At 38.0% G+C, this 57,671-nt stretch carries 41 protein-coding genes, 2 pseudogenes and 1 riboswitch (2 of these 44 only partly in view); of the genes and pseudogenes, 34 read left to right on the top strand and 9 right to left on the bottom strand.

Annotation, left to right across the window (positions count from 1 at the left end; genetic code table 11):
* Positions 1 to 2,166: the 3' portion of a GH36-type glycosyl hydrolase domain-containing protein gene (locus V7138_RS13210; RefSeq protein ID WP_335398041.1), read on the top strand. It extends 219 nt beyond the left edge of the window; the window shows 2,166 of its 2,385 coding nt (coding positions 220-2,385); the start codon falls outside the window, past its left edge; it ends in the stop codon at positions 2,164 to 2,166.
* A gap of 144 nt (positions 2,167 to 2,310) precedes the next feature.
* Here the strand turns inward: V7138_RS13210 and V7138_RS13205 are convergent, their stop codons facing one another.
* From V7138_RS13205 to V7138_RS13195, 3 genes are all read right to left on the bottom strand, one after another.
* Positions 2,311 to 2,982 carry a phosphotransferase gene (locus V7138_RS13205; RefSeq protein WP_335398081.1) on the bottom strand — a complete coding sequence of 224 codons (672 nt, stop codon included), beginning with the start codon at positions 2,980 to 2,982 and terminating at the stop codon, positions 2,311 to 2,313.
* Between the two features lie 15 nt (positions 2,983 to 2,997).
* A complete protein-coding gene (locus V7138_RS13200; RefSeq protein WP_335398040.1) occupies positions 2,998 to 3,303 on the bottom strand; it encodes a hypothetical protein in 306 nt (101 codons plus the stop codon).
* Between the two features lie 79 nt (positions 3,304 to 3,382).
* Entirely contained in the window at positions 3,383 to 5,182 is a 1,800-nt protein-coding gene (locus V7138_RS13195; protein ID WP_335398038.1) for a sigma 54-interacting transcriptional regulator, read from the bottom strand.
* A gap of 220 nt (positions 5,183 to 5,402) precedes the next feature.
* Between V7138_RS13195 and V7138_RS13190 the strand changes: the two genes are divergently transcribed.
* The 5 genes from V7138_RS13190 to V7138_RS13170 are packed head-to-tail and all read left to right on the top strand — an operon-like array spanning position 5,403 to position 12,004.
* Positions 5,403 to 6,524: a tyramine oxidase subunit B gene (locus V7138_RS13190; protein WP_335398036.1), complete on the top strand. Its 1,122-nt coding sequence runs from the start codon at positions 5,403 to 5,405 to the stop codon at positions 6,522 to 6,524.
* Positions 6,525 to 6,546: 22 nt separating this feature from the next.
* Complete coding sequence (locus V7138_RS13185; RefSeq protein ID WP_335398034.1) at positions 6,547 to 8,640, top strand: hydantoinase/oxoprolinase family protein; 2,094 nt, start codon at positions 6,547 to 6,549, stop codon at positions 8,638 to 8,640.
* Positions 8,621 to 10,360, top strand: a complete 1,740-nt coding sequence (locus tag V7138_RS13180; protein WP_335398032.1) for a hydantoinase B/oxoprolinase family protein — start codon at positions 8,621 to 8,623, stop codon at positions 10,358 to 10,360. Before V7138_RS13185 ends, V7138_RS13180 begins: the two co-directional genes overlap by 20 nt.
* A gap of 28 nt (positions 10,361 to 10,388) precedes the next feature.
* On the top strand, positions 10,389 to 10,535 hold the full coding sequence (locus tag V7138_RS13175; protein ID WP_335398030.1) for a hypothetical protein: 147 nt from the start codon (positions 10,389 to 10,391) through the stop codon (positions 10,533 to 10,535).
* Between the two features lie 20 nt (positions 10,536 to 10,555).
* Positions 10,556 to 12,004 carry a sodium:solute symporter family protein gene (locus V7138_RS13170; RefSeq protein ID WP_335398028.1) on the top strand — a complete coding sequence of 483 codons (1,449 nt, stop codon included), beginning with the start codon at positions 10,556 to 10,558 and terminating at the stop codon, positions 12,002 to 12,004.
* 120 nt (positions 12,005 to 12,124) lie between these two features.
* On the opposite strand, the pseudogene V7138_RS13165 reads toward V7138_RS13170, so the two are convergent.
* A pseudogene (locus V7138_RS13165) lies at positions 12,125 to 12,874 on the bottom strand (M20/M25/M40 family metallo-hydrolase).
* Positions 12,875 to 13,185: 311 nt separating this feature from the next.
* Here V7138_RS13165 and V7138_RS13160 point away from each other — a divergent pair.
* The 18 genes and pseudogenes from V7138_RS13160 to V7138_RS13075 all read left to right on the top strand — a co-directional run bounded on the left by V7138_RS13160 (position 13,186) and on the right by V7138_RS13075 (position 32,954).
* A complete protein-coding gene (locus tag V7138_RS13160) occupies positions 13,186 to 13,311 on the top strand; it encodes a hypothetical protein (RefSeq protein WP_335398026.1) in 126 nt (41 codons plus the stop codon).
* Positions 13,312 to 13,657: 346 nt separating this feature from the next.
* A complete protein-coding gene (locus V7138_RS13155) occupies positions 13,658 to 14,824 on the top strand; it encodes a nucleotide sugar dehydrogenase (RefSeq protein WP_335398024.1) in 1,167 nt (388 codons plus the stop codon).
* Between the two features lie 510 nt (positions 14,825 to 15,334).
* A complete protein-coding gene (locus V7138_RS13150; protein WP_335398022.1) occupies positions 15,335 to 16,138 on the top strand; it encodes an N-acetylmuramoyl-L-alanine amidase in 804 nt (267 codons plus the stop codon).
* Positions 16,139 to 16,439: 301 nt separating this feature from the next.
* On the top strand, positions 16,440 to 17,807 hold the full coding sequence (locus tag V7138_RS13145) for a VWA domain-containing protein (protein ID WP_335398020.1): 1,368 nt from the start codon (positions 16,440 to 16,442) through the stop codon (positions 17,805 to 17,807).
* A gap of 105 nt (positions 17,808 to 17,912) precedes the next feature.
* Positions 17,913 to 18,428, top strand: a pseudogene (locus tag V7138_RS13140) (peptidoglycan recognition protein family protein); the annotation flags it as partial.
* Positions 18,429 to 18,974: 546 nt separating this feature from the next.
* Positions 18,975 to 19,880 carry an FkbM family methyltransferase gene (locus V7138_RS13135; RefSeq protein WP_335398018.1) on the top strand — a complete coding sequence of 302 codons (906 nt, stop codon included), beginning with the start codon at positions 18,975 to 18,977 and terminating at the stop codon, positions 19,878 to 19,880.
* 164 nt (positions 19,881 to 20,044) lie between these two features.
* Positions 20,045 to 20,785, top strand: coding sequence for a TraX family protein (locus V7138_RS13130; protein WP_335398016.1), 741 nt, complete (start codon positions 20,045 to 20,047; stop codon positions 20,783 to 20,785).
* A 10-nt stretch (positions 20,786 to 20,795) separates the two neighbouring features.
* Complete coding sequence (locus V7138_RS13125; protein WP_335398014.1) at positions 20,796 to 21,926, top strand: M15 family metallopeptidase; 1,131 nt, start codon at positions 20,796 to 20,798, stop codon at positions 21,924 to 21,926.
* Positions 21,927 to 22,510: 584 nt separating this feature from the next.
* Positions 22,511 to 23,296, top strand: a complete 786-nt coding sequence (locus V7138_RS13120) for a maleate cis-trans isomerase family protein (protein WP_335398012.1) — start codon at positions 22,511 to 22,513, stop codon at positions 23,294 to 23,296.
* Positions 23,297 to 23,364: 68 nt separating this feature from the next.
* Positions 23,365 to 24,030 carry an isochorismatase family protein gene (locus V7138_RS13115; RefSeq protein WP_335398010.1) on the top strand — a complete coding sequence of 222 codons (666 nt, stop codon included), beginning with the start codon at positions 23,365 to 23,367 and terminating at the stop codon, positions 24,028 to 24,030.
* A 121-nt stretch (positions 24,031 to 24,151) separates the two neighbouring features.
* Complete coding sequence (locus tag V7138_RS13110; RefSeq protein ID WP_335398008.1) at positions 24,152 to 24,994, top strand: alpha/beta fold hydrolase; 843 nt, start codon at positions 24,152 to 24,154, stop codon at positions 24,992 to 24,994.
* Positions 24,991 to 26,037, top strand: a complete 1,047-nt coding sequence (locus tag V7138_RS13105; protein ID WP_335398007.1) for a leucyl aminopeptidase — start codon at positions 24,991 to 24,993, stop codon at positions 26,035 to 26,037. The genes V7138_RS13110 and V7138_RS13105 overlap by 4 nt, the downstream gene beginning before the upstream one ends.
* 180 nt (positions 26,038 to 26,217) lie before the next feature.
* Positions 26,218 to 27,369 (top strand): ABC transporter substrate-binding protein, encoded by a 1,152-nt coding sequence (locus V7138_RS13100; RefSeq protein ID WP_335398005.1) that lies wholly within the window; start codon positions 26,218 to 26,220, stop codon positions 27,367 to 27,369.
* Positions 27,370 to 27,380: 11 nt separating this feature from the next.
* Positions 27,381 to 28,256, top strand: a complete 876-nt coding sequence (locus tag V7138_RS13095; protein WP_335398003.1) for a branched-chain amino acid ABC transporter permease — start codon at positions 27,381 to 27,383, stop codon at positions 28,254 to 28,256.
* Positions 28,253 to 30,040, top strand: coding sequence for a branched-chain amino acid ABC transporter ATP-binding protein/permease (locus tag V7138_RS13090; protein WP_335398000.1), 1,788 nt, complete (start codon positions 28,253 to 28,255; stop codon positions 30,038 to 30,040). The genes V7138_RS13095 and V7138_RS13090 overlap by 4 nt, the downstream gene beginning before the upstream one ends.
* Positions 30,033 to 30,728 carry an ABC transporter ATP-binding protein gene (locus V7138_RS13085; RefSeq protein WP_335397998.1) on the top strand — a complete coding sequence of 232 codons (696 nt, stop codon included), beginning with the start codon at positions 30,033 to 30,035 and terminating at the stop codon, positions 30,726 to 30,728. Before V7138_RS13090 ends, V7138_RS13085 begins: the two co-directional genes overlap by 8 nt.
* 58 nt (positions 30,729 to 30,786) lie before the next feature.
* Complete coding sequence (locus V7138_RS13080; protein ID WP_335397996.1) at positions 30,787 to 32,016, top strand: FAD-dependent monooxygenase; 1,230 nt, start codon at positions 30,787 to 30,789, stop codon at positions 32,014 to 32,016.
* A gap of 329 nt (positions 32,017 to 32,345) precedes the next feature.
* Entirely contained in the window at positions 32,346 to 32,954 is a 609-nt protein-coding gene (locus V7138_RS13075) for a flavin reductase family protein (RefSeq protein ID WP_335397994.1), read from the top strand.
* A 681-nt stretch (positions 32,955 to 33,635) separates the two neighbouring features.
* On the opposite strand, the gene V7138_RS13065 is transcribed toward V7138_RS13075, so the two are convergent.
* Positions 33,636 to 36,284 carry a tetratricopeptide repeat protein gene (locus V7138_RS13065; RefSeq protein WP_335397992.1) on the bottom strand — a complete coding sequence of 883 codons (2,649 nt, stop codon included), beginning with the start codon at positions 36,282 to 36,284 and terminating at the stop codon, positions 33,636 to 33,638.
* 239 nt (positions 36,285 to 36,523) lie between these two features.
* Here V7138_RS13065 and V7138_RS13060 point away from each other — a divergent pair, with 239 nt between their 5' ends.
* Complete coding sequence (locus V7138_RS13060; RefSeq protein WP_335397990.1) at positions 36,524 to 39,766, top strand: cell wall-binding repeat-containing protein; 3,243 nt, start codon at positions 36,524 to 36,526, stop codon at positions 39,764 to 39,766.
* A 69-nt stretch (positions 39,767 to 39,835) separates the two neighbouring features.
* Here the strand turns inward: V7138_RS13060 and V7138_RS13055 are convergent, their stop codons facing one another.
* Both V7138_RS13055 and tagU read right to left on the bottom strand, forming a co-directional pair.
* Complete coding sequence (locus V7138_RS13055) at positions 39,836 to 39,967, bottom strand: hypothetical protein (protein ID WP_335397988.1); 132 nt, start codon at positions 39,965 to 39,967, stop codon at positions 39,836 to 39,838.
* A gap of 17 nt (positions 39,968 to 39,984) precedes the next feature.
* Positions 39,985 to 40,072: riboswitch (cyclic di-GMP riboswitch) on the bottom strand.
* 118 nt (positions 40,073 to 40,190) lie between these two features.
* Positions 40,191 to 41,147 (bottom strand): polyisoprenyl-teichoic acid--peptidoglycan teichoic acid transferase TagU, encoded by a 957-nt coding sequence (gene tagU / locus V7138_RS13050; protein ID WP_335397986.1) that lies wholly within the window; start codon positions 41,145 to 41,147, stop codon positions 40,191 to 40,193.
* A gap of 232 nt (positions 41,148 to 41,379) precedes the next feature.
* Here tagU and V7138_RS13045 point away from each other — a divergent pair, with 232 nt between their 5' ends.
* The 4 genes from V7138_RS13045 (at position 41,380) to V7138_RS13030 (ending at position 46,383) form a co-directional block, all read left to right on the top strand.
* A complete protein-coding gene (locus V7138_RS13045; protein WP_335397984.1) occupies positions 41,380 to 42,192 on the top strand; it encodes an SGNH/GDSL hydrolase family protein in 813 nt (270 codons plus the stop codon).
* A gap of 161 nt (positions 42,193 to 42,353) precedes the next feature.
* On the top strand, positions 42,354 to 43,796 hold the full coding sequence (locus tag V7138_RS13040) for an MBOAT family O-acyltransferase (protein WP_335397982.1): 1,443 nt from the start codon (positions 42,354 to 42,356) through the stop codon (positions 43,794 to 43,796).
* Positions 43,797 to 43,808: 12 nt separating this feature from the next.
* Positions 43,809 to 44,780: a hypothetical protein gene (locus V7138_RS13035; protein ID WP_335397980.1), complete on the top strand. Its 972-nt coding sequence runs from the start codon at positions 43,809 to 43,811 to the stop codon at positions 44,778 to 44,780.
* Positions 44,781 to 44,910: 130 nt separating this feature from the next.
* Positions 44,911 to 46,383, top strand: a complete 1,473-nt coding sequence (locus tag V7138_RS13030) for an asparagine synthase-related protein (protein WP_335397978.1) — start codon at positions 44,911 to 44,913, stop codon at positions 46,381 to 46,383.
* Positions 46,384 to 46,602: 219 nt separating this feature from the next.
* Here the strand turns inward: V7138_RS13030 and V7138_RS13025 are convergent, their stop codons facing one another.
* Positions 46,603 to 48,072, bottom strand: coding sequence for a hypothetical protein (locus V7138_RS13025; RefSeq protein ID WP_335397976.1), 1,470 nt, complete (start codon positions 48,070 to 48,072; stop codon positions 46,603 to 46,605).
* Positions 48,073 to 48,430: 358 nt separating this feature from the next.
* Positions 48,431 to 49,513: a bifunctional glycosyltransferase family 2/GtrA family protein gene (locus V7138_RS13020; protein WP_335397974.1), complete on the bottom strand. Its 1,083-nt coding sequence runs from the start codon at positions 49,511 to 49,513 to the stop codon at positions 48,431 to 48,433.
* A gap of 353 nt (positions 49,514 to 49,866) precedes the next feature.
* Here V7138_RS13020 and V7138_RS13015 point away from each other — a divergent pair, with 353 nt between their 5' ends.
* The 5 genes from V7138_RS13015 to V7138_RS12995 all read left to right on the top strand — a co-directional run.
* The gene (locus V7138_RS13015; protein WP_335397972.1) at positions 49,867 to 52,167 is read left to right on the top strand and encodes a SpoIID/LytB domain-containing protein; all 2,301 of its coding nucleotides are present in this window, start codon (positions 49,867 to 49,869) and stop codon (positions 52,165 to 52,167) included.
* Positions 52,168 to 52,316: 149 nt separating this feature from the next.
* Positions 52,317 to 53,639: a cell wall-binding repeat-containing protein gene (locus V7138_RS13010; protein WP_335397970.1), complete on the top strand. Its 1,323-nt coding sequence runs from the start codon at positions 52,317 to 52,319 to the stop codon at positions 53,637 to 53,639.
* A 264-nt stretch (positions 53,640 to 53,903) separates the two neighbouring features.
* The gene (locus V7138_RS13005; RefSeq protein ID WP_335397968.1) at positions 53,904 to 55,985 is read left to right on the top strand and encodes a cell wall-binding repeat-containing protein; all 2,082 of its coding nucleotides are present in this window, start codon (positions 53,904 to 53,906) and stop codon (positions 55,983 to 55,985) included.
* A gap of 88 nt (positions 55,986 to 56,073) precedes the next feature.
* Complete coding sequence (locus tag V7138_RS13000; RefSeq protein WP_335397966.1) at positions 56,074 to 56,742, top strand: hypothetical protein; 669 nt, start codon at positions 56,074 to 56,076, stop codon at positions 56,740 to 56,742.
* Positions 56,743 to 56,806: 64 nt separating this feature from the next.
* Positions 56,807 to 57,671: the 5' portion of an oligosaccharide flippase family protein gene (locus tag V7138_RS12995; RefSeq protein WP_335397965.1), read on the top strand. It continues 575 nt past the right edge of the window; the window shows 865 of its 1,440 coding nt (coding positions 1-865); its start codon is at positions 56,807 to 56,809; its stop codon lies beyond the right edge, outside the window.

Raw genomic sequence — 57,671 nt, 5'->3', positions numbered from 1 at the left:
CATCATCCTGGACGTTTTGTTTTTATCAAGGATGAAGAAAATGGTGACGTTTTTTCTGCACCCTATGAGCCTATGCGTGTCCTTCCTGATACCTATTCATTTTTAGTTGGGAAAGATAAGATTGTTTGGAAGGTACAAAAAAATGATATTTTGATTGAGATGACCTTAAGTTTGCCAAAGGACGAAGCAATGGAGCTTTGGCGAGTGAAGGTCACAAATCTTTCCAATAAAGAGAGAAAAATAAGCATTTATCCTTATTTTACAGTTGGTTATATGTCATGGATGAATCAATCTGGGGAATATAACGAAGCTTTACAAGGGATTGTTTGTTCCTCGATCACACCTTATCAAAAATACCAAGATTACGATAAAATAAAAAACTTTAGTGATAAAACATTTTTAGTCGCTGATCAACAGCCTTTTGCCTGGGAAGTAAATCAGGAAGCATTTGAAGGAGAAGGCGGTATCACCTTCCCAACAGCGATCCGACAAGAAGAACTTTCAAAAGGGGATTCACGTTATGAAATGCCAGTTGCTGTGCTTCAATACAAGCTGGACTTACATGCCCAGGAAGAAAGAGAGTATCGTTTCCTATTTGGAGCCGCAAGAACAGATGAGGAAATTTTAAATACACGACACAAATACTTTGAGACAAAGTCAGAAGACGGTTTAGATGGCTTTGCAATCGCTGAGAAGGAATATGCAAAGTACATTGCAGAAGGAAAAGGAAGTCTTCAAATCAAGACGCCAGATGCTCATTTAGATAATTTCGTGAATCACTGGCTGCCGCGTCAAATGTATTATCATGGGATCACAAATCGCCTTTCAACAGATCCGCAAACTCGTAATTATCTTCAGGATAATATGGGGATGAGTTATATTAAGCCGCAGACGACAAGAGATGCGTTTCTGCTAGCATTAAGTCAGCAGAAGGAAAGCGGTGCTATGCCAGATGGAATCATTTTGCATCCGGATGCGGAATTAAAATATATTAACCAGGTCCCACATACAGATCACTGTGTTTGGTTACCAATCTGCTTAAGTGCCTATTTAGATGAGACGAATGATTATCGCATTCTAGAAGAAGTCGTCCCTTTTGAAGGCGGAAACAAAACAGCAACTGTCTTTGAACATATGAATCTAGCGATGCAATGGCTCATCCGTGACCGTGATGACCGTGGTCTTAACTATATTAATCAAGGCGACTGGTGTGACCCTATGAATATGGTCGGTTATAAAGGGATAGGTGTTTCCGGTTGGCTTACAACTGCTTCGGCATATGCCTTTACTATTTGGGCTGACATATGTGAAAAAAGTGGTCATAGTGAGCAAGCTAAGGAATATCGTTTAGAAGCCGAAAACACCAATGAAGTGATTAATAAGTATCTTTGGGACGGAGAGTGGTATGCGCGTGGTATCACCGATGACAATGTGATATTTGGAGTTAGCAAAGATAAAGAAGGTAGGATCTTTTTAAACTCTCAAGGATGGGCACTTTTAAGTGGAGCCGCTGATGAGCAGAAAAAACAAAAGTTACTGCAAGCTGTTATTGACCAGCTAGAGACTCCATACGGAGTTGAAATGCTCGGACCAGCCTATACAGCTATGCGTGAGGATGTGGGTCGCGTCACTCAAAAACATCCAGGTTCAGCAGAAAATGGTTCAGTCTATAATCATGCCGCCATCTTCTATATCTATGCTCTATACCAAGCAGGTGAGACGGAGAATGCCTACCGTCTACTTCGAAAAATGATTCCAGGCCCAGATTTGGATGATGTGCTACAACGTGGCCAATTACCAGTGTTTATTCCGAACTACTATCGTGGAGCATACAGACAATTTCCACGTACCGCTGGCCGCTCTAGCCATTTATTCAATACGGGAACCGTATCTTGGGTATATCGATCTCTCATTGATGGCTTGTTTGGATTACAAGGAACGAAAGAAGGACTTCGGATTGACCCTCAGCTCCCATCAAGCTGGCGAGAAGCCTATGTTACACGTACTTTTAGAGGAGCAGAGTTGCACATTGACATGCAGCGGGATGAGAACGTTAAAGAGGTAGAAGTGCATGTAAATGGACTGCAAATAGAAGAGGGAATCCTGAAAGATATTGAGTCTGGGGAACACTATCAAGTATATGTGAAACTACCTCTATTAGATTAATAGTAGTTAGGTAGAATACCAAGAGGAATGCCAAAAAACAGCGGGGAGTCATATCTCCGCTGTTTTTCAATAAACATTTTCCTGTAATGAGTGCGTTAATGACCGCGACCTTTTTATTTTATGTGTAATGAAGTTTGCCCTCTTTTATTTCTTAAAGATATTTTGTATTTTTTCCCGAATACGATCAGTCTGTAAACCATCAAGGCTCAACTTTAGGAATTTCAAAGTTACTTCTTCTGATTTTACAAGACCTTCATAACGCAGGTCCTTAATCCATTCCCAAATATCCTCAAGTTTTCTCTTTAAGGAATAAAATTCAAAGACATCCAAATCAGGTGAGTCATACTTCATATATTTTCTATATTCAGATAAGAAATCTCCAGCATATGGTTCTGTTATGGTTAAAATCAGGTCCTGCTCTGCAGGAGCAAGCTTTACACATTCCCAATCTATTAAGATAAGGTTACTCCCTTGCATAAGATTCCAATTATGAGCATCTGCATGGGACAAAACAAACTGGTGAGGCTTATTTTTCAACGTATTTGATAAATACCTCATCCTCTCAATCTTTTCTAACAAAGTATCTGTATGAGGCTTTACAATTTCGAAAAGGGCATCATCTTTATTGTCCAATTCATTATAAATAAAAGAAGATAGGTATTCACTGAAATCAATATTGAAATCTTCCCTCGTTTGTATCTTTATTAAATCATTAGGAATTTTTGAAGTGGTCTTGTGAAGTACTCCAAGAATCTTAGCCAGTTCACTAACCTGATTTGGATCCAGTTGCTTATCGCCAATTGTCGAACCTTCAATGAAGTCTGACAGTACTTACACGAACTGTTCATCTTCACAACTAAAGCTTTTTGACTTTGTTAAGATTGGGTTGATTAGATTATTTTTTAGGTCAGTATGACCATGAAGCCATTTTACTAAGGGATTATATCTATCAATCGCATTAATCCAAGAAGCAACGGACAGTTTTCTTTTATCATACACTTTCAAAAAGTACTTTTCGCTTAGATTTTCTACGAAAAATGCGAGGGCAGACCAGCCACCTGGACGCTGTTCGATTAACGTTGCCTGTATTCCATAATGTTTAGTTAACATATTGGCAATCCGATTTTTAATCTCCATTCGTTCACCTCGAATACATTATATAGTAGTTTCTATCAAATATGGTGGTTGATGGAATTGTGTCCCTACGACCCTAAAGTTATCCTGAAATTCCATAATATTTAATTTTTCGATATAATGTAGCTAAACTAATCCCAAGCTGTTTCGCAATTGCTTTTTTCGATGTAGTAGATGAGCCAACTGTTGATAATAGATGAAGAATTTGCTTTTTTTCATATTCGTCGATGGAAATCGACTCGTGTGTTTTTTGTAAGCCTTGCTTAGTAGTATTTTGATTATCATCAATGCTATTTGTGTTTTTAATCGAAGGTGGAAGATGATGTTTTTCTAGGATGGAGTCTTCATGTCCTGAAACATTAATGGCGAATTCAATTGCATTTTCAAGTTCACGGATATTTCCAGGCCATTTATGGGAAAGTAAAGTTTGTTCTGCTTCGTGAGATATGTACGTGATGTTTCTGTTTAACATGTCTGAATATCGTTTAATAAAAAAATGGGACAGGTGGATAATATCCTCTTTTCTTTCTCGAAGTGGTGGAAGTGTAATTGGAATAACATTTAATCGATAGTATAAATCCTCTCTAAATTCACCTTCCTCAATCATTTTTTCAAGATTACTATTTGTTGCTGCTACAATCCGTACATCCACTGGAATTGCTTCTTTTCCTCCTATTTTATCGATCTCCCTTGTTTGAAGAACGCGTAAAAGTTTGATCTGTAAATAGAGTGGCATTGTTCCAACTTCATCTAAGAATAATGTCCCTTGGTCTGCTAATTCAAATTTCCCAACTCTTCCTTTTGTATCAGCTCCTGTAAAAGCCCCCTTTTCATAACCAAATAATTCACTTTCAATAAGTGTTTCCGGAATGGCCCCACAGTTTATCGAGATAAATGGCTTAGTTGATCTTGAACTAGCTTGGTGAATAGCCCTTGCGAACATTTCCTTTCCAGTGCCACTTTCACCTGTTATAAGTACGGTAGAATTTCCAGCCGCTACATGTGTAATCAATGACTTTATCTCTTTGATCTGCGTAGATTCCCCAATAATGTCATTAAAAGTAATATCCTTGTTGCTATTCATCATTTCGTAGGCCATCATTTGGACATCTCGGTAATTTTGTAATGAAATGACAGCACCCTCGTGCTTTTGGTTAACGATAATTTGTTTGATATTGGCTAAGTATCGGTGGTAAGTATGGAGCCTCTTATACGTCAATTCATAGTTTTGTAATTCTTGTCCATTTTTTATTTCATAGGTAGGAAAATCCTCAAAAAGGTCATAAATCGATTGGATGTCTGTCCCATTATTAGATAAAAAAAGCATCTCTTTTGCTTTTTCATTCATTTGCGTAATGTTTCCACTTGGATCAATTGAGATCACCCCATTTGAAATCGTATTAATTAATGTGCGTAAAGCACTATTCATTTTCGTTTCTTTCTCTATTAATTCTAGCTCTGATATTTTCGTTGTTAACAAGTCAGACATTTTATATAAAAAGTCTGCAATTCCATCTAAGTTTTGTTTAATCATCTTTAGCCGATCATAATTGTACGCAACCATATTGATGGTGCCAATAATTCGATTATTGTAATGAATCGGAATGATGATTCCTCCTAGATATGAACATTTACCCAAGCCTGGGCAGCTTAAACACACTCTATTCAGTTGCGTATTATCAATAAAAACATGTTGTTCGTTTTCCATCACCCTTTTACTAGCCGTACCGTACTGCATTCTCATTCCTATTTTGGAAAAGGCAGAGCCCGTAGCCGCTATTCTGACAGCGTTTGAATTTACAATTTCTACATCCATTTGGAAAGCTGCAAAAATGGCTTCTGCAATATCTTGTGCGACATGCTTAATTTTTGAGATATCCATAAACTCCTCCTTAATAAAAGTGATTATTCTCTATTATAAGATAAGTAATGATTGAATAGTTAAAAAATTCTCATATTGAGAAATTTAATTCTCAATTTGAGAAGTTTCTCAATATGAGAATCCTCATTTCATGATATCAACGCTTTTTTAGTTGGCACAATATTTGCAAGAGTAATAGTTGAATAATCTACTATATACACAAATTGGGAGGCTTGTAGGGATGAGCGACAAACTTGAATTTTTATATCTGTCTGAGCCAGAGGTAATTGAGGCTGGGGTATTGGACATGAAGCAATGTGTATCAACGATTGAAAAAGTATTTGGACTGTTAGCAAAAGGTGATTATTTAATGGGGGGACCGCAAGAAAATGAGCACGGTATGATGCTTTGGTTTCCAAGAGAAAAAAGAGGACCAAATATGCCTGTAGCCGGTCCGGATCGTCGATTTATGTCAATGATAGCCTATCTTGGTGGAGAATTTAATGTTTGTGGTGATAAATGGTATGGGTCAAATGTAGAGAATCGAGTGAAGGGCTTACCTCGTTCCATCCTAATGGTAACCTTAAATGATCCTGATACGGGACAGCCACTTGCCCATATGTCAGGAAATCTGATTAGTGCAATGAGAACTGGAGCCGTACCGGGTGTTGCGGCAAAATATTTAGCAAAGCCAAATGCAGAAACTGTAGGTATTCTAGGTGCTGGGGTTATCAGTAAGGCATGTTTGAAGGCGATTGTAGAAACACAGCATTCGCTTAAGGAAATCAAGGTCTATGATTTATTCTTCGAAAAGGCACAGGAATTCAGCCAACAAATGAGTGAGGAATTGCAGGTGAATGTTGTACCTGTACATACTTTGAAAGATGCAGTTATAGATTCAGATATTATCAGCGTTGCAACAAGTGGCCACAATAAAGCACGAATTGAAAAGGAATGGCTAAAGCCAGGATGTCTCGTCACTCTAACAGGACCTGCGGACTTTGATGATGAGGTGTATATAGAAAATAAAATTGTTGCTGATAATTGGAACATGCATGAAGCCTGGCTAAAAGAAGCAAAGGAACATCCACTCGGATTTGATAGTATTAAAGATTGGGCACCGACTGGGCATCTCTTACAGTTGGTAGAACAACAGCAAAAGAATAGTAAGGAAATTATAAATTTAGGTGATGTTGTATCAGGCAAGAAACAAGCGAGAAATCATAATGATGAAATTATATTATTTGTAACGGGTGGTATGCCTGTCTATGACGTTGCTTGGGGGCATCAGGTGTATCAAAATGCATTACAACAAGGCCTTGGAACGAAATTGCTTTTATGGGAGAAGGCTCATTGGGCTTAATAACAGAGGAGGAGATGAAGAAATGAGTTATCGAATTGGTGTAGATACAGGAGGGACCTTTACGGATGTTGCTCTTGTACATGAGCAATCTGGAAAAATCTTTGTAACAAAAGTGCCTTCAACCCCGCACAATCCATCCTTGGCGGTTATTGAAGGAACAAAACAAATTATTCTAGAAAACAATCTAGGCTTTGAGGAAGTGGGATTTTTCATCCATGGTTCAACAGTTGCAACAAATACAATGCTTGAACAAAAAGGAGCCAATACAGCACTTTTGACAACAAAGGGATTTAAAGATGTGTTACAAATCGGTAGGCAAACAAGACCCAAGCTGTATGACTTCAGAGCGCGAAAAACAAATTCGTTGGTACCACGGAATTTACGGTTAGAGCTTGATGAAAGAATTTCATTTCAAGGAGACATTTTAAAAGAAATAAAAAAGGAAGATGTTTACGATATAATCGAAGTTTTAAAAGAGAATCAAATTGAATCCTTGGCGATTTGTTTCATTAATTCCTATGTCAATTCGACTCATGAAAAGGTCATAAAGGAAATCATTGAAAAAGAGTTGCCACATGTATCCTTAACCCTATCAAGTGAAGTTTTGCCAGAGTTTAAGGAGTATGAACGTACAAGTACAGTCGTAGCAAATGCATACGTATTGCCAAAAATGAAGTACTACTTAAATCATTTAAAAGAACATCTTAAGGACTTAAAGATTTCGAGCAATCTATATATTATGCAATCAAATGGTGGAATCATAAGTGCGGAGGCTGCTATGGAAACGCCAGCTAAAACAGTTTTATCTGGACCAGCAGGAGGAACAATAGCCGGCTCCATTATTGCGAAAAACACGGAATATAAAAACCTAATTACTATTGATATGGGAGGAACAAGCTTAGATACAGCTCTCATTGAAAATGGTCAACCTCAATTTACCACAATGAGTAATATTGGGGGACACCCTATTAAGCTTCCAATGATTGAAATGCATACGATTGGCTCAGGTGGAGGAAGTATTGCTTGGATTGACGCTGGTGGTGCTCTTCGCGTTGGACCTCATAGTGCAGGTGCGAATCCAGGGCCCGTATGCTATGGACTAGGTGGTACGGAGCCTACAGTAAGCGATGCAAATGTAATTTTAGGCCGATTGAATCCCAATTCCATTTTAGGTGGAAGAATGAAGATGGATGTTGAAGCAGCACGAAGAGTAGTTAAAGAAAAAATTGCAGATCCATTGAATCTAACTGTTGAGGAAGCTGCGGAAGGAATTTTAAGAATTGTCAATGCAAATATGGTGAGAGGTATTCGCGTGATTTCTATAGAGAAGGGTCATGACACAAGGGATTTTGCACTAGTAGCGTTCGGTGGAGCAGGCCCAGTTCATGCAGTTGATATTGCAGAGCAGCTTGGCTGTAGTGATGTTATTATTCCACCTAATCCTGGGATTACATGTGCGATGGGAATGCTGATGGCAGATGTTAGGCATGATTATGTTCGTACCTTATCGAGTCGTTCTTCTGAACTGCATTTAGATAAACTTAATCGAATTTACGAGGAATTAAGTGAAGAAGCGTATAAGGAGTTGCTGACTGAAGGATTTTCTCAGGATACAACGGATATACAAGGAAGCATCGATATTCGTTATAAAAAGCAGGCCTATGAAATCAATGTTCCGGTAAGCTCACTAAAGGTTACATCAAGTGTCTTATTGGAAGCGATTGAAGAGTTTCATCAAGCACATGAAAAAATATATGGTTTTAGTAGACGTGATGAGGAAATTGAGATCATAAACTTACGTGTAATTGGAATCGGACAAATTAAAGAGTTAAAGATTGAGGGACTAGAAGCAGCAATAAATGAAGAATTAAAAGAAGTTGAAACAAGAATGACCTATTTTAATAGCAGATATGAACAAACTCCAATTTATCGTCGATCCGATATAGGTATTCAGCATAAATTGCAGGGACCAGCCATTATCGAGCAACTTGATTCAACGATTGTCATTCCGCCACACTACCAAGCGAAGGTTGACCCGGATGGGAACTTTATTATTTCTAAGATTGTAAACGTTAACAAGGAGGAGGATCAGGTTTATGAGCGAAACGCGTATTGATGCGATCACATTAGAAGTTATGAAAAACGCCTTTCATACGATAGCGGAAGAAATGGGCGTAACGTTGATTCGAACGTCATTATCTACAAATATTAAGGACCGAATGGATTGTTCAACGGCCATTTATACACGAGATGGCAATCTCGTTGCCCAAGCAGAGCATGTTCCACTCCATCTTGGATTAATGCCTTCGGTGGTTGAGGAGGTACTTAAGATTTACCGAGCGGATGAGCTTCAGGACGGAGATGCAATTTTAATCAATGATCCATATATTAGTGGCTCCCACCTACCTGATATTTTTATGATCAGTCCTGTGTTTTACAAGGGTAAGCTAGCGGCACTTGCTGCGAATATTGCCCATCATGTGGATGTGGGTGGGCAAACGCCTGGAAGCATGTCGGTTAAGGCAACTGAAATCTTCCAAGAAGGGTTACGATTACCTGCGATTCGGGTGAGAAAAGCAGGGGTACTAGACAATGAAGTCATCCGTTTGTTGGCAAGTAATGTGCGAACAGGTAAAGAAGTAATCGGGGATATTTATGCTCAGCTTGCGGCTAATAATGTAGCAGAAACACGATTAAAGGAAATGTTTGAAAAGTATAGCTTCGAGCATACCGAGGCTTGTATGAAGGAAATCATCGAATATTCCGATCGCCGCTTGCGAGTAGCGATAAAAGAGGTACCAAACGGAGTCTATGAATTTGAGGACTATTTAGAGGGAGACGGTATTACTGAGGATTATATCAAGGTAAGGGCAAAGGTTATTATTCACGATGATGAGATTACGGTTGATTTTACAGGCTCCTCTAAACAAGCGAATGGTCCTGTTAATTCAACTCATGGGGTAACGAGTGCCTGTGTATATTATGCCATCAAGTCAATCCTAGATCCTGAAGTTCCACCGAATGCAGGGACATATCGTTCTATTAAAATCATTGCACCGAAAGGTACGATTGTAAATCCAAATTTCCCTGCAGCAGTGTCGAATGCAAACGCCAATACGTCGCAGCGAATTACAGATGCAATTCTAGGAGCGATGGCTAAGGTATTACCAGAACGTTCTATGGCAGCATGTTCGGGTACGATGAGTGGAATTGCAATTGGTGGTTTCAATGCTCACACTAATGAATACTTCTCTTATGTTGAAACCTATGGAGGCGGCCAAGGTGCTGTTAACGGCTTAGATGGTATGGATGGTGTTCACACCAACATGACCAACACATTGAATACACCGGTGGAGGTTATTGAGCAAACCTTTCCTATATTAGTAAAAAAGTATGCACTTGTAGATGGTAGCTGTGGTGCTGGAAAGTTTCGTGGCGGAATGGGGTTAACAAGGGAGATGCATTTTCTTGAAGATGGAGCGACCATTACCTTAATGACGGACCGTCAAAAGATAGGGCCATGGGGGTTGTTTGGAGGAAACGAAGGGAAAACATCTGCTTGTACATTAATTACTCCTCAGGGAGAGAGGGTAGCTTTATCTTCTAAGGTTACGATGGAGGTACCTAAGGATAGTACAGTCATCATAGAAACAGCGGGTGGAGGTGGCTATTTTACCCCATTTGAACGTGAACCAGAGCTAGTATTAGATGATGTGGTCAAAGGAAATATAACAGCAGATGAAGCTGTAAGCCTGTATGGAGTTGTTCTTTCAGATATGAAAGTTGATGAAGTGAAAACCAATGAGCAACGAGAACTTTTAAAAAATAGTTTGTAAGTTTAGCAAAAAGAAAGGAGAGATGAGCATGAATAAGTTGGATAACCAGCTGCAACCAGGAGAGTCTGAAATGGATGAAATTGTAGCACCACCGTTAAAGGTAGTCGGATTATTTGTCATTCTTACGATTGTAGCCGTATTATATGTCGTTTTGTGGTCAGTGATTTTGTCGTAAATAGAAGGGGGTAGGAATAGATGGGATTAGCGATTATTTTATTTGTCCTTTATTTCGGGGCCATGCTTGCCATTGGACCAATAGCAGCTAAACGAATGAAAAAGAAAGATTCTAGTGATTTTATTTTAGCAGGAAGAGCTGTACCGATGTGGTTAGTTGTTGGTGGGATTGTAGCAACGCTGATAAACTCTGCCACTCTATTAGGGTATGGAGGCTCAGGCTATTCACTAGGAATATCAGGATATTTTGCTAGCTTAGGATTTTTAGTCATCCTGATGTGGTCTGGGTATTGGTTTATTCCTAGACTAAGAAGGGCGAATATTACAACAGTTCCAGAGTTATTTGAGAAATTTTTTGGATGGCCACATAGGGTAGTCGCCGTGATTCTAGTAGTATGTCGTGACCTTGGAGTAACAGCTGGATCGGCCATTGGAATGGCCGTTGTTTTTAAAGCTGTATTTGATATTCCGCTTGATGTAGCGTTACTCATTACATTAGGTGTTACCCTTGCTTTTACAGTATTAGGTGGTATGTGGGCTGTTATGATTACTGATACTATCCAAGCAGCGATGATCCTAATTGGAACTACACTCATGATTCCGTTGGGAATTGCGTATATCGGAGGTTGGGATGTATTTGTTAATCTTATACCGGAAACACATATCGACCCTCTAAATGCTGGTATGTCCCAAACGGTTGCATGGATTATTTCAGGCGCGTTGACATCCGCAGGATATCAAACAATGTTACAACGTGGATTGTCAGCTGAAAGTGATGAAGTTGCAAAGAAATCATTTTTCTATGGTGGGGTTACTGCAATTATATGGTATATGGTTCCATTCATAACAGGTATTCTGGCACTTGTTATTTTTCCGGATATCTTACCATCTGATGCATTCTTACAAATGACCACTTTATTCGGTAGTATTGGAAGCATTCTCTTTGCAATCATTATAGTTGCATCATGTATTTCAACATTAAGTTCAACAATTTTAACAACTGCTTCCAACGTTTCATTGGATATATATAAACGATTGATTAACAAAAATGCAAGTGAACGCCAAATATTAAATGTTACGAGATGGTCAGTTGTAGTCGTTGCGATTATTGGAACCCTTATAGGTAGATCAATTCCTTATATTTTAGAGTTGCTATTAACGGGTGGGCGAATTATGGCTGCATCACTGGCCCCGGTATTACTTGCCATCGTCTTTTGGAAAACAGCACGAACAGCTCGTTATTCATCCATCTTAGCAATGATATTAGGTGCAGCAACTACCGTTTATGGTATTGTCTTAGGAAACAGTTCTGCTTCAACAGGAGAAGGCGGTGTCGTTTTCGTCTGGGCGCTTGATCCCATCCTGATGGGACTACCAGTCACACTCGTTGTATTAATTATCGGTGCGCTTATTGAAAAACGTTACAGAACTAAAAAAGTGATTGAGGAGAATATAGCAATAGGAAAATAAAAACAGACTGGGCGTGGGTATAATATCCCCACGCCCTTTTTGAGACAGGGGGACAGGTTCCTTGTCCGAATATAAATATTTGTGGACGAGAATATGTCCCTTGCTCCTCGTTAGCCCATTTTATTTTGCAGTACTAGTTTTGTTCATAAATTTCAATAGATCTGTTAAAAGAGTGCTAAACGTTGATAAGTGTTCTTGAATTCTACCTGGGAATTCTTGTTCAATAAATTCAATGGTGTCTTTTTGCGTATGCCATACTCCACCGTGTTTTACCGTTTGAGTGTATCCGTCCTTTGCGCCAATTTCCCAGTTTGTTGATTCAAGATATCCAATTGGAATGCCAATTCTTTTGAAAGGTGCATGATCACTCCAATCCCCGGTTGTTCCAGCAGGGTAAGCAGGATTTAGTCCAGGGTTTGTTTCGACATTTAATTTCTTTTTCTCAACAATTTATAGAGCTTGATCACGAATGAATCCATCTTCTCCCGGACTACCGTATACGTACATTTGGTCCCCGACTGCAAGGCTATCAAGATTAATCATACCAACTGTATTTTCAATTTCGGTTTTACTCATTTGCCCTGCATAGAAATTAGAGCCGCGTAAGCCAGTTTCCTCAGCACCGAATGCAATGAAGACGATGGAGTATGGTGTATTCACTTTTTTCAATACTTCAGCAACCTCAAGCATAACACCAACACCTGAGGCATTATCATCTACTCCACGACCAGCCGAAACTGAATCATAGTGAGCACCAACAATGACTTGTTTACTAGATTTTCCTGGCTTATACGCGATGACATTAGAAGACGTAGTAGTAGTACTACCTCTAGTGTAGCTAAATTCTTGAACCTCTGTGTTGAAACCCATCCGTTCGAATTGACTCTTAATGTATGCTGCAGCTTTACGTTCATTAACAGAGCCCGCAACCCTAGGACCGATTTCATATGCCAGATACTTCATGTGCTCATAGGCCATCGCGCCATCTTTATGAGCTAATGACGGATGATAAGTAACCGTCTGAGCAGAAACACCTCCAACAAAGCCTAGTAAACCAACCATCAATGTAATCAAAATCATCGACAATCTCTTCCTCATAAACATTCATTCTCCCTTCAATATGTAGGTTAATTTATAGATTAATATATTCCTATGGAGGATGAAATAGGACATAAGATGGGATGAAGGAATGGTCGACTGTCCCGGATTTTGAAAAGGAACCAGTCCTAACTGGCTGCACGAATAATACCTATTTTCCATTTTTACTTATTTGGGAAATTTTAGAAGTAGATTGTAGTGGTATGTAAATGGTGTGGTTTCAGGTATAGAGGGGGACGGAGGAGAGAAACCCTTTGAAGAATCTTTTATTTTGCTTTGTTATAATGGGATTGATGCTTTCAGCGTGTTCGAAGGACTCTAAGGTAGAAGAAACTAGAATACTGCTTAATATCTATATCAAACCCATTTTGATTGGATTCAACACTTGGATCCCCTTTTTCCATTGTTATAGGTATTAAAAGATAAAAGGGGCATCAGGTGATACGTGCCTTCCAAATCGGCACCCTTGTCCCATATTCTTGTTTAGGGTATAATACACTCGTTAATTAAATCCAGATGATGCATGGCTCATGTTTAACATAAGGAGAGAATAAAATGAAAATAACAATAGCTGGAACAGGCTACGTTGGATTATCAAATGCCATACTACTAGCCCAACACAATGAAGTAATTGCGCTTGATATCATTCAAGAAAAAGTAGATATGATTAATAATAAGAAATCTCCGATTGTTGATAAAGAAATTGAAGAATATTTAGCTACAAAAGAATTAAATTTAACGGCAACTACAGATAATTTTAAGGCTTACAAGGATGCGGATTATGTCATTATTTCTACTCCGACAAACTACGATCCGGATATGAACTATTTTAATACAAGAACAGTTGAAGCTGTTATTGCAAATGTATTATCGATTAACCCTGATGCAGTAATGGTTATTAAATCAACAGTACCGGTTGGGTACACAGAGAAAATTCGAGAGAAGTTTGAAACAGAAAATATCATTTTCTCACCTGAGTTCCTAAGAGAAGGAAAGGCATTATATGATAACCTCCATCCTTCTCGTATTATTGTAGGTGAGCAATCAGATAGAGCTAAGGTTTTTGCTGACTTATTGGTTCAAGGAGCTATCAAAGAAGATATTCCTGTCTTATTTACAAACTCCACTGAAGCAGAAGCAATTAAGTTGTTTGCGAACACGTATCTTGCGATGAGGGTTGCGTTCTTTAATGAGCTTGATTCCTATGCAGAGATTAGAGGATTGGATACGAAACAAATCATCGAAGGCGTTGGACTTGATCCACGAATCGGCGGTCATTATAACAACCCTTCCTTTGGTTATGGTGGTTATTGCCTACCAAAAGATACAAAGCAGCTGCTTGCAAACTATGCAGATGTGCCAAACAATATAATGACTGCTATTGTTGATGCAAACCGAACTAGAAAAGATCATGTTGCAGATATGATCATTAAGAGAAATCCAAAGATCGTTGGTATCTATCGTCTTACAATGAAAACAGACTCTGATAACTTTAGACAATCTGCGATTCAAGGTGTTATGAAGCGCATAAAAGCTAAAGGAATTGAAGTTGTTGTATTTGAGCCAGCACTAAAAGAGGATACATTCTATAATTCTAAAGTCGTAAATGACTTTGCGGAATTTAAGAAAATCAGCGATGTTATCGTTGCAAACAGACTGTCTGATGATTTAAGAGATGTTGCTGACAAAGTATATACAAGAGATATCTTTAGTAGAGATTAATTGACAGTTACGCCCGCACTACTAGCAAATAGTAGGCGGGCTTTATTTGTGATTGGATAAACTAAGAATGGTTAAAGTAATCCGTATTGTGTGGTTTGATTTTTGAAATGGTAAAAGAGAGTACATTTAGTAAAAGTTGGTGTTATAAGTTGCGTTCGTTCATTCATCCCCATGATGAAGGACTTTTCGCGTAGACTTCGGTTTCGTTTGGTCCTTTATGCCCCCTCGTAGGGAGTGATGACGTGCGCAAGGAAACAAAGGCAATCATTGAAAAATACAACTTCAAAAACTTTATGATACTTGGCGGACCTGCAGCCGTAAATAATAAAGTAATTAATAAGTTGAAAGAGTATGAGAAATAGGGAGATGATAGTGGGCTGATGCCACGTCACCTCCTTTTTTTTGCGCACTACGGCAAAAGTCTTATATTGAAATAGGAAATTTCGGCTAATCAATTCTCCACACGTATCCAATCTAATGACATAAACTAATGGAAAGGAGTTGTGTTTAATGAGCTGGATACAAGATGCCGGACATGGAGGAGTGGATCCAGGGGCCGTATCCCACGGGAATACCGAAAAGATCTATACACTCGAGGCCGCACTATATGTCAATAAACGTCTCGCGGATCATGGGATATCGTCAGATCTAACGCGAACCAATGATGTTACAGTTGGACCAAACCAACGAACAGCGAAGGTTCGAAAGTATCGAAAATGTATCTCACATCATTTCAATGCAGGTGGTGGGGCAGGAGCAGAATTTATTCACTCCATTTACGCAGACGGAAAGTTTGAAGCCATCCTAAGGGACGAATTCAAAAAGGCGGGCTACCCGGTTAGACGTACGTTTATCCGAAAATTGGACAGTGGCCAGGATTATTATTATATGCACCGTGAAACAGGAAATTGCCGTACCACGATTCTTGAGTACGAATTTATCGATGGGGCAAATTCAGAAAAAATCAAGAACCAAGCTTATCGCCAAGGTATGTATGAGTGTGCCGTACGAGCAATTTGTCGGGATGAGGGTGTTACCTATAAACCACTTAAACCAAAAAAGGAGGAAGATGACGATATGTTAGAAAAAGCTATTTTAGTTGGAGGATTAGCCGATATGCCGTTTGCGGAGGTGTTGGCTTCCAGATTAAAAGCACCTATCTACACTCGTGATGCTTACCCTGGTGGAAAGGTAGCAAAAGAACTATATATTGTTGGTGGGTCAACAACAGGATTACAGGCTGACAAAATTATAGATCTATCAGGTAAGAATCGTTTAGAATCCGCACGAAAGGTTGAAGAGTTTTTGTATTGAGCTGGGATTGGTTCCTAGCTCTTTTTATTTAAAGGCCTTTCGGCGTCATCGCCTGGGATTTGTGTAGACACCGGGGATAAGGACCGAAATTTGAATATATCGGACAAAGCTAAAAAAGCACTCGTTCATACGGAAGTTTTTCCTTTTTACCATCTGATTCATAGGACCCGCGACTTTTATCATCATACAGCAGCACTAAGTGGAACTTATTTCCTATTTTGATTCTTTTAGGAAAAAAATGGATTGAAATGAAGTAATATGTAAATGGTGTGACTTTTGATATAGATGGAGGGAGAAATCTTTGAAGAAGCTTGTAATGTGCTTTGTTATGTTGGCATTGGTGCTTTCGGCGTGTTCGAAGGATGAAAGTCAGCCGGCGAAAGCTGAGCCGACGGAAAAAGAAACAGAAGTTGAGGAGCCTGAGGAAACATATACCCCAAAAGAAGTGGCCTACTATGAAATCGAGGGAATTGAACGAGAGTTAACAGAGCTTGAGCAGGAAATGCTACGACATCCGGGGATATTTAGCGGTGATAATTACGATGAAGCCAAGGTAAAGGAAGCTCTCGATCAGCTTCCGGATAATCTGACTGAGGAACAGTATGTAGAAGAACTGAAATATTTATTCACCGAGGACTACCATGAGGAACTGGAAACACTCCTTACGTTTAATTCAACGATTGAAGTTGATATTAATCGTCCAGATGAAACGGTTAATGCGCCAACATTAAAAACAGCTCATTATGCGATTTTAGTGGATGCGAGCGGGAGTATGGCGGCTAAAGTAGGCGGTAAGACGAGAATGGAGGCTGCAAAGGAAGCTGTACTGGATTTTGCGGAACAAATCCCAGAGAATGCAACGATTTCATTGCGTGTGTACGGGCATAAAGGCTCAAATAGCAGTACCGATAAAGCCTTATCCTGTGATAGCTCCGAGGTTTTATATAATAGTAGTTTTGAAGCAACTGGATTCAAAAACGCGCTGTCCCAAGTGAAGCCTGTCGGATGGACGCCGATTGCCCTTGCCTTGCAAATGGTTAAGGGAGATATTCCTGAGGGTACGGATGACGTTGTGGTGTATGTTGTTAGTGACGGTATCGAAACATGTGACGGAGATCCGGTGCAAGAGGCGAAAAATCTTGTATCTGCTGATATCCAAACAGTTGTAAATATCATCGGATTTGATGTTGATAATGAGGGACAAAAGCTATTGAAAGAAGTCGCAAGTGCCGGAAATGGGGAGTTTACATATGTGAATTCCGAACAAGATCTCAAGAAGTATATGAGAGCTCAATATGAGGAGATCCAAAAGAGATGGCGTGAGTGGAAAGAAGCTGGGAAGAGTCAATCACGTGAACTAAAAGAAGAGAAAAAGAAATTAGCGCGTGACACAAAAGAGAGTATGAAAGAAAAGAGTCGTCGTGAAAAAGAACGTATGAAAGAGGCACAGGCCTATTTAAAGGAACGATTCGAGGGCTACGACCATCCAGCACGAAAAATTTTCTCTGAGATCGTTGATTATGGAAATGCCAAGTGGCGATATGCTGTTGATAATGGTAACCGCCTGTGGAGAGAGGCAGTCGACAATGGCAACCGCGAGTGGCGAGAGTTCGTTGACGAAGGAAACGAGAAAATACGAGAGACCATTGATAAGAAGAATGAGAATTAAATGATCGGGGCTCCCCGGTCTTTTTTTGTATGACGGGGGGGGGTCCCTAAGAAATGTGATTGTACCGAAATACAATATTTCTCATAAAATATTGTGAGAGGAGAGGTGATTATGTACCACATTACAAAAGATTACATTAGAAAAGGGAATTCTCGAAGTGGTCAACGTATTAACAAAGTGCGTTTTATTGTTAGTCATGATACCGGGAATCCGGGTTCAACTGCCTATAATAACCAAAGGTATTTTAATAACCAACAACCTAGTGCATCTGCGCACACATTCATTGATGATAAATATATTCTTGAGATTATCCCACTCACTGAGAAAGCGTGGCATGTACAATATAATAAACCGAAGGATAATCAGCTTTTTGGGGCTGATGCCAACGATGCTGCAATTGGTGTAGAGCTTTGTCATGGAGGGAAAATCAACTTTAATGAAGCGTATAAGCGCTATGTCTGGTATCACGCTTATCTTTGCAAAAAATTTAATTTGCAACCTAGAAAGCATATTGTCTCACACAAAACACTCGATCCACAAAGAAGAAGTGACCCTGATAGTGCGCTCAATAGGTATGGGATTACATGGTCAAAATTTATTAATGATGTCGAAAAAGAATTTAAAACCGACGTTAAAAAAGAAACCAAAACCGAAGCTAAAAAAGAGATTATCAAAAAGAAGGAGGAAGATGACGTGTTAGATAAAGCAATTCTGATTGGGGGATTTCCTGACTTTTCAGCAGCTGAAGTATTGGCATCTCGACTAAAAGCACCTATTTATACTCGTGCGGCATATCCTGGTGGGAAAGTGACAAAAGAATTATATGTTGTAGGAGGATCAACAGCAGGTTTACAAGCCGATAAAATCATTAACTTATCTGGTAAAAATCGTTTTGAAGTAGCGGAAGCTGTTGATGAATTTTTGAACTGAAACTCCTAAAAGGATTTGTGAGGCATTACTTTTGTATTTTCCTTTGTCTAAGTGAATTCACAAAACCTAATTAAAATGGTAAAAGCTAAACCAAAAAAAACCTTCCCATTATTTCATTCTTTAATTTTAATTAAACGTTTACACCCTCTTAATAATCCCCATTTATAATAGGACGTAACCAGTTTATGGGATGAGGGACCTGTCCCTCGTCCCACCATTTAAGGGGAGATTATCGTTATGGCCATTCCAAAAGTTGTTTTAAACAAGCCTGTTTTCGTGAATCTATGGGAGAACTACCCGCTTTTTTCAAAGTTGGTCTTGAATGTTGGCATTTTTTTAAAATATAAGACATTAAAGCTGACGAAAATTCCAAATAAAATCACCCTTCCATCTCGGAACGTTATTTACGTTAACAATGCTGAGAATCGTGGAAGGGCGCTTTTGATTAGTGATGGGATTACACAATCACGCGTGACCGAATTCTGGGGAAATGCTGTAGACTCGTACAAGCCGACGCTGGTTCTGGATATTGGTGTGAATTACGGGGAATGCATTTTTTCTGCAACTTATGACAGCAATACGACCATTGTTGGAATTGAAGCCAATAAATATTTAATGGATTATATTGAAAGGTCGCGGCAAAAGCACGTTAACGGTAATCAAATGAATATTATCCATGCTTTCGCTGGAGAGCATGTAAAAGAGGATCAAGCATTCTTTATTGATAATCATTGGTCTGGCACTTCTTCGGGCGTGCAAATCTCAGATAAAAACAGTATTGAAAAAACGGAAGTGCCTGCGATTACAGTGGATTCCCTTTTTGAACATGTAAATTTAGAAAATCAACGTCTATTATTTAAAATAGATGTCGAAGGCTACGAGTTCAGCGTGCTTAAAGGAATGAAAGATCTCCTGAAGAACTCCCATGATGTGTTGGGAATCGTTGAGTTCGATAGTCGTTATTTAGAAAAGGCTGGGGTTAATCTAGATTCTTATCTAGCTTTTTTAGACAGGTATTTTGAGATTCAGTTTTATGATATGGATAATAAATTAAAAAAATTTACATCTCCGTCCATTTCTGCATTGCAGGAGGAATTTGGTGGGGAGCATGTTCATACGGACCTTATTGTTTCTTTGCGCTAGTGGGATTGTCCTAATTAAATATTAAGAAGGTGCAATGAGTGACAAAGCTCATTGCACCTTTTTTGCATGTTTCGCAGTCATGCAATCCATAAACGAAAATAAAAAATGGAATTTACTCTAATACTAAGGTTGTAATTCACTTTTTCGCAAAAGCGAGGGATTCCATGCAATACACTACTTATCAAAAAGACCTGACTGATTCCACTACATTTCAGAGGGACTTGTCGTCAAATGCACTTAAATATATCGCACTTATTGCCATGTTTTTTGACCATCTTTTTGCTGGTTTTATTCCTCAGGAGACGGTAGCTGGGTTTGTTTTACGTATTCCCGGGAGAGTGGTAGCACCGATTTTTTGTTATTTTATCGCGATGGGATATTTTTACACATCCAATATTAACAAGTATATCGAGAGATTGGTTATTTTTGCAGCTATCTCTCATTTTCCGTATGTATTATACTTTAAATTACCATGGTGGAAAGCAACAAGCGTCATGTGGGGATTAGCGTTGGGGCTAATCGCTTTAACCATTGTAAAAAGTGAAAAACTGCCGCTATACATGAAGCTAGCCCTTGTGTTTGTGTGCTGCATGCTTGCGTATCCAGCCGATTGGAATTATATTGCGGTTTTATGGATCGTGTTTTTTGGCATTTTTCGTGGACAATTGAATAAACAAATCATCAGCTTTATTTTCATAGGGCTTTTTTTGCACATCATCCCTGAAATCTCTAATTTGGGCTGGCACCATGCCTATCAATTCGGTATTTTCTTGGCCATTCCATTGTTGCTCCTGTACAAAGGAAGACGCGGAAAAAAATCAAACCTATTAAAATGGGGCTTTTACGTTTTTTATCCATTACATTTAATCATTTTATATTTTTTAAAATACTTTGTTTTAGCATAGTGGAGGTAGTATGAAAAAAAATATTATTGCACTTATTTCATTAGTCTTCGTACTAACCGCTTGCTCATCTACCGTTGTAGAAGAACCGATTGTTGAGGAAGCATTAGCACCTGTGCAGGAAACCGATCCACTAGAAGAATTAGAACCTATTCCGACTCCAGTAAAATATGAAGGGGATTTGGAATTGCCTATCAATGGGGCAACAGGTTATACATCAATCGATTTAAACCTAAAATCTTCTCCTAATATAGATGCTGAAACGGTTGAAACACTAAAAGCTGGGACAGGCTTTACAATCGAAAAAGAGGAAGGAAATTGGTGGTTCATAAAAAATGCGACCTTTGAAGGATGGATCGATAGTACGTATTGTTTCATTAACTTACCGGATGTGATTCCTTCGATTGTCTATGATAACAGCAACACGTATTCTTCTAAATTCGTTTCTTCCGGAGCAGAGATTCCGGGTATAACAGGACAAGCTTTGTACGAGGGAAAAACTTTTAATGAGAGACTTGGAAAAGAAGAATTCATTGTTCCCGTATTATATTCCATGTCGAAAAAAATATTTCTCGCTCAGCAAGAAGCATTGGCACATGGTAACACGTTGGTCATCTATGAAGGGTATCGACCATATTCCGCTCAAAAAGCAGTCGTGGAAGGATTGACCAACCTAGCTAATGAAGATATTGCCGTGATGGCTGGTATCAATACAAATCCTTGGAGCACAAATTGGTTTATCGCTACAAGTGTTTCAAACCACCAAATGGGGTATGCCATTGATGTAACGTTGGCAAAAGTCAATTCAAAAGAAGAGATTGCTATTGGAAAATATTTAGTAGTCGATATCACAGATTACACTGAATATTCGATGCCAACTCCAATACATGAACTTAGTATGGCGTCTAAAACATTCACCAATCCAGTTCCATCATCATCTCCTACTGCTTGGAAAAATGCTAAACTAGCAGATACCATGAATGAATCAGCAGTTACCCTTCAAACATATTTAACAAATGCGGGTCTTACACCACTCGCTTCAGAATGGTGGCACTTCAATGACCTAGATGCCATGAATGCTACAAAACAGCATCCAAGTGATGGGGGCTATGTATTAAGTGAGTGTTTGAGTGTAATTCCATAGTAGGACAGAGGGACAGGTCCCTCGTTCCAGAAATTTGTTAGCACCTTAATGACTTAAGGTGTTTTTTTATTTAATTAGACTTTCCTGTACCTGTGGAAATGGAGCGCCATTCTAGCTCCTCGAAATATATATAAATCGAAGGGTAACAAATATGTCTGTTTGTCTGAGAGTGCACAGAGTATTACAGAACGTGTATTTTAAATTATTTAGACAAGAATAGGTAAGACGAAAATGGAAAATATTGTACATAGATTGTCTATGACTCTAGGATAATCAAAAATAATGGTCTAGCGTTATTCCTCAGTAAAAGGAAAAGGAATACAAATTCATATGTATTTTTTGTGGATTATAGAGATAATGTGATATACTATTTGGTAAGTTTGGTAAGTTTAAGACTCTTTGATAGGTTTGTTTAATTTTTGTGATTTCGGCCAATGGAGAAAAAATCTAAAAAGAGGAGGGATAAAATCTAAATATTAAAGTTAGGTAGGAAGTTAGAAATAAGGTTTCAGAAAGGATAACAATGACAGTATCGATTTAGGAGAGAAAGATATCAAAAAAACGAATCTAAAGGATGTGAACTCGTGACGAAAAACTACCGAATTGGGCTAGTTGTTCCTAGCTCTAATACAACAATGGAAACAGAAATTCCAGCCATGCTTCAACGAAGACAACAAATTGTTCCAGACTCGACATTTACGTTTCATTCAAGTCGAATGCGTATGAAAAAAGTAACAAAAGAAGAGTTAAAATCAATGGACATTGAAAGTGACAGATGTGCAGTTGAACTTTCAGATGCAAGATGTGATGTAATCGCCTACGCATGCCTTGTTGCTATTATGTGTCAAGGCCCGGGGTACCATAAAGAATCTGAACAGCGCCTTTTTACTAAAACAAAGGATAATGGTGCAGCTACTCCAGTTGTAAGTAGCGCAGGTGCCCTTGTAGAGGGAATACAAGAATTAGGAGCAAAAAAAGTAGCTATTATCACCCCATATATGAAGCCTCTAACCAATCAAGTGATTGAATATATAGAAGCAAGCGGAATTCAAGTTACGGATTCTATTAGTTTAGAAATTCCAGATAATCTTGAAGTTGGACGCCAAGATCCATTACGACTTGTAGAGATAGTGAAGAATTTAGATACAAGCCAAGCAGATGCGGTTGTATTATCAGCTTGTGTTCAAATGCCTTCATTAGAAGCCATCCAAATTGTGGAAGACAACATAGGCAAGCCAGTTCTTTCAGCCTCAGTAGCGACAGTTTATAAGATTCTTAAAACATTAAATATCGATCCGTATGTACCAAATGCGGGAAGACTACTATCAGGAAATCTATTAGCAAGGGTTACACAGGAAGGGGGAGAATAATCGTATTATTACGATATTTATAGTTAATATAGTAACAAATGAACATGATGGTGAAGAGGGGGAGCCTGGTGATACAACATTTAGATGATGAAACCTTTTTTAAAGAAAAAGGTTTTGGAAAATTATTAGGGTTTGGCCGGAAGCCTGGTTTAATCGTAGTAGATATGATTAAGGGGTTTACAGATCCAACTATGCCAATGGGATCCGATTTAACTCAACAAATTGAACAAACAAATAAATTATTAAATGTCATGCATGAACTAAAATTTCCAGTATTCTTTACAACTATTTCTTACGACGATGATTCACTCGCTGATTCTGGTATATGGTATCAAAAAATGAGAGGACTAGAAACATTAATATCTGGTACCGAAGCAGTAAAAGTGGATTCGCGGTTACACTATCAATCTGGAGATGGCCTTATTGTGAAAAAATACGCTTCAGCGTTTTTCGGGACAGATCTCATCGCTCGTCTCAATGCGAACAATATTGATACTGTCATTATTGTTGGCTGTACAACATGCGGATGTATTAGAGCGACAGCTGTTGATGCATTGCAATTAGGGTATCGACCCATTGTAGTAGAAGATGCTGTTGGCGATCGCTCAAAGGCATCACATGAACAAAGTCTATTTGACCTTCGTCAAAAATACGCAGATGTTCTAAAGACAAGCGAAGTCATTGAAAATGTATCAAAGTTTAAAAAGCCAGTCACAAAAGATTATCAAATGTAATACTACCATTCTCAAGGTAGTCAACAACCATTAGGAAAATAGGATTCTATAAAAATATTCAATTCATGTACAGTATTATAGTTAAAGTTTATATAGTCTTCGTTGGAAGGGGCTAGTTTAAATGAATCACAGCGATTCTTTTGAAGATTTATTTGTAGAAGGGTTACATGCAAAAATTCACCTTATTACAAAGGGAAAAAAAGATGGAGTTCCTATTATTTTCCTCCCTGGAATAACAAGTTATAGTTATTCATTTAGAAATATTTTAAACAAAATGCCTGATGATTACTATGTATTATCAATGGATCCAAGAGGAAGAGGGCTTTCCGATGTCCCTAAAGATGGATACACGTTAAATGATTACTCTGAAGACCTGCTGAATGTTGTCAATGCCATAATTGATAACCCTCACCCTCCGTTTTTAGTCGGACATTCAATGGGGGCTAGAATCGCTGCTGCGTTTGGCAGCCGTTACTCAACTCTTATTTCTGGCGTGGTATTAATTGATCCACCAATTAATGGTCCAGGACAGAGACCGATTTATCCGAATCCGTTATCTATGTTTATCAAACAAAAAGAGGCTATTGACCAAGGAGAGTTGGAAGTTTTCCGTAGTTATTTTCCTGCATTTACAGAAGAACAGGTATCTGAAAGAGCAGAGGAGTACAGAAATAATAGTCTCCAAGCAATTGTTCAATCATACGAATCATTATTGAAAGAGCCATTCCAAGTAAATGTAAAAATGCTTTCCGTATCAACCCTATTATTAGTTGCAGAACATGGAGATACAATCCGTGAAAATGAATTACAAGTTTTGAAAATGATTAACCCTACTATGGAGACAGTACTGGTCAAAAACGTAGGACATATGGTATACAAGGATGCACCTGTGGAAACAGCGAATTATATTACTTCTTTTGTTGATAAAGTTTTAAAAATAAATGGGAGAGGTGTTTTAAAATGACAGTAGAATTTGATGAGATGGTAGAGCTTTTTAAAAAGGAACTTGAATTATGTAAATTGAAGCCATCGGAAACAATGGCGGTTCTAACTTCTGGTGACATTCGAGCAGATTATGCAAAGGCTTTTTTGAAGGCTGCTTCTCAAATTGGAGCAAATGCATTTGAAATGAAACTTCCGCCAAATAATCGTGGAGCTGAGGGGTCTTTTGGTATCACACCGTTAACAGACAATCGAGTCGCTGTTGAATGTTTGAAAAAGGCAGACCTTGTTATTGATTTAGTGCTTCTCTTGTTTTCAAAAGAACAATTGGAACTGCAGGAAGCAGGCGTCCGAATTCTATTAGTAGTTGAACCTTTTGATGTTATTAAAAGAATGTTTCCTAAAGAAAGCGACAAGGACAGAGTATTATACGCAACTAATCTATTAAAAAATGCAAAAGAGTTAAGAGTGACAAACAAGGTGGGGACAGATGTTACCTACCAATTAGGACAATATCCGATTCTGACAGAATATGCCTTTGCTGATGAGCCAGGCAGGTGGGATCATCTCCCAAGTTGCTTTGCTGCAGCTACCTCAAACGATGGTGGTGTAGACGGTGTTGTAGTTATGGATAAGGGAGATATCTTATTCCCATTTAATCGATATTTACAAGAGCAAGTGACCTTTACAATTAAAGATGGGTATGTGACAAATATTGAAGGCGGTTTTGACGCTATGCTCATTGAAGATTATATGGAAAGCTTTAATGACCCGAGAGCATATGCTATATCTCATATTGGCTGGGGATTAAATGAAAGAGCGCAATGGCATAGTTTAGCCTTTGATGACCAAGTATTTGGTATGGATGGGCGTGCATTTTACGGTAATGTTCTTTTCTCTTTAGGTCCAAATTCAGAATTAGGTGGAAGCAATGATACTCCATGTCACCTCGATTTGCCAATGAAAAATTGCACATTATATCTCGACGGCAAATTAATCGTCAAAGATGGGGACGTTGTAATTGAAGAAATGCAACCAGTTGGTGCGCAATTCGTGAAAAGATAAGGACGTTTCATTATATTGTAGGAAACAAAACGATTCAATTTAACCGAAAATTGAAAATAATTAAAAAGACACCTATTTCTTTTGAAAAATAGCGGTACCTAATCCATTGCGAAAGAAAAGGTGTCACCTTTTTAATTAGCTGAAATGTGAATAAATTAAAAGATTTAAAGGGGGAGTATTATGTTTAACTTGAGGTCCTTTATTGTATGTTTATCGTTGATTGCATTTATTACGGGTTGTTCAAGTAGTGGCACGTCAGGGGATGAATCGAGTATAAAGTTGGCATATGTTGGCGGGCTTAGTGGTCCTACGGCTGCTTTTGGGATTCCAACATATGAAGCAGTAGAATATGCCATCAACGAGATTAACGAAAACGGTGGAATAGATGGTAAAGAAGTAGAACTCATAAAAGATGACGATGAAGGAAACCCCTTCAAAGGGCAGCAAGCCATTGATAAATTTGCAAATAGCGATATTAAGTTTGTTATCAGTGGATCAAGTAGTGCGGTAGCTTTATCTCAGGTCGCAAAAGTAAAAGCAAATAACATGATTGCGGTTTCCCCCATTGCATCCGATCCAGCTGTGGTGTCAGAAGACCCTCGTTTCTTTGTGAATTTGGCAAACAATAACCAGTTTGGCTGGTCATCCGCTCATTATGCAGCCAATGAAATGGGTGTTAAAGAAATGATCGTCTTTGTTCGGGATGATGCCTATGGTACGAGCGTTTTAAAGGCATTCAAAGAAAAGTATGAGGAAAATGGAGGTAAGATTGTAAAGGAATTTAAATACCCAGTCGATGCAAAGGACTTTAATTCTTATATTAGTCAAGGAATCAGTGAATATCCAAATGCAGCCATCTTTCTAACTGGATACGCAGCAGATGGTGGTTTAATCGCAAAGCAGGCGAGAGCTAATGGATATGACAAGCCTATTTTTGCAACCAATCCTATGTCGAACCCTCAATATCTGGAGATTGCAGGAGATGCTGCGAACAATACATTTATCGGCTCTGCGTATATTTCAAGCGAAACCATTGGGGATGCAACAAAAAAATTCATTGAAGAGTGGAAGACTGAATTCAAAATAGATCCAAACGTATATCAGGTCCATGGGTATGATGCTGTCTATATTCTGAAAAGTGCAATCGAAAAGGCCGGTAGCTTAGACCAGGAGAAAGTTCAAAAAGAATTATTGAATATCAAAGACTATGTAGGAGCATCAGGTATTACCAGCTTTAATTCAGATGGATCAGCAACAAAACCAATCTATGTAATCAAATGGGAAAATGGAGTATTAAAATTGGAGAAAACACTCGAACCAGGATCCTATTAAGGGGGGATATCGTGTACTTAGATATATTAGTAAGCGGACTAGCTGTTGGTTGTATTTATAGTCTAATCGCCATGTCTTTCAGTTTGATTTTTCGGTCTTCTGGAGTGTTGAATATTGGTACTGGCGAGTTTGTGATGATCGGTGGATTAGTAGGGTATTCAGTTATCAGCAGTTTATCGGCAAATTATTATGTATCTATCATTCTAGCAATGTTAATCGCCGGCATCGTTGGTTATCTAGCAAACACACTCATTTTTCATCCAATCCAAAAGCGAGGCGGTCAGGACGTTCATGTCCTGATTGCCAGCATAGGAATTCTAATCAGCTTGCCTCAATTAGGTGCTTTGATATGGGGGGCTGAGCCTTTAAGCTATCCAAACAATATTTCGCAGGGCCAAGTCAATATTGGTGTAACACAAATCTCCGGAATGAGCCTCCTCGTTATTGTTTTAAGTATTATTGTAATGGTAGTCTTCCAGATTTTTTTCCGCTATACGCGTCTTGGGCAAGCGATGAGGGCGATTGCGGACGATCGGATTATGTCTCAGTTACTAGGGATTAACAACCATAAATACATCGCCCTAATATTCCTGATTGCAGGAGGATTAACAGGGGTAGCTGGAGTACTTCTTGGTCCTATTTATTACGCTTCATATGATATGGGGACAATTGGGGTTAAAGCCTTTGCTGCTGCTGTTGTGGGAGGCTTTGGAAGTGTAACGGGTGCTGTTATTGGAGGAATCCTGCTAGGCCTAATTGAAGCTTTTGGTGGGACCATGATCAGTTCGCAGTTCCGTGATCTAATCCTTTATGTGATATTAATCGCAGTCATGTTATTCCGCCCAACTGGTATTTTGGGAATTAAGCAACGGAGGGATACAGTATGAGTCAATCCGTAGTGAAGAAATATGGGACATTGATTGGTGCCTTAGCCATTTTAACGTTAGTTGCTTTCTTTGTTCAGTCGAATTATATGCTATCTTTACTCTCGCAAGCAGTTATCTATACTATCCTTGCCGTTTCACTGCAGTTAATTTTTGGATATGTAGGACAGGTAAGTTTAGCACATGCTGGTTTTTTCGGAATCGGTGCCTATACTTCCGCTATCTTAACCTACCATTATGACTGGAATTTCGTCCTTGCCTTTTTGACTGCAGGGGTTGTCGCTGCACTTGCATCACTTATTTTATCACCCATGGCAAAGTTAAGTGAAACCTATTTTGCCATGTCAACCTTAGCATTTAATATCATTTTGACCATTATTTTTGCAAATGGAGGTAGCCTCACGGGAGGATGGAATGGACTTCCGGGTATTCCTTTTCCAAATATTTTCGGTTGGGTAGTAGATTCAAAGAAGGAATTTTTTATTCTTGCTTCTCTTATTCTCTTGGTTCAATTTTTCTTTGTCATCAGAATCACAGAGGGAAGGCTTGGCCGCAATTTTCGAGCCATTCGTGATAACCAAATGGCTGCTTCCTCACTAGGAATCGACATCGGAATGACAAAGATCAAAGGCTTCATCTTAGGCTGTTTCTGGGCTGGTTTAGCAGGAAGCGTCATGGTACATATGTATGCCTTTGTAAGTCCTGAGCCCTTTTCTTTTCATGAATCCATCACCGTAGTCCTTATGGTCGTTCTAGGAGGACTCGGTTCATTTTTCGGTGCATTTCTTGGGGGCTTTGGGGTTACCTTCTTAAACGAATTGTTAAAGGAAATTCCACTTTATCGTCCCATCATTTATGGAATTTTTATTGCGGTGATGATGATTTTTTGGCCAAACGGATTATATGGTCTGGTGAAAAAATTCCAAAAACAGACTAAGGAATCCTTTATAAAATACACAAAAATGGATTTGAACTTAAAAAACTACTTATCGCAACCGATTAACTCTAATCAGACCATTTTGAAAATGGATCATGTTACAAAGCAATTTGGAGGAGTGGTTGCTCTCAATGATGTCGATTTAGAAGTAAAGCAAGGTGAGGTGTTTGGCTTAATTGGTCCAAACGGAGCGGGAAAAACGACCTTTATTAATACGATTACAGGCGTGGAGAAGCCAACCGTTGGTAAAGTCACTTTCATGGAAAAAGACATTAGCGGAAAGCCGATGCATTACGTTGGAGAAATGGGAATGGTTCGAACCTTTCAAGTTAGTAAGCTATTTAACAGTATGACAGTTGTTGAGAATGTGATGGTAGGAACCTCTACCATGATTAAAAATGATATAGGTTTGGCTTTATTGCAAAATAAGCAGTTTCATCATGAGGAACAAGAGGCTTATAGCATTGCTATGAGCTTGGTGAAGCTAGTTGGCTTGGAAGATAAAGCGTTCGATTTATGTTCAAATCTTGCTTACGGACATCGCAGGTTAGTGGAAATTGCCAGAGCGCTTGCTTCTCAACCGAAAGTACTGTTTTTGGATGAACCTGCTGCTGGCCTAAACCTTAAGGAGAGAGAAAACTTAAAGGATTTAATTATTCGCTTACGCAATGATTTTGGTATCACAATTTTCATTGTAGAGCATGACCTTAATCTATTAACCAAGATCTGTGACCATATGGCTGTACTAAACTTCGGAAAGAAAATTGCGGATGGATTGCCTCTTGCTGTAGTGCGTGATCCTGAAGTTATTCAAGCTTATCTGGGAAGGAGAGATAAGAAACATGCTTAATGTTGAACATCTCCAAGCTTTTTACGGAAATGCACAGGCTCTCGAGGATATCAGCTTCACACTAAATGAAGGGGAGATTGTCTGTCTTATTGGAAACAATGGGGCAGGTAAATCCACCACCTTGATGGCAATTAGTGGAATTGTAAAGCAAAAAAAAGGAACGATTCTCTTCAATGGTGAGGATATCAGCCGTCTACCGCCTCATCAAATTGTTTCCAGAGGTATCATTCAGGTCCCAGAAGGAAGAAGGATTTTCACTACTTTAACTGTAGAAGAGAACTTAAAAATGGGAGGTTTTCTCAAACGAAAAGTAACCAAAGCAAGACTTGAGGAAATCTATAGTATTTTTCCGCGTTTGAAAGAGCGCCGAAATCAATTAGGGGGCAGTTTGAGCGGTGGGGAACAGCAGATGTTAGCGATTGGCCGTGCCATTATTGGGGAACCAAAGCTTCTAATGCTTGATGAGCCTTCTCTAGGTTTAGCTCCACAAATCATTGACATGATCTTTGATTCCATTATTGCATTGCGCAAGGCAGGAACAACAATTCTACTAATTGAACAAAATGCAGAATTAGCCTTGGATGTTTCTGATAGGGCATATGTTATTGAACTCGGCCGCTGTGTCTTATCTGGAGAATGTGAAGCTTTAAGAAACGATCAGAAAATCCAATCCATTTATTTAGGATGAACTGGGACGTTTTGGCTACTTTTTATCTTTCAAAAATAATATTGAGGTGATGTAAAGGATGAAAAAATCTTTAGTTGTCGGTATTATCGGTGGAGGCATCGGTGGGGTAGCTTTGGCTCGAGCCATGATGCAAAGAGGCGTCTCTTTTCATTTATTTGAACAAGCAACAGAATTTAGAGAAGTTGGGGCTGGAATCCAAATGACACCTAATGCTGTAAAAGTACTGAAATCTCTTGGTTTGGAAAATGCCATTGAGAGGGTTGGCTTTTTACCAGAAGCGATGGTAGGGCGCAATGGGGAAACAGGTGAGGAATTATTTCGAACTCCCTTAAAGGGGACATTTGAACAACTCTTTGGTGCATCGTACTATCATGTGCACCGTGCTGATCTCCACAGTATTTTAGCAGATGGCTTACCAGAAGATAGTATTACGTTTAATGTGAAATGTGTAGACGTAAAACTTTTGAGTGATAAGGCAGTTGCAGTATTTGATGATGGAACTGAATTTGAAGCGGATCTTATTGTTGGCGCAGACGGAATCCGGTCTGCTGTCAGGGGCGCACTGTTTAGCCAGGATGTTCCAACATTTACTGGGCATATGTGCTGGCGTGCCCTTGTTCCGGTCGAAAATCATCCACTTCCTTTCGTTGAGTCGTCTGTAAACTTTTGGTTTGGTCCTAAAGCGCACGTGGTTACTTACTATGTCAAGGGTGGTAAGGCAGTTAATATTGTTGCTTGCAAAGAGACGGAAGAGTGGGTGAAAGAATCGTGGACTGAGCCGAGTACAACTAAAGAACTTTTGGATGCGTACGAGGGTTGGCATCCTGACTTGATTAATCTTTTCAAACAAACGGATAATCTACAGGTTTTCAAGTGGGGCTTGTACGACCGTAATCCTATGGATCAATGGTCCCGAGGTCATGCGACTCTCCTTGGTGACTCTGCACACCCAATGCTCCCATACTTATCTCAAGGTGCAGCGATGGCGATAGAAGATGCTTATGTTCTTGCAGAAGCTCTCGATTATTTTGAAGGAAAAGTAACCGTGGCGTTAGACGCATACGAAGCAGAGCGTCGCGATAGGACCCGAAACGTACAATTACAAGCCCGTGAAAGAGGACGTACCTATCATCTGGAATCTCCGGAGGAGCAACGCAAGCGGGATCTTGAAATGCGGGAAAGACAAAATCAAAATCCGAATGCTGTTGGTATTAGTGCGGAGTGGATTTATGAATATGACGCAGTAGCATGTCGTCAGCGTTTTGGGACATCGAATGCCTCAGTTTAGATGACCGTAATTGTAGAAGTGAAGCAATTTAATGAAACATCCTGTTTTACTCGAAAAATACAATATGACTTGTAAATTTAGACTTACTATATAGAGATAAAACTAGTGTATCAATTGTTGTAATAAATAAGAGGTGCTAGTCTAGAATAACATTTCTTAAAAATTTATCGATTTACATGCCACTATCGCGACTAGGCCTCTTATAAGTTACGGATTTTCTTGGGAGTAATTGAAGGGTTTATGTAAGTTAAGTACGAAGGAAAATGAAATTTGAAAAATATAATTCAATTTATGGATTTGAGTTACATAATAGTTAGGGAGGAGCTAGTATGGAAATTTACACAAAGGACTGTTCTCCAACTGAGCTATATAAATTAATGTCAGGAACGATTGTTCCTAGGCCAATTGCCCTCGTTTCCACCAAAAGTGCGGAAGGTATTTACAATGTTGCCCCATTCAGTTTCTTCAATGTCATCCACCCACCAATGGTTATGTTTTCGGTTGGAAATAGGAAAGGTGATATAAAGAAGGATACAGTCCTTAATATTGAACATCACCCGGAGTTCGTTATCAATCTTGTAAATGCTGAAATGGCCCAACAAGTCCATAATGCGGGTGCAGAATATTTACCGGAAATCAATGAATTTGAAGAGGTAGGATTTACACCAGTTACTGCCAAAGTTATTGATAGTATAGCCGTGAAGGAAGCTCCTATTAAAATGGAATGCAAGCTAGATCGCATTATTCCTGTAAAGGACAGTAATATGGTCCTTGCAGAGGTGATTCACTTTGATATAGATGATACAATCTACCAAGGTAATTTCAAAATTGATTTTGAAAAGTTAAACCCAGTTGGCCGATTAGCTGGGAATATGTATACGCATATAAAACCTTATTCATTAAAAAGGACATACAATCCAGATAAAGTGCTGAAATAATAAATAAGGTTAGGTTTCAAACGATATGGCATTTTACCTAATGAGACGAACGTATCTACTATGAATATTCTCTAACTCTAATCGCCAGTCTCCTTCCAACTGTCTAATTTCCCCACATAATCTACCGTATATATTGGTCCGTTTTAGGCAGAATTGTTCTTTCTTTTTATTTTTAATGGGACATGGGACAAGTTTCATTAAGTATTTTATGTCGCTTTACCATAACACAAGCCCCAAAACTAATATTTGAATAATTCGATACGGAAATAGGAAGTCTCCCTAAAAAAACTTGATATCCTCCGTCTCGATTCAAATAAGACAAGGATACTTACAATGTTATCACGCAAAGTATACGAGCAAATAAAACTTGAAAGTATTGAAATATTTTAAGAAGTGTAAGATTGTTTTGACTGAGGAAGAGATTGATAGACTTGAAATTGCAGACTTTGGGTTAAATAGAGTGAGAGAGCATGGATTACAGTTGATGGTATACACCAATACGGAAATACCTTGCATTGGTTCCAAGCAGGGGACGAGGGAGCAATCGTATCCGAATTTTCTACGATGAGCACTAATGAATATAACGTGTTTACGGATCAAGAAATAAAAAGAATTCCTGAAAAAGAGTAGAAAACAGGCACAACAAGCATTTAAAATCCGCTCGTTGTGCCTATTTTGTAATTAGTGAGTGTGGGACAAGGAACCTGTCTCGGTGTCCTTGCTTTTCTTCCAAATCCGTTCGTTTTGAACAAGCCTTGTTTCAAATAGCTTCAACGGATCGTAGTAGATTTCTGGGTTAGATTTCATTTTTGCTAATGTTTCTTTATCATCTTCAACTCGACCCTTAATTTCCTCAATCGTCCTGGAAAGTTCCTCTAGAGAGTCCTTATAGAATAGTCCGATATCCTGCTGAAGTGACTTATTGAAAAAGTCGAATTGCTGCCAAAACTTTGTTTGGATTGATTCAACAATATCCTCGTAGGACGCATTTTCTACAAAACGCTTGTACTGGTTAAGCATGTATGTTTGCTGTTTTTGTGGCAACAAGCCTAACACTTTGCCCGCACCCTTAAGCAACACTTGTGATGGGCTCCGACGAAGCATGATATTTTCCTTTGCAATTTCAATTTGATAAGTCATGCGACTGATGTCACGACGCCAATCCTCGACTACTTTAAAATCACATTGTAGATTGAGCTCTTTTTCGGGATATCCTTCTGCAAGTGATTCAGTCATGTCATTTAAGTAGTCCTGGGTAGCCACTAATATTTGATTTGAACTTTCGAGCCAATCCTGAAGCTTTTCGGAAAGATTTGGAACAATCTCTTGTTCAAATAAACGTTGAATTTCTTCATTCATTTTTTCATTTAACTCAATGTGTAGTTGGTTTAGATTGCTTTCTTCTGTAATAACCTCTGAGCAGCCAGAAAGGATTTTCGGAATCTTTTCAGAAAGCTCGCGCTTAATCTCGGAAATTACACCCGCAAATGATTCCACAATTTCTTTACTTTGGCCCATTTCCTTATCGTATAAACTGTTATTAAACCCAGTTAATCGGGTGATAAACTCCTCGTTATGTGCGATTACCTCTATCAGCTTGTTTTCTGCGTCAGCCCGCTTTTTAAGAAGATTGGATATTGTTTTTCTTAGCAAAAACAAAATTTTTCCAACACGATTGACATTACGGAAGCTTTCTTTTACGGCACTCAGTGAACTATTAAATGAATGAATCCTCGCATCCGGGAAGTATTCCTTGATTTTTTCACCGATGTAAGGATTTCGTAATATGAAATGGACAGGAATATCCTTGGCGGAATGCTGAATTTGAGCAAGATAATCTAAGTCCAATTCTGTAAGAGATTCTGCTTCATGCACAAATAGAACGCCATCAACAACAGGTAAAAATCCAAAGGTTTTCCGTTTTTCCATAAAGTACTCGTTGAAGCCAGTCGTATTCAGCCTTAGTCCTGCCGTTTGTAATGGAACGGAAGGCAGGGTTGCCTCTATAATCGAGTCTGGACTTGTTACCTCTTCGAATGTATCCAGTAGACTACGGGCCGTATCGGTCACTTCAATTAGTTCCTTCTTTTCTCCATATTGGATACTTGTAAATGAAGAAAGAGATGGAGTTCGAATTTCTTCTTCTAAAATCGAGTTAATGAAAGAACCTTTCCCTTTACCGATAACAAGTAAGTTCGTTGTATCTCCATCAAAAAGTTGATCAAAGCCCCATACCAAACGTTCGCTTGTTTCAATATTATTCCTACGAGCCCACTCGATAATCGTCTCCATGAAGTGGTGACAATCATTCATGGAAATCTTGCTTCCTTTTGCATTTTTTAGGACAATTTCAGCTTCTTTTACAATCACCATTTTAATGGCTGAAGGAAAAATGTCATCCCACGCAAGGATTGCAGCTGCAGCATTTAATCCATTTGTTGCGGTGGTTGTATTCAACCAATTAATCAGCAACTTTGGCATTAGCACTCCGATGTCACGCAATAAATAATTTCCGGTTGTAAGTTCGATGTATGCTTCTTCAAACAAACCGGTAATTGCATGCCAGGACTCATACGGATTAATCTCTAAATCCTTCATGATTTGAATGACTGACTGGAGCCAGTCTAAATGGCTGTCCGTGTTTTTATAATTACTCCAAGTTGCTGCAAGTAGCTTTTTAAATCTAGGTTGATCCAATTCATATAAGTTTCGTAACACGGAAACGAATGTATCCGGTGTAAATGTACTGATATGTCCAGCCTCACCATATGTAACTAATGCGTCAAACCAAAAAAGGTCACTAGTTCGCTTCGCCTCATTAATCGCAAGTTCAACTGCATTTTTCCAATCTCCCTGTTCCTCATAAAATCGCTTAGCAATCGATGTTAGTTCAGGATAATCTGGGTTTCCGTCAATTGCTTCCTGTAGAACTCGATACGCAGCATCGATTTTTTGATCCTCAAGATAAAGCGAGAACAAGCTTAGCGAAACCTCACTGGTCAGAATTTTATTTTTTGAAATAATAGAGCCATATACTTCTTCCGCATTTGATAGCAATCCAAGCTCATAATATGCGTCGGCAATATTTTTCTTAGCCCATGGCTCCAGATCATTATTGATATTCTCCCATTTATAGATAGCCGCTTCATAATCCTTGTAATAAAAATAAAGCTCCCCTTGAGCAAAGCGTATATGGGACAGGTCATACAGCTCTTTTTCCTGCTCAGCCATATATGCCTCGCCAAGGATTTCGACCGGATGCCTTTTATCATTTTCAGGAATTAACGTTTTATAATACGTTTTTGTGATTAATTCATTTTCTGATGTCATTTGTAAACCTCCATTGATACAGTGGTTCTGAAAAAAATGTTCAATTCACCTTTAAGGTATTCGAATACCCAATCATACATATATACGTTGCGTTTGTGAAGTTTATGTCTGCCCGTATCGATTAAAAGATTGTGTCCCTCCTCTGCTTGTACCTGGTATTAAATTAACATTTATACATTAATTTGAAAGAATATGGTAATATGTTACTAGTTTAATAGTTTGAGGAAGGATGTCAAAACATGAAAAAGGTATTTATTTTAGTACTCGGATTACTGTTGGCGATAGGGCCAACGTTAACGAATGCGCAATCTTTAGCGAAAACTGGTGATCCCCGGTCCGATCAAACTCTTCATGCAAGTCTATCTACTATTGATGAACCTAAGTTAGCGAAAGAACATGAGGAGAACTATCAGGATCCAACGAATTATCCACTGATTGAAAAAGGGGAAATGGTGGATACTTTATTTGATAGTTATGAAGGTTATCATGCTTTTTATTTTGAGGAGGTCCTTCCATCAACTTATAGTGCTGAGAATATGACGGTTAAATTGAACTATCTTTCTGAATTCCCCTATGAAAAAGACCGCTATATAACCATTGAATTTTTTAGAGACAATGGGAATGGGTTAGATTTTCTCGGAACAAGCGATTTTGATTTATATGGCTTTTCCAATGGCTCTTTGCTAACCGATATCCCAATCACTGAATTTGAGGGGCAAGAATTTATTTATATGAGGATAGGAATCTCTCAATCTCGTTATGATGATTACTATCAGGATACAACGACATTCAAGGTGACAAATCCATTTTTAAATGAGGGTGAGCCAACGCCAAGTGACACATATGTTGTAATTAGTAATGAATCGACGAACGAAAAAGTGTCACAATCTACTGGATCATTTAATGTGCAGGAGATTCCTTATACATTGGATGAGGTGTTAGAGCAAGGATCCTATCGAATGGACGCAAACTTCCAAATCGATCCTGCCAGTGAGGAACTAAGCATCGTGCAGAAACACTCGAAATCCATGGCAGCAGCATACAAGGTCGGCGATACGAAGCCATTCTGGGTAGTGGATACACGGAACTCCAAGCCGTATCAGATTTCTGCAAGATTAGCTTATAGTGGTTCAAAAGCGGATGTTTGGGTACATGCAAATCAAATTACGGATGCCGATGCGACAGCCCTTGGAAAAGAATTTGAAGATCATATTTACGAAACAATCACCACCCATTTTGGGAAGGAATCTGATGTCGATCAGAATGGGAAAATAAATATTCTTACATTTGATATACAAGATGGCTTTTCAGGATCTGGAGGTTTTATTGCTGGATATTTCTCCTCAAGAGACCTGTTTCCAATGTCCTATTCGAATCAATCGGAAATCTTCTATATTGATACGTATCCAACAATGGGTCTAGGTTCTACAAAAAATGTCTCAAATGCATTTGGAACGTTAGCTCATGAGTTTCAGCATATGGTCAATTACAATCAAAATGTCCTTGTAGAAGGTAATACCTATATGCCTACTTGGCTAAATGAAGGTTTATCTGAAGCAGCAGATCAAATGTATCAAGGCAGCGGACTTTATGATCGGTTAAATTATTACAATCTATCAAACTCCATTAGAAATGGACATTCACTTCTTAATTGGAGCGGAGATGTATTATCAAATTACTCATTGTCCTATTTATTTTTACAATATGTGAAAATCCAAGCTGGGCAAGGGGATCGAATCTTTAAAGAAATCATAACGGACCAAGCTAATGACTATCAGGCGATTGAAAATGTTGCCAAGAAATACATCAGTCCAGATATGACTTTCGGAAAGCTGATGACGAGTTTTAGACTTGCTTTGTTTTTGAAAGAGCCAACTGGCTTATATGGTTTTAAAGGAGATCCATTCTTCGATGCGCTTGAGGAAAGACTTTATCTTGGAGGACCAACAAGTTTACTTGGTGGTGGTGCAATTGTAACGCCAATTTCAGCAGGTGATAACTATCAGGTTCCAGCAGATAAAGGAGCAGATGTTACCTATACTCTATTAGGAATGGACGAAGTAGATACAACAGCCCCTGCAAGTCCTGTTGTCTTCCCAGTTGGAGATTCAGACACATTGGTTAAAGGTACAGCGGAAAAAGATGCTAAGGTAACGGTAAAAATTGGTGCGAATACGTGGATTGGTCATGCTGGGGGTACAGGAGAGTTTTCGATCAGTATTCCAAAACAAAAGGCAGGCACGGTAATCGAGGTGACTGCTGAAGATAATGCAGGAAATGTGAGTCCAGCAACAAAAGTAACGGTTGTTGATAAAACGTCACCGGCAGCACCAAAAGTAAACAGTGTATCAGATTTGGATGAAGTTCTAACGGGGAACACTGAAGCGAACGCGACTGTAGTTGCAAAAGTTTCTGGAAAAGAAATTGGACGTGTAACTGCAGATCGTAACGGAAGCTTTAAAATGACGATTAAAAAACAAGTGGCAGGAACTGTAATTGAAGTGGTAGCGGTTGATAAAGCTGGAAATTCAAGTTCAGCCACAACCATAAAGGTCACTGACCAGCGTCCAACTCTTGAAAAATTGGTTGGTGAAAATAGATATGAAACAGCAGTAAAGGTTTCAAATGCGGGATGGGATAAAGCCAATACTGTCCTTTTAGTGAACGGAGCAGCGATTGCAGATGGATTAACAGCAACTCCATTGGCATCCGCTGAAGGTGCACCAATTTTGCTTACCAGAAAAGACAAATTACCGGATGAAACATTAAAGGAAATTAAACGGCTGAATGCGAAAAAGATTATCTTAATCGGCGGAAAAGATGTGATTACCTCTAAAGTTGCAAATGCCCTTACATCACAAGGGTTAATAGTATCTCGAATTGGTGGGGAAAATAGATTTGAAACATCTCTACTGATTGCCCGGCAATTAGATAAGTTGGTAGATGTGCACACCACTTACATGGCCTATGGTTTAGGTGAACCAGATGCATTATCGATTGCGGCACAGTCTGGGCAAACTAAGCAGCCAATTATTTTAACACGAAAAGAAAATGTTCCAACTGAAACATATAATTGGCTTAAAACAGAAGCATTGAAGACATCGTATTTTATTGGCGGTACATCTGTCATTGCGCCTGATATCATCAAGGAAATGAATAAAATTACGAGTCAAGAAGTGAGTCGCAATCGTTTGAGCGGGGAAAAGCGCCAGATCACGAACGCGAAGGTGATTGAGGCATTCTATAAGGATTCGGATATGCAGTCGATTATGGTCGCCCACTCTAATTCTAAGAAACTGGTAGATGCGCTAGCTGCAGGTCCTTTAGCAGCCAAATTAAAAGTACCTGTATTACTCGTTTCGACAAAAATAGAAGACTCACAAATAAAAGTCATTTCTAAATTCCAAACGAAACAGGTTCACCAAATTGGCGGAGGAATTGAAGATAAAATTGTTAATGACATTGTAGACTTAATGAATTAATCAAGAAAGACGGTTCTCTTAGCTTTAGTGTAAAAACGTAAAGCCGAGGGAACCGTCATTTTGCCTGTCTCATATGTTATTGGCTAGGAATGTGGCAAGTGCACTTATTCCAATAACAGCAACTGGTATTGAAGTGTAAAGTAGTATTTTATTTCTACTTTTTCTTCTTTCTACCTCTTCAGGTGTTAACCATTGTGACACGCTTTTTACCTCCTCGTTTTGATAGCTGGCTGGCATAGTCTTCTAAGACCTTAGCCCCTCTAGTTTTGCGCCAACCTTTTTTCAAAGGTTTTGCCATTTCATACGACGATAACTATTTTAATATCGGATTATTTTTCCAAAAATACATAGTTCTAAAGTCCTATTTTCTAAAAGAGTAATAGTCGAATCCTATAACATAAAAAAAGCGAAAAGCCTATGCGGCTTATCGCTTTGTGATATTTTCACCAAGTTGTAGATGTTCTTTTAGCATCGAAGAAATAGCAAGACGCTCTTCTTCAGGAACAATATAATAGTAAATACCATCAATACGAGAACCAGAGCCTTTCACCATTGATTGCTCTAGACTATGTCGTGCGTCTTTATAATTCTTTTGGATATCTACCATTTCGTTAAACGTTAGATTTGTTTGGATATTTGCTCCAATTGCTTTAAGGATATCATCAAAGTTTGTTAAAGATGAGAAGCTTGCACCCTTATTAATCACACCCATAATGATTTGTCTTTGGCGATCTTGGCGACCAAAATCTCCTCTTGGATCTTCCTTACGCATACGGGAATAGGCCAAGGCTTCTCCACCATCTAAGGAAATTTGCCCTTCATTAAATGTAAACCCACCATAGCTAAATTCAAAGCTGTTATTTACAGTTATTCCTCCGACTGCATCCACGATATCTTTAAAGCTTTCCATATTCACTTGTACAAAATAATCAATAGGAATATCTAAAAAGTTCTCGACTGTGTCGATGGCCATCTCAGGACCTCCAAATGCATAAGCATGGTTAATTTTATCCTGATAGCCTCTTCCAATAATTTCAGTTCTAGTATCACGAGGGATACTTACCATTTTCATAGATTTATCGGTAGGATTCACTGTTAACACAATTAAAGAATCCGAACGACCTCTATCACCGGCACGGGCATCAACACCCATTAATAAAACTGAAATTGGATCTTGTTCCTTAAAAATAACTTCATCTTGACGCTTTTCTGATTTTTCTCTTTCAATCGGTTTATGCATGGAAGCGACTGTATTTTCAACAGAATTATATAAATAAAAAGCATACCCGCCAATCGATAAAATGATTAGGCCGAGAAAACTTAAAATACCAATCATCCATTTTTTTGTCTTACTCATTTTTTTCTTTTGTTTTTTCTCCATACGGATCTCCCTTTTTGTATGAAAATGTAAATACTATAAGATTATATTCCTATTTGTAAGGTTTGACAACAAGTAAAAAGGGTGTCAAATATTTACCAAAAAAGGAATTACTATATTGTATTCTAACAAATTCCGATAAAATACTACATTAATTTTGCAAAAAGCTATAAAAGATTTTGAAATATTGTATAATATAGGCAATTAGTAGTGAATGGTTTGGGGGATTTTAAAGTTGAAAAAGATAATTGTAACAGCGGTCATTATTCTATCGTTAGTGGCGGTAGTCCTGGGGAAATTACATTGGGACGACAAAATTGCAGCATCTGCAACTTCAACTAGTAATGAGAAAACAAACATAAAAGTGGAACCTACAAATGAAGAATCTGGCAAGGAATTAAAACTGAAGGAGATACAGGGCCTTGCAAAGAACTTACCTGAGGATATCCAATCAAAATTTAGTTCAGCAGTAGAAAATGGCAAACCTCTTCATCTTGTTATTGCTGGTTCAAGTGCAACTCCTGAGGAACCAGCAGGGTGGCCAAGCCTACTAAAGGAAGAGTTAGAACATACATATGGGACAGATATTCTAAAAGTCACAATCAAGGAAATACCGGACAAAACATCCTCCGAGGTTGTTCAAGAAGGCTTATACCAGGAAATTACCGATCTTTCTCCAGATGTTTTATTATTTGAACCATTCATTTTACATGATAACGGAAGGGTCCGGTTTGAGGAACGGTTAGTTAACATTACAACGATTTTGGATGATGTGAGAGAAACACTTCCTAACGTATCCATTCTCCTTCAACCGGCAAATCCTTTGCATCGAGCAATCTACTATCCAAAAGAAGTAGAACAGTTTCAACAATTTGCAGCAGAAAATAACTATACCTACTTGAATCATTGGGAGGCATGGCCTGACCATCAAACAGATGCCATTGCCGAATTTTTACTAAAAGGTGGTACACCAAATGAAAAAGGGCAAGCTCTTTGGGCCGATTATTTGGTGAACTACTTCATTTCTACTCCACAATCGAATGATTAACATGAACGAAGCGATAATCAGACGTTGATTATCGCTTTTCTTTTTTATGTGTTAAAAAAGTACATTGTAGTAAATTGACATAGTTTGGAGGGTATAGGAGAATAATGTCGTTACATAATTTTACTCTACACAATTAAGTTCATTGAAATGGAGTAGTCTACATGCTTTTTAATTCACTCGAATTTATTTTTGTATTTTTACCCGTTGTTTTTTTAGGATATTTTCTTTTGACAAAGTACAAATGGATTCTTGCATCTAAGCTATGGTTAGTAGGGGCATCTCTTTTTTTCTATAGTTGGTGGAATATTATGTATCTACCGCTCATCCTTGCGTCGATTCTAGTTAACTATTTAGTAGGTTCGTTACTTGGAAAAGGTAGAAAACATAAATCACTTCTTGTCGCGGGTATTATGTTTAATGTTGCCTTACTCGGCTATTTTAAGTATTGTGATTTTTTCATTTCAAATATGAATGCTGTATTTGGGATGGATGTACCTTTATTGCACCTCCTTTTACCACTTGGGATTAGTTTCTTTACTTTTCAACAAATTGCATTCCTTGTGGATGCGTATCGGCAGGAAACAAAGGAGTACAATTTTTTAAATTATGCTTTATTCATTACGTTCTTTCCTCAATTAATTGCAGGACCGATTGTTCATCATCAGGAGATGATGCCGCAATTTGAGAAGAACAGGAATAAACAATTAAACCATCGTAATCTTGCGCTTGGCTTGTTTATTTTTTCAATTGGTTTATGTAAAAAGGTTGTCATTGCTGATAGTTTTGCCGTTTGGGCCAATCAAGGCTTTGACGAGGCGGGAAAGTTAGATTTCATTGGGGGATGGATTTCTTCCTTATCTTATACCTTTCAATTGTATTTTGATTTCAGTGGATATACAGATATGGCGATAGGAGCTGCCCTGCTTTTCAATATTAGATTGCCATTTAATTTTAATTCGCCTTATAAAGCCTTAAATATCCAAGACTTTTGGAGCCGTTGGCATATGACATTGGGTCGTTTTTTAACAAAGTACATCTACATTCCACTTGGCGGGAATCGGAAAGGAATGTCCAGAACCTACATTAATATTTTTATCGTTTTTATGATTAGTGGGGTTTGGCATGGTGCTGGTTGGACCTTTGTCTTTTGGGGATTTTTACATGGTATCGCCTCGGTAATACATCGGTTTTGGAAAAATTCAGGGTTTAAGCTCAATCCATTTATTGCATGGTTCATCACCTTTCAATTTGTGAATATCGCATGGGTATTCTTCAGGGCCACCTCATGGGAGAGTGCGACTAAGGTATTAAAAGGAATGTTTGGATTCAATGGGATCAATCTTCATGAATATGTACCAGAGACACTACCGTTTCTGCAAAATATAGGGATAGAGTTAGGGGAGCATGCACTGCTTGTCACTGCTGTTGCAGCAATTTGCGCAGGTATCCTTGTTACAACCTTCAGTAAAAATTCTCTACAATTGGCAGAATCTCTACGACCTAATTTTCGATATGCTTCCGCTTTTATCGTCTTGACGAGTTTTAATTTAATTTGGATCATTTACCTCGCTGTAAAAAGCGAATTCTTGTACTTTAATTTTTAGGGGGTAGTGGAAATGAAGCAGTATAAGAGGTACGTTATTGTTTGCTTAGTTTCTGTTGCCGTTATTTTAGTTGGAATCATGACGATATTAGAGGTTTTTACGCGCCAGATACTCATCCCTAGTGATGTTGTCGCTCAAAAAGAGGTTATGGTCAAACAAAAACGAGATCAAATCGAAGTAGTGAGTATTGGTGATTCCCATGTCATGAATGGGATGGATATAAGGGATGATGATTTCTTTAACTATGGCATTTCGGGTGAACCTGTTCCATTGGGCTATTTCAAAACAAAGTGGCTAATTGAAAATGTAAAAGACCTTGATACTCTCCTTCTTCAATTGGACTATCATATATTTTCTTACTATCGTACGACTGATGTTGGGCATTTGGCCAAACAGTATCGGAAATATATTGATGAGGACGTGAGTGAGGAATTAGGAGATTACCCAAGTGCACAAGACTTTTTTGAGAATCCATTTTACTCTTTGCAGGTTAATTATCGACCGATTGTCCTTCGAACGTTTTTTGAATACCTCCAGGGAGATGAATTACATCGACCGAATATTCAAGACAATGGGGTCATTACAGGAACGGATCAATTTACGGATCGAACACCTGAAAAAAGGCAGAGAATCGCACAAGCACGGGTCAACCATCACCTCTATAATAATGAGTTAATCATTGATGGGATGGTTGATTACTATGAGAAACTCATCAAACTTGCCCAGGACAATGGAATTGAAGTTGTTTTAATACGTTATCCATTAGCCAATGAATATTTACAATTGATTGATGAGGATGTCGAAGCAAAGTTTGCAAAGACGGTTGAAGAAATCACATCACAATATGATGTGCGCATCCTTGACTATCGGAATGTATTTACTGAGAAACAGGATTATTTTAGCAATGAGGATCATCTCAATCAAGAAGGTGCAACTAAGCTAGGCGAAATTGTGAAACAAGACCTTGACCGTGACTGGGAATAGTTGTTGGTGGGAAGGTAGAAAATAAGGAATATTTCTTCTTGCATAATTTAATGGTAGAGGTAAAATTGAATACGTGGAATTTTGGAGGGTCATCTCCAAAAAATGACGACGTTAATATGGAGCTGATAGCGTGTTTCAGTATTATAATACCCTTGGTTTTATGAATCCTTTTTATATGAAGAATGAGGATGGTTTAACCATTACACATGATTTTAAAGAGATACTTAGTAAACTAGGACAACCTAAGGTTGATCCAGTCTCAATTATCGAAATGATCAATTATCAGTACTTCTTTGCGGATCGTACGATTGTAAAAGGAATCAATAAAACTCCGTTTATGGCGAAGCCTTCAGAGGACATGAAAAATTGGGAGTATGCCGAGGTTCCTAACCACGGTCACATTCAATCCATGACTGAAAAAGAAGTGGCAGGGGAATTTTTCAAGAAGCTGTCAACTGAGATAAAGGAATTTTGTGGGGATGCGAAGACCGTAGGGATTTTACTATCCGGTGGTATGGATAGTCGAATGGTTGCCGGTGTCCTAGACAAATTGATTAAAAATAAGGAGCTTTCCTGTAAGGTTGTTGGCCTTACTTGGGGCTTAAAGGAATCCAGAGATGTTGTCTATTCTGAAAGAATCGTAAAAAGCCTTAACTGGGAGTGGATTCATTTTGAAATGGGCCCCGAAACACTGTTAAGGAATATGAAGGTTTCTGCAGAAAGAGGCTGTGAGTACGGGCCGAATCATCTGCATGCTATGCCTGATGTAGCAAAGCTAGAGGGAATTGACTGTATTCTTGCTGGAAGCTTCGGGGACAGTATTGGCCGCGGTGAATACTCAGGAATCCATTTTACAAATTTGAAGCCATTAGGCTCGAATATTTCAAATAAGTTTCGAATTCTTCAATCACTTGTTTTTGAACAATATAGTCCAGAGGTTCAAACAGACGTTACAGCCTATAATCGACTGTTCCCGAGATCTGAAGACTATCAAACGAATGAACTACAACGCCAGTCGCATTATATGCGCAGAATGCTAAATCCTTGTATGAATGTGATCAATCAAAGCATTCCACTCTATCAGGCGTTTACAACGCCAGGAACGTTTGGGTTCATGTGGTCATTAGATGGTTCGCTTCGAAATGATAAGGTTTATTTCCATTTCCTTGATTTACTTGATCCGAGCCTGAAGGAATTACCATGGGCTCGTACAGGGAAATTGTTTATGGTAGAAGACTCGCCAGTTCTAGACGACTTACCAAAGTCTTATCATAAATATGGCGAATGGATTCGAAATGATCTATACAGTGAAATAAAAGATAGAGTTCTTTCTACACAAATTGAGAAGCTAAATATTTTTAATATGGATGCTTTAAAAAGTGTGTTGGAATACAATAAGAACTATGCGCAAGGTGCTAAGCATAATCGAATCGATGAACTTACTTTATGGCTTGCTACTCTTTCGTTATTTCTCGAATCAAATCCTGCAGTATCCAGTGATATTCAGGAAAGCACAACCATCATGGATATCGTAAACGGAAAGCTTGCAGCAAAAGCCAATGTATTTGCCTACAACAAAGCAGCGCAATTATTGAAAAAATAGACAAAAAAGACGGATTTTCGCATATGTCGAATCCGTCTTTTTTTTGTATATGTTTTTCATCTTTCTTTCAATTTCCGAGGAAATACTCCAAAAAAATCCTGCAAATTTCTCCAATAAATGATACTGCACTCCATAAGTTTAGTCTGAGTTTATAGTGGGAGTGTTCAATCTGCAGTAGGTTCCGATGAAAAAAGCGCACCATTACGGTACGCTTCATGATTATTTTATAGTCTTAAGTGTAAAATCTTCTTTCCTAGGAATAACTTTGTATACACCTTCAACATCATCCGTAGATACATAATTTCCTAAAAATTTATTGATGTCTTTGTCACTGTCTACAACGACCAAATAATGAGATTTGTTCAAGTGTCTAACGAATGATTCTTGTTTTTCATTTGTATCTAAGCTTCTAAAAATATAATAATTGTTGGATAGTTGTTCGTAACTCAAGACGTATCTAAGGTATCCTCTGTCGTCTTTACTGTTTGGACTATAATATGTGACTGTGGGTTGCTTTGCCCCAGCCATTTTAATTGTATTAAATTTCGTTTTTACATCTAACCGTAGTGAGTTAGTAACGTCAGGCCTTGAGAGTAATGTATTTATATTCTCGTGGAAAGGATAAATAAATATGAATCCCAAGCATAATGTTGCTGTTGTTTTTAGAACGGCGTTTTTAAGTGTAAAATTAGCTTTTGACCAATGAAGAATAATAGCGGTCATAAAGACTCCTATTATATATATGACCACTGTCGAATGGTATCTACTAAACCCAGCTAATCTAGCTGCCTCATTTTCTGGCATGAGAAATAAGTACATGAGATACAATGTAAAAATATATAGAACGTAAAAGATGTTCATGATGATCCAAACGGACATTAACAATTTAGGGGTTTCTTTTGTTTTTCTGTACGTCCTAATCATAAACAAAAGCAATAAACCATTTAATAAGAGCATTGATATAACATTGTTATTTGTGGGGTCTGTTGCTTGTTTAAGTAAGTTAGGGCCTAATTCTCTAATTACTTCTTCTGATTTATCTATAGTAAGTAATCTGTCAGGTGTGATTGCAAACTTATTTTCCTCGTAAGATTCATTCGGATAGGCCGTTTCAGTATATTGGCCCCATAAAAAGTTAGTAAAGAGAGGAAATATTAATACTGCTAATAAAGAGATTAAAATGATCGTTCTTTTTTTACTTTTAGTAACTTTTCCTTTTATTTCATACGAATAGATAATCCATATAATAATGGCAACATTTATGATGAAAAACAGCTTTCCACTATCTTTTATTAGTAATAATAATATTAGGATAGGAGTATTTGTTAGAACGTTCCTTACCCAATCATTTTTATAATAGTATGCAATGATTGTAATAGAAAGAGCCGTAACACCTAACAATGTATCAACAAGTAAATTGTAAATGTGACCCTCAATAACAAATAGTAACGAAATTCCTGCAAGAAAACTTAAGAATATCTGGACTGGATTTCTCCAGTTTGCAAAAACCTGGAGTACGATAATATTTGAAATAAGTAAAAAGCCTTGGGCCATTAACATGATACTTTCAGAATAACCTACAACTTTACCTATGAAATACATAAAAACAGCACTTCCAGGGGGATAGTTCCTAAATAAAATCATAGTGGTATCATTCGGAAGCCCGTTTATCCGAAACATTTCTTTCACAATTAAACCCCAGTGGCTGAAGTTATCATAATGCAGATAAATCATTCCACGTAGTAGTACCATCAGTAAAAATGACAAAATGATAAAACTGACTGTGGACGGCACAATCAGCTTTGTGATTTGAATCCTATTCTTAAGACGTAATAATGCAAAGATCCCGAAAAGTACTACTCCTGAATAGAATAAAAAATAAACCATATGAGGCAAGAAGTTTAAAAGTCCTGCAAAAAAACACATGGACGTGATAAATGAAAATACAAAGATAGGAATAAAGGCAGCCTGCATTTTCAACTTAACCCTAACAAGTAACCCCCAACCTATTAATGAGATTACCAGTAGCCCCAATTTAATGTAAGTATCAATCACGAACTACCACCTCGGAACGACCTGATTGGTTGTTAAATACCCACACTCTTTGAATGTAGAAACTAATAACAAATAGTAGTGTATCCACGATGATTTTTATGACAACTTCGCCATCACCAAAAGTAAGATAGAGCAAATATACTCCATATGAAGATACAAGCATCTGGCAGATACTTAGAAAGTAGTATTTATACAAAGTGTATTTTGAATTGGATTTAAATACAATATTTTTATTAACTGTGTAATTAAAGAGAGATGAGAGTATTCTTGCTCCGATTGTTGCCACAAAAATAAAATATATAGGAATTAATTCTTTTAACAAGATAGAAAAAATAGTAAACAAAAAGATGTCTAATCCAAAAGAAAAAAGTGAAGAAAAAGCATATTTAATAAAAACAGTATATATTTTGATGGAGTCAACGATAGGATTAAAATGTGATGATTTATTTTCTTCTATGTAAATTGTTTCAATACCAACTTCTTCAATATTAATTTGTTTCGCTTTACATTCAAGAAGCATATTCATTTCAAATTCAAATCTCTCGCCACTCACATTCATCAGATCTTTTATAAAGTGTTTTGGAATTCCTCTTAATCCAGTCTGGGTATCCGTTACTTTAATTCCGCCTATAAATCTAAACACATTCCTTGTTAACACATTACCAAATCGACTTCTAAAAGGGATATTTTCAGCAGAAAAATCTCTAACTCCTAAAACTAAACTGTAAGGATCATTTATTAATTGTTTAGCGATTTTTTTCATATCTTCAACAGAATGCTGGCCATCTGCATCAATTGTTATTACTCCTACAGATTCTGTATGGTGATTTAAAAAATGATTAAATCCAGTCTTCAATGCACGTCCTTTTCCTAGATTAACTCCATGTTTAAGAATGACACATCCTTCAGTATCAATAAGAGCATCAAATATCTGAGTAGAGTCAGGCAAACTGCCATCATTAACAATAATAATCTGATTGAAATTTGCTTGTTTAATGTCCTTGACTAGTTGAAGTAACTTAGTGTCAGGATTATAAGCGGGTATTAGAATGGTTACTTTTTCAAAGTTGGTCATAATGTCCTCCCTATAAAGCCACTAACATTCATTTTGGTAAAAAATGAATAATTTTATACCGTTACATACATTATAATTGCCCAAAAGAAGGTTTGGATAGATTCGAAAAGACTATATTATTTAGGTACAATTTATCCTTATCTTTAATACCCATCATTCAACAATTTCTGAGGAAATACTTCAAAATACCTGCGAAAATCACCTATAAATGATTAATTAACTCCCATAAATTTGATTGTAAGACTCTTATATAAAAATAGGGAAAATAAATTTGTAGAATTATAGTCTACTATGTAAATTTTTGTTATGCTATATTAGGATTTATTAAATTTACTATAATAGGAGGAGATATAGTGACGAGGAAATTACTGACGTGTTTTTCGGCATTCGTATTTGTGCTCATTGTCTCACTAGCTGTTGTGAATACAGCAAGTGCGAGTACAGATAACGATATTTCAGTAGTACTACGGAATTATATAGGTAACAAATCTGAAATTACTGTAACAGTAAAAGGTACGTATGAAATTGTCGGAGACTCCAACACGTTAACTGAGGGAAATACGTATAAGGTTAAATTGGATGGGAAAAATGTTGCTCTATATAATGGAAGCACAAAAATCAAATCCTATGAAAGATTACAAACCAAGCCCGTAAAATATGGGACAGATAATTATATTACAATTGACGGACGCAGATATCTTGGTGAAATGGTTTTTTATTGGGAAAATCGTGGAACAAACACGGTTCGTCCAATGAATACCCTTCCTTTAGAGGACTATTTAAAGGGTGTTGTACCAGGTGAAATGCTTGCAAACTGGCATTTGGAAGCATATAAGGCACAAGCTGTAGCGGCAAGAAGCTATGCTTTATATAAGAAAGCTGGTCAACTTGACGGAATCATCAATGATACAACCGATTTCCAAGTGTATGAAGGTTATACATGGTGGAATCAGAATTACCAAAAATATCGTGATACAACGATTGCGATTAATGCGACAAAGGGACAAATCCTAACATACAAAGGAAAGCCAATCGAAGCCTATTATTCTTCAACAAACGGTGGAACACAGCTTTCTGTAACCAATTCTTGGGGCACTAGTTTATCAAATTATCCATATTTGACAAAACGAAATGACCCTTATAGTGCGAAAACTGGAGCACATATGAATTGGTCATTCTCTGTGAATAAAGAACAAATGGATATCTCCAAGCTTGACCTTGAAAAGCCATCAGACTGGTGGGATAAAGAAGATGCTCCTTATAATGAAAAAGATAAGTCTATAACATCAGCAATGAAACAACGAATGATTGTAGTAGATAATAATTTAAAAGGTGCAAATCTTAAAATTGTAGAGGTCTCAGATATGACCTTTGACACGCCTCCTTTTGATGCGCATGATATTTTATCAGGATCTTTCAAAGTAAAGTACTTTGTTAAGGGGAAAGACGGCTTTGTCATGGAAAATGGCAAATTAAAATTGCATACTAAAACCATTTCCTCAAAAACCAATACTCTTAGAAGCTATTTTGGAACGTCTGTTTTCAAAAGCCCTAACGTAAAAGAAGTTAAATTTGACGGAACAAAGTACATGGTTAAAGGCGATGGCTTTGGCCATGGCATTGGTCTTAGTCAATATGGTTCCCAGCAACAAGCTGTAGAAGGTAGAAGCTTTAAGCAAATTCTAGATTTCTATTATCAAGGTACAAGCTGGGATAATACTATCTACCAATCTATTAACAGCTCACTTCAAGGTGAGACTCGTTATGATACGAGTGCGGCGATTGCAAACTATGGATGGTCATCAGCTAAAACGGTTGTACTTGGTAGAGGAGATAATCCTGTAGATGCACTTACAGGAAGTGTGTTAGCGAAAAAACATGATGCTCCATTATTGCTCGTAAGAACGGACAAGATTGATGAATCAGTTCTTAAAACATTAGACAAATTTAGACCAAGTAAGATCTATATTTTAGGTGGAACATCAGCGATTTCTTCAAATGTTGAAAATCAACTAAAAAACAAATACACCAAAGATGTAGAGCGAGTTAATGGAAAATGGAGAGCAGATACGTCTGTTGCGATTGCGAATGAAATAGCAAGTTCTAGTAAAGAGGTAATTGTTACAACTGACAGCGAAAAATCTTCAGATGCTCTTTCCATTGCGTCATATGCAGCGAAAGAACAAATTCCGATTCTTTATTCGAAAAAGGATAGTACTGCGGATTCTGTTCTAAACTACATTCAAAATTCAGGGGTTAAAAAGATAACCATTATTGGTGGAGATGCTGCCATTTCAAGTAATGTAGAAAATCGATTAAAATCCATTGTTGGCTCTAGTAATGTTACTAGAATCAGTGGTTTGAACAGATTTGATACAAGTGTGAAGATTGTAGAAACATTAAACCTTGACCCTCGCAATATCTTCTTTGCGAGAGGAGAAAACACAGACTTTATTGATGCTCTTCCTGGTTCAGTATTGGCGGCTAAATACGATGCACCAATTATCCTTGTTAGAAGAGATAAAGTGCCGGATGAAGTTAGAAACTATATCAATTCTGAAATCTCATACATTCCTTATATTCACTATTTAGGTGGGGAAGCTGCGATTTCCAAAACAACAAGAAGCAATCTGCAAGAGATTATCTTGAAGTAAAAGAAGGCTGCCTTAATGGCAGTCTTTTCTTTTGGCTAGAGGTACACACATCTACAAATTGTTACATATTGTTAATGTTTGCTTTCTTACCCTCGTGTTATACTTTCACTATATATGTAGAATAATATCTAATTTTGGTAGGAGGTAGCATGGAAAAAAGAAGTGGATTAATTGTTTGTATATTAGTGGGTATATTGTTGGTTCTTGGCGTTCCAAGCCTAACTTCAGCTGCTGAAATAAATGTTGAGCGGATCAGTGGAAACAATAGGTATGAGACAGCAGTTAAGGTTTCAAAGGAAGGTTGGTCTACAGCAGATACGGTCGTGTTGGCGACGGGTACTAATTTTCCAGATGCGCTTACTGGAACACCTCTGGCTTACGCGTTGAATGCGCCGATATTATTAACGAAAAAGGACGAGATTCCTGGTGCAACCAAAAGTGAGATTACTAGATTAGGAGCAAGCAAGGTTCTTATTCTAGGTGGTACTGCGACGATATCAACGACAGTTGAAACGGAACTTGTTAATTTGGGGTTAAAAGTTGAACGGATAAGTGGGGAAACGCGCTACGATACTTCCGTTAAAATTGCGGAGAGGCTTGGAAGTACTGCTGACACTGCAATCGTTGCTTTTGGAGGGAATTTTCCGGATAGTTTATCAATAGCAGCCTATGCCGCTAAAAATAAACTTCCTATTTTTCTTGTGACAAATAGCAGCATTCCAAAAGAAGTAAAGCAGGCGTTAGAGAAGTATGAAAGGACCATTGTAGTCGGAGGTACATCCGTCATTTCTGACAAAGTCTATGAACAACTGAATAAACCAACTAGAATCTCAGGTGAGGATCGCTATACAACGTCTGCGAGAGTTGTAAAACAGCTTTCCCCATCCAATCTAACTCCAGTTTATTTAGCTACTGGGAAGGATTTTGCAGATGCGTTAACAGGGTCTCTTTTAGCAGCGAAAAAGGATTCTGCTATTTTACTTGTAAGACCAGATGAGGTACCGGCACCTGTTAATAGTGTTCTAAATCAAATCACTGTTACAGATGTTGCGATTATTGGTGGGGCTGCGGCTGTTTCTGAAAAAGTAGTTCAGCATTTTACGTACGACCTCACATCCGACCTTATCAAAACCGCGAAGTCCTTAATGGGTACACCTTATCTATGGGCCGGCACAACACCAAATGGTTTTGATTGTAGTGGCTATTTAAATTACGTCTTTGCGAAGCATGGAATTCAGCTTCCAAGAACGGTTGCGAGTATATGGAATGCTGGCACGAGTGTGAGTTCGCCACAGGTAGGGGATATTGTGTTTTTTGAGAAAACCTATGATAAAGAAGGACCAACACATGCAGGGATCTATTTAGGAAATAACGAATTTATCCATGCTGGTTCATCCACAGGTGTAACGATTGCAAATCTTAATATTAGCTATTGGAAAGACAGATACCTAGGTTCAAAATCCTATTATTAATGATTCCATGGACTCTCTTACGATTGAAGGTAAGGGGGTCTATTTTGTTCTAGGAGTTTTGAAGGGGTAACCTACAAAGTGTTTCGCCCGAATCCTTCTTAAGTGATAATTTTTATTCATTGTCGTCTTACACGTTTCGACATGTTTATAGTAGAATTGGTGGATTTTAATGGGAATTTCAGCTCATATGCCTACTAAAATATAAAAAACGATGCTATAATGTTGAAATATAGTGATTTTTGTAGAATAAGAGGAGGTTACGAAATGAAGGGGAAGATAGGGAAACTCTTGTTTTTTTGTCTGTTTCTCTTATTTTTATTCCCAGCTAGTAGCTTTGCAGAAAAGGTGCTTGTTGTTGATCCGGGACATGGTGGGAAATTTGGAGGAACCTGTGGGTACTCAGGGAAACAAACCGGATATTGTGAAGAAGATGCGAATCTTGATATCGCATTAAAAGTAAGAGATGCCTTGAAAGGAACAGATATCAAGGTTTATCTAACTCGTACTACTGATACCGAATTTGCTCCATATTTAAGAAATGATGGTGGAGATTTTGATGTACGAATGAGTAAAGCAAATGGATATGCTAAAGGAAATAATGATAATAGTGTGTTCGTTTCAATCCATCATAATGCGAGTACAAACGCATTTGCACGGGGAGTAGAGACATATTATTATGATAGTGTAAATCATTATAGTTCAGCATATCCGCCAGACCCTATGCAATTAAACTATCGTGATGATAGTAAGAGATTGGCAGAGTCCGTACATCCAAGTATCGTAGAGTACTCTGGGTTTATTAATCGGAAAATCCATGGTAACATGGCTTTTTATGTGATTCGTAATGCGCAAATGCCGTCCATTCTTGTTGAATTAGGATACATGACAAATCGCCAAGAGGAAAAACTAATCAAGTCTAGTTCAAATCAGCAGAAGATGGCAAACGCGATTGCACAAGGTGTGAAGAATTATTTTAAAGTATTTGATGTTTATGATAAAAATGATAAAAAATTAGCAACCTTCCAATCTAAAGAGGATGCCATCCAATATGCAAAGAAAACTTCTTCTGCCTATAGGGTTTTTGATAAGGACAAGCAAAAGACAATTTTTGCAAAACAAATGAACTATAGTGTTCAGCATAAAACAAAAGGTGAGTGGGAAAAGTTTTATGATTTAGATGATGCGATCCGCTTCGCAAAATATAAAACAGATTCTCGTGTTGTATCACTTAACAAAGGCTGGACAATGTGGTCGAATTACATATCAGCAAAATATGATGTGGTCGTTGGTGGTGAGGTCGTCCAAAGCTTTTACGACTATAATTATGCTCAAGACTTTGCACGTCATAAATCTAATTCTAGAGTAGTCCGTAAAAATACAAATGAAGTCCTTTGGACAAACCAATCTGGAGTTCAGGTTGACCGCGTGTTAGATGTAAAAAAACTATCAGGGGAACGCAGATATGAAACAGCTGTTGAAATATCAAAATCGATGTACCCCAATGGATTCCCTGAAGGTAGTGAAAGAGTTGTTATTTTAACAACTGGTAATGATTCTGCAGATGCTTTGTCAGCGGGTCCATTATCAGGATTATTCGGGAAAGCTCCGATTCTATTAACGAAGCCGACTGAGTTTGTTGAAGCGACTAAGAATGAAATTGTTCGATTAAATCCAAATAAAGTGATTATCATTGGTGGAGATCAAGCAGTTTCTACGAATATAGAAAATGAGATCATACAAGTTTTAGGATATGAGACAGAGCGTATCAGTGGTGAAAACCGATATGAGACAAACCAACAAATCGTTGAACGTCTAGGTGGAACAAATGGCGTGTTTGTGGCATACGGAAAGAGCTATGCAGATGCACTCGCTGTAGCCCCGATCGCAGCTGCAAATGACTGGGGAATTGTCCTAACTGACAAAAATGAAATTTCCAATGAAGCTCTTGCTTTGCTTAAGGGGAAACGGGTTGTAATTGTCGGAGGACCGGACGTCATTTCTGATACTGTTCAGACAAAAATTAAGAGCATAAACTCGAATACAAAAAGAATTTATGGTGTGAATCGCTATGAAACACTATCAGCTATCCTTTGGGAATTTAAGTCATTAGTTAAATCTGATGAAATCCTTATTACAACAGGAACGAATTTCCCTGATGCATTAGCGGCTGCACCACTTGCAGTTCACACTCATTCACCATTATTGCTAGTAAGAGATGATTTCCCATGGCATCTTGAATCCTTCTTGATGGATTATGCAGATACTGAACATGTTGACAAGGTGACTGTTATCGGCGGAGTTGTAAAAGACAATATTGTAAATGAAATTATGAGAAGTCTTAAATAAAGGTAAAATATTTGTGTGTCATTGATAACAAATGAAGGGGACTGACGTAAGACTGTCAATCCCCTTTTTACCGAAAGGAATGTTTTAAATGAGAATCATGATGTACACCTTATTATTACTGGTTGTGCTAGTTGGCTGTTCGGCAAATAATCAAGTGAAAGACCAGGAAGAGCCAACAAAGAAAAATCAGACAGAACAAACAGAAGCGACTGCTCCCGAGCAGGAAGAAACGACAAAAGAAGAGCCTGAAGAGGTTGCAGGTTATACTCTATATCGTCCAGAGGTAGGAACGAGCAGAACCTTTACGAATAATGGCGAAGAAATATTTACACAGGAAATTGTCGCCGAAAATGATGAATATGTACAACTGACCATTGCCATTGGGGGAACTATTTCTACTCAAGTTTATAAATGGACAGCTGATGAAATTTCACTTGTGTTTGAAGAAAGAGAGCCAAGTAATCCTTCTGAAAGCATTCTAGATTCATTTACACCAAATGAAGAAATTGATGTATTTGTTCAAAGTGAAGGCAATTCAGATTGGGAGCTAATTGATGAGGCTGCTTCTTTAAAAGTGCCATACGGAGAATTTAAGGATGTCCTTGTTATCCAAAAGGTAACTGATGAGGTTGAAGGAGCAGATACAATTTATACAAGATATTTTGCGCCATCTGTTGGAATGATAAAAGAAAGCTTTGAAGTAACAGGTGAACAAGGTTACGAGGATGAAGCTAATTTAGAAACGGTTCAAAAGTAATGGAAGGTAAGACTGTTGCATTTGTTGACAGTCTTCTTATTCTTTTATAAATGAGGCTAATGGTATGCTTTCGAAACACACTTTTTCTTATTTTATATCCCACGGAGTCCCAGCCCTCATCAGCTTCTTAAGTATTGCAATCTTTTCGAGGCTGTTGACACCAAATGAATATGGTATATATGCGCTTGTATTTGCGATTGCCAGTTTGGTCAATGCGTTTTTATTTGAATGGATTAAATTAAGTCTACTTCGGTACTATCAGTACTATAAGAAAGAACGAGAATTTTTAGAAACAATTAAAATTGTCTATCTCGCAATTGTTGTTATTACCGCAGTGATTGGATTTATTGTCATAGGCTTTCAAGTAACACCTCGACATATAGCTATATATGTGTTTTTTACGCTTTTACTCTCATGGACACAATCATGGAACAGTCTTACACTTGCTTTAGTAAGAGCAAAACTGTCTCCTATTGAATATGGAAAACTTGCATTTAGCAGAACCACTTTAGGATTTCTGTTCGGTGCTTTACTCATATATATTGGATTAAAGGAAAAGGGCTTGCTTTTAGGCATCCTTATTGGATTTTGGATTACTCTTTTATTTCCAACCTTCACCTATTGGAAAGGGCTATCTCTATCTTTTTTTAATCGAGATATTTTACGAAAAATGTTCAAATATGGATTTCCGTTAACAATCACATTGCTGCTTGGAATTGTTATTCATAATTCTGATCGAATGATTATCTCGTATTTACTTGGAACAACCTCCACTGGGTACTATTCAGTGACCTATGATTTATCAGAGCAAACGATTTTTACATTAATGATGGTTGTGAATTTAGCTGCTTTTCCAATCGTGATGAAAACATTGGATGAAAAAGGAGTGAAGGCTGCTTACGAACGGGTCAAGGATAATACAACGATGC

The sequence above is a fragment of the Bacillus sp. JJ1533 genome (assembly GCF_036965045.1).
Lineage (GTDB): Bacteria > Bacillota > Bacilli > Bacillales > Bacillaceae_L > Ferdinandcohnia.
The sequence above is the reverse complement of the archived record's forward strand: the minus strand, read 5'-3'. Positions and strand labels throughout refer to the sequence as shown.

Coding starts and splice junctions, on each gene's coding strand:
- V7138_RS13190 (WP_335398036.1), top strand. CDS start 5,403: ATGAGCGACAAACTTGAATTTTTATATCTGTCTGAGCCAGAGGTAATT.
- V7138_RS13155 (WP_335398024.1), top strand. CDS start 13,658: ATGAAAATAACAATAGCTGGAACAGGCTACGTTGGATTATCAAATGCC.
- V7138_RS13035 (WP_335397980.1), top strand. CDS start 43,809: ATGAAGCAGTATAAGAGGTACGTTATTGTTTGCTTAGTTTCTGTTGCC.
- V7138_RS13065 (WP_335397992.1), bottom strand. CDS start 36,284: ATGACATCAGAAAATGAATTAATCACAAAAACGTATTATAAAACGTTA.
- V7138_RS13185 (WP_335398034.1), top strand. CDS start 6,547: ATGAGTTATCGAATTGGTGTAGATACAGGAGGGACCTTTACGGATGTT.
- tagU (WP_335397986.1), bottom strand. CDS start 41,147: ATGGAGAAAAAACAAAAGAAAAAAATGAGTAAGACAAAAAAATGGATG.
- V7138_RS13110 (WP_335398008.1), top strand. CDS start 24,152: ATGAATCACAGCGATTCTTTTGAAGATTTATTTGTAGAAGGGTTACAT.
- V7138_RS13105 (WP_335398007.1), top strand. CDS start 24,991: ATGACAGTAGAATTTGATGAGATGGTAGAGCTTTTTAAAAAGGAACTT.
- V7138_RS13075 (WP_335397994.1), top strand. CDS start 32,346: ATGGAAATTTACACAAAGGACTGTTCTCCAACTGAGCTATATAAATTA.
- V7138_RS13085 (WP_335397998.1), top strand. CDS start 30,033: ATGCTTAATGTTGAACATCTCCAAGCTTTTTACGGAAATGCACAGGCT.
- V7138_RS13100 (WP_335398005.1), top strand. CDS start 26,218: ATGTTTAACTTGAGGTCCTTTATTGTATGTTTATCGTTGATTGCATTT.
- V7138_RS13130 (WP_335398016.1), top strand. CDS start 20,045: ATGCAATACACTACTTATCAAAAAGACCTGACTGATTCCACTACATTT.
- V7138_RS13005 (WP_335397968.1), top strand. CDS start 53,904: ATGAAGGGGAAGATAGGGAAACTCTTGTTTTTTTGTCTGTTTCTCTTA.
- V7138_RS13000 (WP_335397966.1), top strand. CDS start 56,074: ATGAGAATCATGATGTACACCTTATTATTACTGGTTGTGCTAGTTGGC.
- V7138_RS13125 (WP_335398014.1), top strand. CDS start 20,796: ATGAAAAAAAATATTATTGCACTTATTTCATTAGTCTTCGTACTAACC.
- V7138_RS13200 (WP_335398040.1), bottom strand. CDS start 3,303: ATGGAGATTAAAAATCGGATTGCCAATATGTTAACTAAACATTATGGA.
- V7138_RS13010 (WP_335397970.1), top strand. CDS start 52,317: ATGGAAAAAAGAAGTGGATTAATTGTTTGTATATTAGTGGGTATATTG.
- V7138_RS13080 (WP_335397996.1), top strand. CDS start 30,787: ATGAAAAAATCTTTAGTTGTCGGTATTATCGGTGGAGGCATCGGTGGG.
- V7138_RS13180 (WP_335398032.1), top strand. CDS start 8,621: ATGAGCGAAACGCGTATTGATGCGATCACATTAGAAGTTATGAAAAAC.
- V7138_RS13160 (WP_335398026.1), top strand. CDS start 13,186: ATGAAGGAATGGTCGACTGTCCCGGATTTTGAAAAGGAACCAGTCCTA.
- V7138_RS13135 (WP_335398018.1), top strand. CDS start 18,975: ATGGCCATTCCAAAAGTTGTTTTAAACAAGCCTGTTTTCGTGAATCTA.
- V7138_RS13090 (WP_335398000.1), top strand. CDS start 28,253: ATGAGTCAATCCGTAGTGAAGAAATATGGGACATTGATTGGTGCCTTA.
- V7138_RS13170 (WP_335398028.1), top strand. CDS start 10,556: ATGGGATTAGCGATTATTTTATTTGTCCTTTATTTCGGGGCCATGCTT.
- V7138_RS13150 (WP_335398022.1), top strand. CDS start 15,335: ATGAGCTGGATACAAGATGCCGGACATGGAGGAGTGGATCCAGGGGCC.
- V7138_RS13040 (WP_335397982.1), top strand. CDS start 42,354: ATGCTTTTTAATTCACTCGAATTTATTTTTGTATTTTTACCCGTTGTT.
- V7138_RS13020 (WP_335397974.1), bottom strand. CDS start 49,513: ATGACCAACTTTGAAAAAGTAACCATTCTAATACCCGCTTATAATCCT.
- V7138_RS13060 (WP_335397990.1), top strand. CDS start 36,524: ATGAAAAAGGTATTTATTTTAGTACTCGGATTACTGTTGGCGATAGGG.
- V7138_RS13195 (WP_335398038.1), bottom strand. CDS start 5,182: ATGGATATCTCAAAAATTAAGCATGTCGCACAAGATATTGCAGAAGCC.
- V7138_RS13175 (WP_335398030.1), top strand. CDS start 10,389: ATGAATAAGTTGGATAACCAGCTGCAACCAGGAGAGTCTGAAATGGAT.